A 46,907-nucleotide genomic window follows, 5' to 3' on the forward strand; every position below is an offset into this window, starting at 1 on the left:
AAACACTTAACAACTCAGCAACCTGCTTCGCTCGTTTCCGTGTATCTCGTCGGTATGGGGTGCATTCTAGAGCATTTCGAAATCATTGCAAGTGCTTTTAACCCCATGTTTTATTGAGTGTTCTATTTTTATGCACCATTATGATTCATTAATAATCACATTTACACTTAACCCTATAATATTGAAGCAAAAATATTAATTTAATATTTCTGCTTCTTTTTTTAATCACTATTTCGCTTTTGAAGGTTTTATATTCACACTTAAAATTTTAATAGGATTTTTTGGCACATCTTGATGCATACCAAATCTACCAGTAGGCACTTTTGCAATTTTATCGACAACATCCATGCCTTTAGTTACCTGACCAAACACAGCATAACCAGGATTCATTGGCGCTTTATTTAGAAAATCATTATCCGCAATATTGATAAAAAATTGGCTTGTTGCTGAATCAGGCTGGTTTGTACGTGCCATGGCTAAAGTGCCACGGTTATTCTTTAAGCCATTATAAGACTCGTTCTTGATTGGAGGTCGATTCGCTTTTTCTTTCATCGATACATCTAATCCTCCACCTTGGATCATGAACCCTGGAATAACCCGATGGAAGATTGTGCCGTTATAAAAATTAGCTTTCGCATAAGTTTCAAAGTTCTTTACTGAAATCGGAGCTTTATCATTAAACAACTCGATTTCGATATCTCCTGCTGATGTTTTGATTTGCATATGCGTATTTGCTGCCAAAGACAAAGTACTCATCGCCGCAACAGAAGCACCTAACATCATTTTTTTTAACATACGCTATCCTCTTATTGATGTTTTATCTTATCTATTATTCATGAATCAATCGCCAGAAAAGATTCAGTTTTTTGTTAAGCATCAAAGTATTTTTATTCGATTACTCTATATAAAGAAAAAATCCTGAGTTTCGTTTAAATCTCAGGATTTGAAAGTAAGGATCTATTAACTATTTTTATCCCAAAATCTTCTAAACTCTTTACTCATTTCAATCAACAATTTTTTAGAACGCCCTGAGATTAGCGTTAGATTAATAAATCCGTGTGTTTGATCTTCAAAATCTTGATACAACACTTTAGTGCCATTTTGACGTAATTTGTGGGCGTAAATTTTGCCTTCATCATGCAATACATCATGTCCCGCTGTAACAACATAAGCTGGTGCCAATTTTTTTAGATTGCCGTATGTTGGGGAGATTAGTGGATTATCCAAAGCAACTTTATGTCTTGTCGCGTAGTATTCTGTCACATAGTCAATATCGCTGTTGGTTAATACTAAACCATCTTTATACGCAAAGAATGATGGATGACGACTTTTGAAATCCACCGCAGGATATATTAAAAATTGAGCTTGAGGCGCATAACTAGCATTCAATGCACGTTGAGCAACGACAGCACTAATATTACCGCCAGCACTATCTCCTGCTACAGCAATACGGTTTTTTAAGATTTTAAAGTGACGGCGATTTTGATATACCCATGCCAATGCATCTTCACATGATTGAATCAATGATTGTGGAGAAACTTCTGGTGCTAAAGGATAATCAATACTGATTACTTGTGCTTTTGCATAATTCGCAATGATTCGGCACGCTTCATCATGTGTATTCACACTTCCGACAACAAACCCACCACCATGATAAAATACAATCATTGGTAGTTTTTTATTCGGAGCAGGATGATAATGTCTGGCAAATACAGTACCACTTTGTAAAGGAAGACGAATATCTTCTACATATTGAACATGAGATGATTTATGTGTGATGGATTGGATTTGATTTTCAAATTCTTTTCTTGATTTATCAATATCAGCGCCAATAAAGCCTGATTTTCCTTGTTTCAACTGTGCAGCCATCAAGCATTTTGTAAAACTATCGAGTTGAGGATAGTCATAGGGATAGCCAAGTAACTTCACTAGAGATTCTTGAACGATCTTTGGGAGTCGATCTAATGCACGTCCTGCAGAACCCTGACCATTTTCAAGTAATTGTTGTATTTTTTGATTCACGATTCCGATCCTTTTAAAAATCCGTATTCTTCATAATTTCTACACGATCAGCCATTTCATGACTATTTTGTTAACTAAGTCTACTGATCAATATACAAACTTCAATTCCATTTACGCTAATCTGACTATAGCAGTCTTGTCATTGACTATTTAATCCAACATCAGGAATTTTTTGGTTGTCCTGATTCAACATATAAAGGTGAAAGCTATGGCAATAAAAGTAATGATAATGTCATTGGCCACAGCAGTTCTTGCAGTCGGTTGTGTGGCCTTCCCTGACGATGGCCCTTATTATAATGGTAATTATGACCATCGTTATGATCGTGATTATGATCGTGATTATGATCGCAACTATGACCGTCAACGTTGGGAGAGAGAACGCGCACAACGTTTACATCAACAGCGCCTTGAACAAGAAAAGCGCAAACGTGAATATGAACGTCAACGCCAACAACGTGAATTAGCAGATCGACGTAATAAAGAACGTGCTGAGCATGATCGTCGTAAACAGATTGAACAACGTCAAAAGGAAATTCTAAAACAACGTCAAGCTGAACGTAATCGTTGGAATCAAGATAATCGTAAAAAAGCGATTGAAGAACAACGTAAGCGCTTAGAACAGGATCGCAAGAAGCGAGAACAGGAACGTCAACACGATCGCCGAGATCGTTAAGCTTTCTTGGACTCAAGACAATTGATTTAAAGTTACCTCACAAACCTAACATTCACATTTGAATGTTAGGTTTTTTTAAGTGCTGTGATTCTAAAAATAGACAGTAAAGGCATCCTATTTACTCTCTACTCTCTGCTTTTTCATAAAATTTAATCCATTATAAGCAGTTTAAATGAATTAAATTTCATTGCATTTTACTCAACAACTTGAGGGGCTTCTGCACCTTCAGCTGGGACAGCTTGAATCGGTTCAGCAGACTCTACACTTGGGTCAGCTTGTACAGCCACACCATTTTGGGTATCCATTTCAGTAGTTGCCGCTTGCGCTATTGAAGCATCTGTTTGTGTGGTCGCTTGAGCAGTTTCAGCAGATTGGTTTGAAGTACAACCTACAGTAGCAAAACCAATAGCTGCAAATGCCAGGGAAATGAGACCTAATTTTTTCATTGTTTAATTCCTTACTTGAAACATTCAAAGTCAGAGTTAACTTTGAAGGCTTATCATTCCTGACTTTTTTATTTCATGCGTCAGTTCTTGGTTCAAGTTTCGATGACTTCAGGTTGAACTTATGAAAAAAGTGTAAAGAAAATGCAATTCTACTTTTATAGTTGAATATATCTCCTAAGCCATTTATTTAATTTATTTTTTAGTGAATATGTGGTGCGATATAAACCCTTTTTGAAGGTGACTGAATCACAGTGTGGCTACACGGTATATCGGTTGCTTAACATTGTTACTCAGATCTCGACAAGCAAAAAAAAACTCATCCAAGGAGGTTGGATGAGCTATTAAAAAGCAAAAACAAAATAAATAGAAACTACAGCGTTAGTATCTGGTTAAAGATAATACAGATTTGATTCTTTAAAAGGAAAGACTTGTTTTATCTGAATCTATATTTTTTATATATAAAATATACACTAAATCATATTTTTATAATCTTTCTCCAGTTCATCTCCTCGTCTTATTCTAGACTTTAGATTTCTCTAAATGAATCGAAAAATTTTCATTCCTTGTTCTAAAGATGAATTTAGTAGAAATAAACATCGTTTAAGCTTGAATTATTTATAGTCGCCCACATTACCTTTGTATTGATGAATTACACACGCATGGCAGTTCAGATTAACGCAGTTAACACTGATGCCAAAGGACTGTACATGTTTAAAAACCCATTTAAGCGGAGATCTTCCATGGCAAATGAGCAAAACGAACAAACTCAGGACGTTCAAACGGAACAAACTGAACAGCAAGTTGAAAATCAACAAGCTGAAGTCGAAGTTTCTGTAGAAGACCTTCAAGCGCAAATCGCAACGCTGACTGAAAACTTAAAATATGAAAAAGCAGTTGCTGCAAATGCGAAGTATGAAGCAGAAAAAACTAAAGAACGTTTAGAGCGTGAAGCGGATACTGCGAAAAAATTTGCTTTAGAGAAATTTGCAAAAGAATTATTGGATTCAGTTGACAACCTTGAACGTGCAATTGCTGCTGCAGGTGATGAAAAAACTCCTTTATCAGAAGGTGTAGAACTCACACTGAAGTCATTATTAGCAACATTAGAAAAATTTGGTGTTGTGGCAGTTGACACTGAAAATGGTTTTAATGCTGATTTGCATCAAGCAGTAGGTATTGCTCCAGATGCAAAAGCGGGTGAGATTGGTACGGTACTTCAAAAAGGTTACACCCTTTCTGGCCGTTTACTTCGTCCTGCAATGGTCATGGTAGGCCAATAAGTCAAGAAATACGGGAGTTTGTAAAAATTTTTTAAGTTTTTAACTTGAAAAATAATGAATGGCTCTCATATCGGATAACAAGTGAAAGATCACAACAAAATTTTCGAGGAACACATCAATGGCTAAAATTATTGGTATTGACTTAGGTACTACAAACTCATGTGTTGCAGTACTTGAAGGCGATAAAGTTAAAGTAATCGACAACGCTGAAGGCGCTCGTACAACTCCGTCTATTATTGCGTATAAAGATGGCGAGATCCTTGTTGGTCAATCAGCTAAACGTCAAGCGGTAACAAACCCGAAAAATACATTATTTGCGATCAAACGTTTGATCGGTCGTCGTTACGAAGATCAAGCAGTTCAAAAAGATATTGGTCTTGTACCTTACAAAATCATCAAAGCTGACAATGGCGATGCTTGGGTTGATGTAAACGACAAGAAACTAGCACCACAACAAATCTCTGCAGAAGTTCTTAAGAAAATGAAGAAAACTGCGGAAGATTACTTAGGTGAAACAGTTACTGAAGCGGTAGTTACTGTTCCTGCATACTTCAACGATGCTCAACGTCAAGCAACGAAAGATGCTGGTAAAATTGCTGGTTTAGATGTTAAACGTATCATCAACGAACCAACAGCTGCAGCGCTTGCGTTCGGTATGGACAAGAAAGAAGGCGACCGTAAAATCGCGGTTTACGACTTAGGTGGTGGTACTTTCGACGTATCAATCATTGAAATCGCTGACCTTGATGGCGACCAACAAATCGAAGTGTTGTCTACTAATGGTGACACATTCCTTGGTGGTGAAGACTTTGATAACGCGTTAATCGACTTCTTGGTTGAAGAGTTCAAGAAAGAACAAAACGTAAACTTGAAGAACGATCCTCTTGCACTTCAACGTTTAAAAGAAGCTGCTGAGAAAGCGAAGATTGAATTGTCTTCTTCTAATGCAACTGAAATTAACCTTCCATATATCACGGCTGATGCGACTGGTCCTAAACACTTAGTGATCAACGTAACACGTGCGAAATTAGAAGGTCTTGTTGCTGACTTAGTTGCTCGTACAATCGAGCCATGTAAGATTGCACTTAAAGATGCAGGTCTATCAACTTCTGATATCTCTGACGTGATCTTGGTTGGTGGTCAGTCTCGTATGCCACTTGTACAACAAAAAGTACAAGAGTTCTTCGGTAAAGAGCCACGTAAAGACGTGAACCCTGACGAAGCTGTGGCAATGGGTGCTGCGATCCAAGGTGCTGTACTTTCAGGTGATAAGAACGACGTTCTATTACTTGACGTAACACCTTTGACACTTGGTATTGAAACAATGGGTGGCGTGTTAACTCCAATCATCGAGAAAAACACAACAATCCCTGCGAAAAAATCACAAGTGTTCTCTACAGCTGCTGATAACCAGCCTGCAGTAGACATTTCGGTTTACCAAGGTGAACGTAAAATGGCTCAACAAAACAAATTGTTGGGTAACTTCCAATTGGGCGATATCCCACCTGCTCCACGTGGCGTGCCGCAAATTGAAGTATCGTTCGACATCAACGCTGATGGTATCTTGAAAGTATCTGCGAAAGACAAGAGCACTGGTAAAGAGCAATCAATTCAAATTAAAGCAAACTCAGGTTTGAGCGATGCTGAAATTGAAGCAATGATCAAAGATGCTGAAGCGAATGCGGAAGAAGACCGTAAGTTTGAAGAACTTGCTAAAGCGCGTAACGAAGCTGATGCATTAGTTTCTTCTGCTCAAAAAGCAGTAAAAGACCTTGGCGAACAAGTAACTGCTGATGAAAAAACTGCGGTTGAAACTGCTGTTTCAGAACTTGAAGCTGCAACAAAAGAAAATGATGTTGACGCGATCAAAGCGAAAACTGAAGCACTTCAAAACATCATCATGCCGATCACTCAACGTGCTTATGAAGCTGCGCAGGGTGCTCAAGGTGGTGCGCAAGGTTTTGATCCAAATGCATTCCAAGGTGATGCTGCTGGTCAACAACAAAAAGCGGACGACGGCGTTGTAGATGCTGAGTTCACTGAAGTGAAAGATGACAAAAAATAATTTGTCTCTTTAAATAAAAGACCGCGCGAAAGCGCGGTTTTTTTATTTACATCTTTGAATTTTTAAATGATTATCAGATATTTGTATCTTGCATTGCAGGCATCATAATTTCTTTCACACAAGATGCTCTAGACGTATTAAGCACAAAATGAACGGCAGCAACTACATCAGACACAGGAATTAAAGATTCGTCTGTTTCTTCTAGGACAGATTCTATTGTTGTATCTAGATCAAAATCAGGTGCTAAATATCCAAGATTTAACACCGTAACGCCTATTCGATCCTTTCGTATCAACTCTCTTAAGGCATGGGAAATTCCACGTAATGCAAATTTGGTAGCTGAAAATACTATTTCTTTTCCATTGTGATTGTCTAAACCCCATGTTGAACCAATGAGGATCACTTTGGCATGATCTGATTTCTTTAAATTTTCCAAAATGGATTGTATAGATAAAATACAACTGGTGATATTTGTATTGATGATCGTTTGAATTTCTAATGCTGAGATTGATGAAAAATCATAGTCATGCGTAAAAGCATCTTGCTCCCAAACACCTACATTATAAATAAATACATCTAATGCTTTATCTCCAATTACGTCTTTAATTTTCTTGCATGCTTGGACAGGATAAGCTAAATCAGTTTGAATCCACTCAATCTGGCGTGGTAGTTGTAGGGTTGAGCGTGATATTCCATAGATTAAATCATCATCATTTGGAACTAAAGTAGCTAACGCTTTTCCTAGACCATAACTGATGCCATGAATTAAAAAAGTTTTATTGATTGATGATGGCACTGTCGTTTTTCCAATTTTGTTATTAGATTTCTTATGATCAAATCTCAAGTTAGCTTGAGGTCAAGTTGAATTAAAAACACAAATAAAATAGAAAAATTAAAATGACAGTTTTTATGACGATGACCCAAATAACGCCTATTTTAATAAAAAAGCCCAATCTACATTGGGCTTTTTATCACAAATTACTCATCAAACGAACTTTCTAACTCTTCAAGTTCCATCATCAGTTCAAGCATTTTTTCTTCTGCTTGTGCTAATTTTCCTTTAAGCTCAGTTTGTTCATTCATCAATTTTAAAAGATCATCTTTCCGAGACGCATCATAAAGTGATGCATCCCCTAAAGCATCCTCAATTTGAACTAAACGTGGTTGAATCTTTGCAATCTCAGCTTCCAATTTTTCGATATTTTTACGAATTGGGCGGCTCATTTCACGGCGACGCGCAGCTTCTTTACGCTGTGCTTCTTTATCTACTTTAGAAACTACAGGCTTATCGATCACTTGAGATTTTACTGGCTCAGGTGCTTGCTGCCCTTGCTTCATCAACTCTGCACGTGCTTGACGTAACCAGTCTGCATAAGCGACCAGATCACCTTCAAACTCACGACATTTACCGTTATGCACTAGGAGTAATTCATCACAGACACTTGCAATCAATTGACGTTCATGTGACACCAGCACCACTGCCCCTTCAAAATCTTGTAGTGCCATAGTTAATGCGTGACGCATATCCAAGTCTAAATGGTTGGTCGGTTCATCTAAAATTAAAACATTTGGACGCTGCCAGACAATCAAAGCCAATGCTAAACGTGCACGCTCACCCCCAGAGAAGCTTTCACACGGCGTATCCATACGCTCACCAGAGAAACCAAAACTCCCTAAGAAGGCGCGTAAAGTCGCTTCACTAATCTTTTTATCTGCAATACGAGATAACTGCAACATTGGACTCGCATTACCATCTAATGCATCCATTTGATGTTGGGCGAAATAACCAATATTAAGTAATTCGGATGCTTTGCGTTGACCTTGAATTAAAGGTAAATCACCCACCAATGATTTAATTAATGTGGACTTACCTGCACCATTCATTCCCAGTAAACCGATACGGCTGGTTGGTGTGATTTGTAGCTTCACATTGGTCACAATCAGTTTGTCACCATAACCAATATCAGCACTATCCAGTTGTAACAACGGAGAACTCATTTTGGTGGGTTCACGGAAGCTAAAGGTAAAAGGCGTATCGACATGCGCAGCAGAAAGCTCTTGCATTCGTTCGAGCTGTTTAATACGACTTTGTGCCTGTTTCGCTTTGGTTGCCTTAGCTTTAAAACGATCAATATATTTTTGCAGATGTGCACGTAGCTCGAGCTGTTTCTCATAGGCTTGTTGTTGCTGAGCTAAACGTTCACTTCGGGTACGTTCAAAGGTTGAATAGTTGCCGGTATAAAGCGTTAATTCTTGGTTTTCGATATGCAAAATATGGTCGGTAATGGCATCCAAGAAATCACGGTCATGCGAAATCAGTACCAATGTGCCTTCATATGCTTTTAACCAATCTTCTAACCATAAAATAGCGTCTAAATCTAAATGGTTCGTCGGTTCATCAAGTAAGAGTAAATCTGAACGACTCATCAAAGTACGTGCAAGATTTAAACGCATACGCCATCCACCAGAGAAACTTTTTACACTAAGTTCTGACTGATGTTCAAAGAAGCCTAGCCCAGCCATCAGTTGTGATGCTTTAGACGGCGCTGAGTAGCCACTAATTTCATCAAAACGACCATATAGATTTGCCAAATCTTGATCAGATAATCCCTCAGGATGCTCAAGTTTGTGTTGGATATCCCAATACTCTTCATCACCGGATAGAACGAAATCAATCGCTTTCATATCCAGCGCTTTAATCTCTTGCGCCATATGCGCCACTGTCCAAACCGATGGTCGTGTTAATGAGCCACCATCTGATTCCATGCCTCCAAGTAATGCTGAAAACAACGTCGATTTTCCTGCACCATTGACACCTGTTAAACCAATCTTCCAACCAGGGTGAAGTTGCATAGACGCTTTTTCAAATAAAATGCGACCGCCGCGGCGAATGGTAAGTTGGTCTAACTGAATCATAGATATTCAAACAAATAAGTATTGGATGGCGCATTTTAATGGATTTCAACCAGAACAACCAAAAATTAATCCATCTTTCATCTTCATTTCATTCTTGACATAAAAAAGCCATCACTTAGGATGGCTTTTGAATCATTCAAAACTTTATGATTTAGTCAGTAAAAGTGACTTTAGCAATAGCCTTTTTACCTGCTTGAACAATCACTGTTTTATTTTCGTTAATTGAGAATGATGCATCCACCACCTCCCAATCGACTTTAACGGCTCCACGTGAAACAGCATCTTTGGCTTGCGCTGCATTTTTGGTTAAGCCCGCTGCACGAACAATAGAAGCAATAAACATTTCACCACCGAATTCACCACGTGAAATCGTCACTTCTGGCGTTCCTTCAGGAAGCTCACCTTCTGTGATGATATTCCCTGCACCTTTATGTGCATTCGCAGCAGCTTCGCTTCCATGGAAACGCTCCACTAACTCGAGCGCTAAGATACGTTTAATTTCTTGAGGGTTACGACCTTCAGCCATTTCTTTCAATAAGCCTTCGATCTCTTCCATTGACTTGAAGCTCAGCAGTTCGAAATATCGCTCAATTAAGCTGTCTGGCATTGAAAGTACTTTTTGGTACATCGCACCAGGTGCATCAAATACACCAATGTAGTTACCTAAAGATTTAGACATTTTGTTGACGCCATCTAAACCTTCAAGAATTGGTACAGTGATACACACTTGTGGCTCTTGATTATAACGACCTTGTAAAGTACGCCCCATCAACAAGTTAAAGGTCTGATCCGTACCACCTAACTCAACATCTGCCTCGAGCGCGATAGAGTCATAGCCTTGCACCAATGGATATAAAAACTCGTGAATCGCAATCGGCTGTTGGTTGTTATAGCGTTTAGTAAAGTCATCACGTTCAAGCATACGTGCAACTGTTTGCTGTGAAGCCAATTGAATCAGGTCAGCAGCAGTTTTTTGAGCAAACCATTCTGAGTTAAACACCACCTTAGTTTTATTTGGATCAAGAATTTTGAACACTTGTTCCTGATAGGTTTTCGCGTTTTCTAAGACTTGCTCACGTGACAATGGTGGACGAGTTGCACTTTTACCTGTTGGGTCACCAATCATCGCAGTGTAATCACCAATCAAGAAGAATACTTCATGACCTAAGTCTTGAAACACTTTAAGCTTGTTAATTAATACCGTATGACCTAAGTGTAAGTCTGGTGCTGTAGGATCAAAACCCGCCTTAATTTTCAAAGGACGATTCAATTTTAATTTCTTCAGAAGATCTTCTTCTGAAATAATTTCATGTGTGCCTCGTTGAATGAGGGCAAGTTGTTCTTCAGCAGGCAGGAAATTTGACATCACAAAACCCAAATACATCTGTTGTTCAATTTGTGCGATATACTAACACTTTTTCAGCACAATGCAGGCTTAAGAATAATCATGACCACAATCTACATTGGTGTAATGACTGGCACGAGTATGGACGGCGTCGATTTTGTAGCCGCTTCTTTTGATCCATTACAGATCCATGCAACGCTGACATTAGCCTTTGATCCAGATTTACGTGATGAACTGATGGCACTTACTTTGCCAGACGATAATGAAATTGACCGCATGGGTAAAGCTGATGTCGCTTTAGCACAGATGATCGGTCATGGAATCAATCAACTTATACAAGAAAATAATCTCGATAGAACTCAAATAAAAGCCATTGGATCTCATGGTCAAACGATTCGTCATCGTCCCGAACATGGATTTACCCTTCAAATTGGTGATCCCAACATTATTACTGAAATCACTCAAATTCCTGTGGTATCAGATTTTAGACGCCGTGATATGGCTGCTGGTGGTCAAGGTGCACCTCTAGTGCCAGCATTCCATCAAGCCTTATTTCAGCATCCGACGATACACCGTGTGATCTTAAATCTCGGTGGAATTGCCAATGTCAGTATGTTACCTGCGGGTGATCCTAAAGGCGTATATGGTTTTGATACTGGACCAGCCAATATTTTGATGGATGCTTGGTGTGAACGTTACACAGGGCAGCCTTATGATGAAAATGGCAATTGGGCTGCTTATGGTACGCCTATTCGTGCTTTGCTTGATCGTTTGCAATCACATGACTTTTTCTCGAAAGAGCCGCCAAAAAGTACTGGTCGTGAAGACTTTAATTTGGAATGGTTGGATGAACAAATTGCGGATTGGCGTAGCGATGTTGAATACGATGAACTTGAAGATACGCCTGAAAATGTTCAAGCAACGCTGATGAAACTTACGACACGTGCCATTAAAAAAGCCATTTATCGTTCCCCTATGGACACAGGTGAAGTTTATGTCTGTGGGGGGGGTGCATACAACTCACAATTATTAGAACAATTACGTTGGCGTTTACGTAAACATGAGTGGAGTGTTCAAACCACAGCAGATTTGGGATTAGCACCGATTTGGGTGGAGGCGACCGCTTTTGCGTGGTTGGCTATGCGATTTGTAAACCAACTTGCTGGTAATTTACCTGAAGTGACAGGAGCTCAAGGAGATCGAGTTTTAGGAACGATCACTGCGATTTAAATGAAGAATCGATGTATCCACTATCCTGAGTTGATACATCGATTTACTTAAACAGGTGCAAAATTCAATTTTGAAAGTGGCGAGTTTACAGCAAAAATTCGATGTCTACATTCAGTAAAGCCATTTTCCCTTAAACGCTGAAGATGCATATTTAGATAATCCTCTGCATCTGCTTGGCTTTCAAATAAGTAAATTCCACCTGCTTCTTTGGACGCTTCATTTTCAGTCCAAATTTTCCAAATCAAGCCTTTCTCATTTGCTATTGAATCCGCGAGTGTTTTGAAACTTTCAAACATTTCATGCCCCCAAGGTCCATCATAGGGAAAATCAATTTGTAGAATAATCGCCATTCAACTTTTCCTTATATACGCGCATCTTTGATTAAGTCATCAATAGCTTGTGTTAATTTTTCCAATGCCACATGACCAGAGCCTATGATTTTGACATTGTCTCCATGACGTATCGCAAAACTTGGGAACCCTTTTATGCCCCAACTTCGATTAAGCTTGAACTCTTCATAGGTCGCTGCTTGGGTCTCAGGTAATTCAAACAAATTTGAGAATACGTCAAAATCCAGCTCAAACGTTTCACATATACTTCGATAATATTCAAGCTCGTTCGGATCTTCACCATCCACATAAAATTTATATTGGATTGCTGAAAAAAATGCCAAAAGTTTTTCATCATGATGATCATGGTCTTGCCAAAGTTGTCGAGCAACGTAAACAGCACGTGCTGAAGGCTCGGTATCATAATTAAAATGTGCTCTTTCTAACAATTTTTCAGTGAAAGGTTGTTTAGTCAGTCTCTGAATATTTTTCCATTCGGTGCGTAAAAAATTCTTGAAAGTATCGGTCCAAGCATCACCTCCACCAGGTCTTAAACCACCGCTAATCACTTGAAAGCCAACACCATGCTGAATTGCATATTCACGCGCTTGTTTAATGATATTTGAACTTCCCCAACACCATGAGCACATTGGGTCACCCACATAAATCAGGCTGAGGTCAGATGCTACATTGACCACTGCATTTTGGCCTTTTTCCAATTCGGCTACTGAACAAGTACCAGTTTCTAAATCACAATTCATTGTCATTGCTATGTCCTCAATTTGCTAAATCAGATCATTTGCTACATCTGATCAATTGACTTAACTTAGCGGTTCTATAATGATGTGAATAGACAATAAAAATGAAAGGTGGTGTTCGATTTTATGAACAGCTTACCCTACTCAATCGATGACCTATATTGGTTCGTACTGATTGCAGATGCTGGAAGTTTATCCGCGGCAGCAAGACGTTATGATATTGCTAAATCCACGTTATCCAATCGACTTTCAAGACTTGAAGAATCCTTAAATATTAGATTATTAAATCGAAATACCAATTCAAGCTCACTAACTGATGCTGGGAAGATTTTCTTAAAAGAAATCTCCCCCCTATTTCATCAAATTGAATCGCTGACGAACGATCTCACACAATTAGAAATACAACCCAAAGGTCGAATTCGAATAGCTGCTTCGGGAACTTTTGGAAAATTGGTGGTATTGCCTTTAATCTCTCAATTTTTAATTGAATACCCACACATTGATATTGAAATTGATTTGAATGACAGCAAAGTTGATTTAATTTCTGGAGGATATGACTTAGCCATCAGACTTGGTGATTTAGCAGACTCTACACTCCATGCTCAAAAGGTTGGACAAGTTCGAAGAATTTTATGTGCCAGTCCAACCTATCAAATGCGTTATGGCATTCCTGAACACCCAGAGCAACTGTGTGATCATCATTTTATCTCGCATAACCGCGAGCTGTCCAAAATCACACTTTTCAAAAACGGTACGATAAAAAAATTTAAAATTTATACCCATTTGATGGTGACACCATCCGAACATGCACTTGCTGCTGTAGAAGCACATTTAGGTATTGCCGCCGTTGCAGAAATCCAAGTGGCCCATCAATTAGTCAACTCAACGTTAATTCATATTTTACCTGAATGGTCTCTAATCCCTGAAGATGTCCACTTGGTTACTCCGAGCTTAAGCTATCGGACCTTAGCTTTGAGACTTTGCTTAACGTTCTTACAAAAACAAATACCAATACAAATACACCGTTTAATCAACCCATAATATTGTCAGACAATGAACGACCTTCTTTCACCTAGAACTGACCCGTTCAGCCCTAGTTCTATCATCCAAATTTGATAAAGATATATAAAGGAAAGAGGATATAGATCATGGAAAAACAACGAATCACTGAGTTTCAAAAAGGCAATCTTATTTTTGATGTAATAGACAGCGGTCCAATCGATGGCAGTCCAATTGTGCTATTACATGGTTTTCCTGAAACATCAAAAATTTGGCAGCATAGTGCCGAAATACTAAACCAACATGGTTTTCGCACCTACGCGTTAAACCAACGTGGATATAGCTTAAGGGCTCAACCGAAAAAACGCGCAGATTATGCCATTCAACATTTAGCAGATGATGTAAATGTTCTACTCGACTTAATTGGAGAGCCTTCATATATCGTAGGACACGACTGGGGCGCAGTCGTTGCTTGGGAAGTTGCTCTACGTTATCCTAATAAAATTAAACATTTGACCGCGATCTCCGTCCCTCACAAAGCAGCATTTATGCGGGCTTTTTACAGCAGTACACAACTTTTTAAATCCTATTATATGGGACTATTTCAGCTTCCATGGATACCTGAGTTGCTCTTTAATAAAACACCTCAAATTGGCGAGGCTTTATTAAAAAATTCTGGAATGACAGTTGAACAATTAAATGACTTTAAACAAGAAATGATTATAGAAAAACGGCTCAGCCCATCACTCAATTGGTATCGAGGTTTACCTTTTAGCTCTAATAAAACGCTATTCAATAAAGTCAAAGTTCCCACTTTATTTATTTGGGGCAAAGATGACGTTGCAATTGATGCTAAAGGTGTTCAGTTCAATCAAAATTATGTTGAAGGTCCATATACGGAAATTCATTTAGAGGCGAATCATTGGATTCCAGTTCAAAATTATCATGAGCTGACTGATTTAATTCTGAAAGAACAGCAAAAATTATCATAAAAAAAGCCCGCTTAGCGGGCTTTTTTTGCTGCATATTAAATTGAGAATGAAGATCCACAACCACATGTCGTTGTCGCATTAGGATTTTGCACGATAAAGCGTGATCCTTCCAAACCTTCAACATAATCCACAACTGAACCAACGAGATATTGATAACTCAGTGAGTCAACAAGCATCTTCACATCACCATTCACAAATTCAGCATCGTCTTCATTTTGAGATTCAGCAAAATTGAATCCGTAAGAAAAACCAGAGCAACCACCACCTGTCACATATACACGTAACATCAAATCTTGATTTCCTTCGCTCTCACGAAGTTGACGAACTTTATTCGCAGCATTGTCAGTCAGCTCAAGTGCTTGGGCAGTCATGATGGATTCCTCAAAAAATTAAATAGGCTTTGAAATTAAAAGACCATATATCAAGTATAACATACTCAATATATGGTCATAACTCGAACTTTAAAGTTTATTCAGAGTAAATTTATCGGATTTAAATGTAACGTCCTATGAACTTATTTGTAGTTCTCATCCTGCAAGCTACATTCGAAGTTTGTCGGTTCATTCTTACAACGGAACTGCCAAAGTAGTTTCATCATTTGTTTGTTGTAAACACCTTGTTTAGTAAGTGCAATACGAGATTCACGCATTAATTTTTGATAACCAGGTTTATCTCCAGCTGGAACATTCATCCAATATTTAGCCGGAATATCCGCTTTCATTTTGCCTAAAATTTGATTCGCACGTGGTAATTGTGTTTTCACCCAATCACGCGATTTCTGTCCGAAACCTTCAGGGAATTTATCATGACGAATGATGATATTACCGGTCACTTGAAGAATTGGATAATTCACAATTGCACCTTTCGTTCCTAGCCCTTTATGAAGTTCTAAAGGACGGAATACCGCTGCTGGTGCACCAATAATATCAACTTGGCCATTATTGAATTTACTCCCAAAATTAGTGACATCAGAACTCACTGCTTGCGCACCAATTTGCTGTACCATAATTTTTTGTGCCTGATCATAATCAAGTACGGCGATCTTTTTACCCGCAGCTTTAGCAACCGTATTAATACTACGATCACGCACCATTAAATAAGCATCGCCAACAGGAATCACTCCTGCAACTTCATAGTTGCCATTTTTCATATGCTTTGCAAAGGTTGGACTTGCTAAACCTTGCATAACTTTGACAGCTAAATTGAGATTAGTAATCGCACCAATGGCATCTAAAGAGCCAGTGAAATTATTAAACTGACGACCGCGCATCCCTGTGATACTGACACCGTCACATTTACCTGCTTTGAAATCTTCAGCAATTACGCCTTCATTTTGTCCGACTTTAAGCTCAATATCAGCTCCCCACTGCTTAGCAGCAAGTTGATAATCTTTCATTAACGCATAGACATCGCCGTTTTTCCCGACGAGATCAAACACGCAGACGACTTGCTTTGCTTGTGAAGCCGTTGCAGCAGTCATTAAACCTGCTGATAATAATAATGTTTTGGTTAAATTCATTTTATTGTTTCCTATTCCTTCTTTCTTATAGTCTCGAATATCCCATATCGAACACCTTAAACTTCAGTGTCAGTGTGTTGAACTAAAATGAGATTACACGATCCAATTGTGTAGATACTGATCCTGAGATGCTGTATGTATATGGTTTTTAGATACAGATCATTTAAATACTACTTATTGTGATTAAAGCATACTTTTTTCTTATAAATGTGCATTGGCGAAAATGACATAAAATGAATAAAAAAAATCCTAGACCAGGTCTAGGATTTTTTCTTTAGAAATCAGAATTATTCACCACCAAGTGAACATTCGAAGTTGGATTTATCGACAGAGCAACGTGCTTTCTTAAGAACAGACATCATCTCTTTGTCATAAATACCTTGTTTAGTGAGATCCATACGACCATCACGAAGTAGTTTTTGATATTTCAGCTTTTCTTCAGCTGAGAATTGCATTTTGTACTTAGCAGGAATTTCACCCTCTAAACGCTTGATCATTGCGTAGCTTTTCGGCAAGTTTTTAACAAACCAATCACGTGATTTTTGACCAAACCCTTCAGGGAATTTTTCAGGCTTCATCACAAAGTTTGCTGTAATGTGTACCACAGGGAAATCAAACATTGCCCCTGTATTGCCTAAACCTTTATAAATTTCAAGAGGCTTATAGGCATATGCTGGTGCACCCACCATATCCACCTGACCATTATTGAACTTCGCAACAAAGTTCGAAACATCAGATCCTACTGCTTGAGCACCGACACGTTGCACCATAATTTTTTGTGCTGGATCATAGCTTAATACTGCGAATTTCTTACCAGCAGCTTTTTCGATTGAATCAATTTTTTTATCACGCACGAAAATATATGCTGCCCCTAGTGGTGCAATACCAGCAACTTCATATTTTTTCCCACCGAGATTTGTGACCATCTTTGCAGCATTACGTTTGTCTAAAGCAAAAGTAATCGCACGTTGTGCAATTGCATTTGATGGTGCGCCACCTAAAGAGTCAATCGAACCCACAAACTTGTTATATTGACGAGCACGCATCGCTGTTAAGAAAACAGCATCACACTTACCTGCTTTAAAATCATTATCGGCTACAGCCTCATCTTGACGTGGAATCAGATTGATATCTGCACCCCAGCCCTTTGCTGCCAATGCCCATTCTTGAGCCATTTGAAACGATTCACCAGACTTACCGAGTAAATCAAATACACACACATCAACCTTTGCTTGAGCAGTTGAAACCATACCCATGGTTGAAGCCGCCAATAAAGCCAGAGTTGTTTTTTTCATTCTTAGTTCCTTTTAAGCATTTAAATGGATTCTTTTCCATGACAAAAATTTTAATCACTCTCTATTTAAAAAAATAGAGCTATTGCTCTATTTTTTATTATCTAATTATAAATTATTGAATTTTATAGTTTTAATTATTTATTAATTTCGTAAATGCTTATTTAATTATCTTTATATTTCATATAATAAATAAAATATGTGACTTCAAGCACATCATTTTATTGAAATTAATTCCAAAAAAATGACTTAAGATTTTAAATTGATACAAAAAAAGCACTCCTAAGAGTGCTTTTTTTAACTTATTGCATTAAGCATCAATATCTGCATTCAATGCATTCTCTTCAATAAATGCACGACGTGGTTCAACATCATCACCCATGAGACAAGAGAACATGCGATCTGCTTCAATTGCATCATCAATCGTCACTTGAAGCATATTACGATTTTCAGGATCCATCGTGGTTTCCCAAAGCTGCTCTGCATTCATCTCGCCCAAGCCTTTATAGCGTTGGATCATCATGCCACGGCGTGAATCTGCCAATACTTGTTGCCATACTTGATGGAAGTTAGCAACATTGACTTTACGCTCACCTTTTTGCAAATAAGCCCCGTCTTCAAGTAACGTAAACCAACTCTTTGAGTTTTGAAGTAAACGTTTATATTCACCTGAACCCAACAAACCAGCATCTAATAAATAGTGATGAGGAAGGTTGTGTACATACACTGTTAAACGTGGCCAATAATGTGTTTCACGTGAACCATCTGCGAGTTCTTTTTCGAATGCTTCGAGCGTGAATTCAGGTCTTAAGCTTGGCTGTTGTGTTTCAATTGCTTGACGCAATTGCTCAGCCCAAGACGTCACATAAGCTTCATCTTGATTTTGATCTAATTTAAATGCATCTAAACCAAGTAAAGCATCTAACAAAGTTGCAGGATAACGAATCGTTAATCGCTGTAAGCTTTTTTGTGATGTCTGATAATCAGCAATGACTTTTGCAAGCGCTTCACCACGAATCGCAGGTGCGTCAGCACTGATATGTAATGCCAACTCATCAATTGCATTCGAAATTAAATATGTTTCAAGCGCATCATTATCTTTAATATACTGTTCTTGCTTACCTTTCTTTAATTTATAAAGTGGTGGCTGAGCAATATAAATATGACCACGTTCCACTAATTCCGGCATTTGACGGAAGAAGAACGTTAATAACAGCGTACGAATATGTGAACCATCCACGTCCGCATCGGTCATAATAATAATTTTGTGGTAACGTAATTTGTCTGGATTATATTCTTCACGACCGATACCACAACCTAATGCTGTAATCAGTGTTCCAACTTCAGCAGAAGAAATCATCTTGTCAAATCGAGCACGTTCCACATTTAGGATTTTACCTTTAAGTGGTAAAATCGCTTGCATTTTACGATTACGACCTTGTTTCGCTGAACCACCTGCTGAATCACCCTCGACAAGATATAGTTCAGATAAAGCTGGGTCTTTTTCTTGGCAATCCGCCAATTTACCAGGAAGACCTGCTATATCAAGCGCACTCTTACGGCGAGTCATTTCACGTGCTTTACGCGCTGCATCGCGTGCACGCGCTGCATCAATAATTTTACCCGCAATCGATTTAGCCGCAGCTGGATTTTCAAGAAGATATTCTGAAAAAGCTTTATTCATTGCTTGTTCAACAGCAGGTTTTACCTCGCTCGATACCAATTTTTCTTTGGTTTGAGAAGAGAATTTTGGATCAGGAACTTTCACTGAAACAATAGCTGTTAAACCTTCACGTGCATCATCACCAGAAACCGCAACCTTCTCTTTTTTGAGTAAGTTTTCGTTTTCCATGTAGTTATTTAGGCCACGAGTTAAAGCAGCTCGGAAACCAGCTAAGTGAGTACCACCATCTTTTTGAGGAATGTTATTGGTAAAGCAACGTACGTTTTCTTGGTACGTATCATTCCATTGCAATGCAACTTCAACACCAATGCCATTATCAGCTTGCGTGGTAAAGTGAAAAATATCGTTAAGATGCGTTTTTCCTTCGTTAATGTATTTAACGAATTCTGATAAACCACCCTCATAATCAAATACATGTTCTAAACCAACACGTTCGTCACGTAGAACAATTCGAACGCCCGCATTTAAAAATGACAGTTCACGTAAACGACGAGCTAAAATATCGACATTGAAAATGGTCTGACTGAATGTTTCAGCACTTGGATAAAAACGTACACGTGTACCCGAACGATCTGTATCGCCCACCACCTTTAAAGGGTATTGAGGGTCACCATGGCGGTATTCTTGTTCATGAATTTTACCAGCACGATGAATTGTGAGTTCCAGTTTACTAGACAAAGCGTTTACAACTGAAACACCTACACCGTGTAAGCCACCAGAAACCTTATAGCTGTTGTCATCAAACTTACCACCCGCATGAAGAATCGTTAAGATGACTTCAGCAGCAGATACACCTTCTTCAGGGTGAATATCTGTGGGAATACCACGACCGTTATCTGCGACAGAAACAGATTCGTCTTCGTGAATGGTAACCAGAATTTCATCACAGTGACCAGCAAGGGCTTCATCAATCGAGTTGTCCACCACTTCAAACACCATATGGTGTAAACCAGTACCATCATCCGTATCACCAATATACATGCCTGGACGCTTACGTACTGCGTCTAAACCACGTAATACCTTGATGCTAGAGGAATCATAAGCCTTTTCAATGGTTTGTTCTGTTTGAGAAGCAGCTTGATCTTCTGAACTCATGGTTACTCCCTAGTGAAAAAAAGGTCTATCCAAAGATGGAGAAAACTTCAAAAAATTATTGCACAACAACTTGAACAGAACCGTTTTCAACATTGAATAATTGATAGGAAATAGACAAATCATGTAAATGCTTTTGTACAGATTCATGGTCTAAAGTGGTAATGAAAACTTGACTACCAAGTTGGCTCAATCGCTCAATTAAACGTTGTTGTGCGGTTATATCTAATTCTGCTGTCACATCATCTAATAATACCACAGTTTCCTTATTAGACGCATGCAACATTGCGATCTGTGACAATTTTAAAGCCATGATTAATAATTTTTTTTGCCCCCGTGACAGTACGGCATCTGCATCTCCTGTTGGGGTTTTTAACTTTAAATCTGCACGGTGTGGACCATATTCTGTATAGCGTCTTTCGCAGTCTTTTTGATGATACAAAATCAAGTCTTCAGCCAAGCCATGTTCCACATGAAAGCCTGCTGCATACTCCATATGGATCTCGATATCTGGTAATAGTGTTTTAAGATCTTGCTGAAAAAATATCTGCCACTGTTCAACAATAGCCTGACGTTGTAAATGTAATATTTCACCGTACTCACTAAGCATTTTGTTCCATGCTTCTAAATCTTGCAGCGTCAGATTACGTTTTGATTTTAATAAGCTATTTCGTTGTTTTAATGCTCTAGAATAAAATTGCCATGCATAGTAAAAATCTGGTTCCACGTGAAACATTAACCAATCAAGCAATTGTCGTCTTGGTTTAGCTCCGTGATCAATAATATCTGTACTCAGAGGGTCAATAAGCTGTAATGGTAAAATTTTGGCTAGCTGTCCTTGCGTGGCAATACTATCCCCATTCACTTTAATATTTTGCTCACCTGTAATGAGCTTTTGCATACCAATCTTTTCAGTAGCAGACTGTGCAAATACAATCGCATCCTGCATTTGATTTTGAATGTAATGTTTAGGAATATGTGTACGAAAAGATCGACCAGTGGCCAATAAGTGAATTGCTTCTAATATAGACGTTTTTCCTGAACCATTTTGTCCATAAAAAACATTAAACGGTTGCAACTCTTGGAGTGCAACCGCTTTTAAATTTCTCACACGCTGGATATTTAAACGCGTAATGAACATGACCAGATTAAACTAAATCAAAAACAACATTAAACACGCATCGGCATGACGACATAAGTTTGATCTTGATGAGCAGGATCTTGAACCAATACAGATTGGTTTGCCTCAGTCATTGTCATTAATACATCATCACCATCCAACACATTCAATACATCCAAAATGTATTGTGCGTTGAATGACATTTCCATAGGTGCATTATTGTATTGAATCGCAAGATCTTCAACTGCCTCATCTTGCTCAGGGTTATTGGCACGAAGTTGCAGTGAATCTGGATTGAAGTTTAAAAATACACCACGTAATTTTTCGTTACTCAGAATAGCAACTCGCTGTAATGATTGTTTGAAAATATCATGTGCAATCGTAACTGTTTTATCACCGCCACGAGGAATAACACGTCGATAATCAGGGAATTTACCATCAATTAATTTTGTAGTAATACGAACAGTAATATCACCCTGCTCTTTATCACGGCTTGGAATTGTCAAAGTAACATTCAGCAGTTCACGACCAATTAACAACGAGAGTTGATTATCTTCGATACTCAATAGACGCTGTAATTCACCGACCGCTTTACGAGGCACAATTGCTTGCACTAACTGCGAAGCATTCGAACTGGCCAATGTTTCACAAAGAGCAAGACGATGTCCATCTGTAGTCACTGCACGAAGCTGATTTTCATCAATTTCAAGTAAAGTACCTGTAAGATAAAAACGGACATCCTGAACAGCCATCGCAAAAGAGGTTTTTTCAAATAAACGTTTTAGTTCACGTTCAGTGACCTGAACTTGAGTCCCTTGACTATTTTCAGTCGTTAATAAAGGGTAATCCTCAGCAGATAATGTTCCTAATACAAAGCGGCTATTACCAGATTTCAAAATACAACGCTGGTCTTCTGTGATTTGTAAATCAATCAGTGCTGCTGTCGGTAAAGATTTACAGATATCCATCAATTTACGTGCGGGTACTGTGGTTTGACCTGCTTGTAAACATGCTCCCTCTAAAAGCGTTGTACTCGCAACAAGTTCAACTTCAAGATCGGAACCTGTAATCGTCAGTGCATCTTGAGTAACCTGAACTTTGACGTTTGAAAGAATATTTAACGTATGGCGACGTTCTACAGCACCTACAACATGAGATAAAACATTGAGTAAGCTTTCTTTCGCGATCTTCAAACGCACGATGGATTTCCTCTAAAAACAGTATATCGACAACAGACTAAAACACTTTTAATCATGTACTATGCGGCAGAATATGCCGCATTGCAAGAATAGAATTTAAACAGATTTAGCTTTGTAATAAGCGCATTAAATTTTTGTAATCTTCATTAAAGATGGGATCTTCAGCACACAAACTCTGCACTTTTTCACAGGCATGCATGACTGTACTGTGATCACGACCACCAAATGCCATGCCAATTTCAGGAAAACTGTCGCCCGTTAATTCTCTCGCAAGCCCCATTGCTAATTGACGTGGTCGAGCATAAATACGAGTTCGTTTAGGTCCAACCAACTCTTTCAATGGGATACGAAAATATTCACTGACTACACGCTGAATATTTTCGGTGCTAATAGTACGAGCACGAATCGCAAGAACATCTTTCAGTGATTCTCGCACCACATCTAAGTCGATTGGTGTCCCTTTAAAACGAGAAATCGCGACGACTTTATTTAATGCACCCTCAAGTTCACGTACGTTTGCCACAACTTGCTGTGCAATAAAGAGCGCACAGTTACGAGGCAAATCGATACCATTACTTTCAGCTTTTTTAAGTAAAATCTCAATTCGAGTTTCAATATCAGGCGGTTCTACCCCTACCGATAATCCCCATGAAAAGCGAGATACCAAACGAGGATCTAACTCGGTCAACTCTTTAGGATAGCGATCTGAGGTCAAAATAATTTGTTTAGATTCATCTAACAAGGCATTAAACGTGTAAAAAAACTCAACTAAGCTGGCTTCTTTACCTGCAAGTAAATGGATATCATCCACTAAAAGTAAGTCTAGTGAACGGCAATTTTTTTTAAATTCTTCGACTTTACCTTGTTGAAGTGAACTCACAAAATCCTGAACAAAACTTTCAGCAGTCATGTACATCACACGAGCATTTGGTTTAGCTTGTAATAAAGCATTACCCACTGCTTGCATCAAGTGGGTCTTACCTAAACCAGTCGGACCGTATAAAAATAACGGGTTATGTTGAGGTTCGCCTAACTGAGTTAACACTTTACGGCAGGTTTCTGCCGCCATCTGATTTGAACGCCCTTCGACGAACAATGCAAAATTAAACAGCGGATTTAATAATCGTTTTTTTGATGTTTTTGCATTTTGCTGCTCATTGCTTTCTTTTTTTGCTCTGACTACAGGTGCTGCTACTGAAGACTCAAGCGCTGCAATTGTTGTCGCAGGTTGCTCTGAAGCAGATAAAATCGCGCCTGGTCGTGAGTCGACTAAAATTTCAACTTTACAAACACGTCCTTCAGACATTTGTTCTGCAAGAATGCTAATTAATTCTAAATGATGTTCTTGAATATAGCGTGTCCAGTAAGGATTAGGTGCATAAAGCTTTAAAACACCATCTACCTCTTCGGCAACCAATGGACGTATCCACATTGCAAAGACATTATCTGAGAGCTCTTGTCGCAAGCGATTTAAGCAGTCTGTCCACAGCATGTGAAACCCCTCATTCCATTTAAATTTAAAAACAACCCCATGAGATTGGGGAGGCAATCATACCCAAGTTATCCACATATGTCATGAGTAATTTTGAACTTTAACCACAAATAATCAAATTTAAAAGTCTAAATTTAAATTTAAAACAGAGTGTGGATAAGGTTTTCCACAAACTGTGGATAAATAAAAGCAATAACTTATCCACAATCTATAAAAAATATGAAAACATAGTTATCAACAATCTAAGTACATATATTTAAAAAAAAATAACGCCTTATCCATAGAAAATTACAACCCTAATAATAATAAATTTAAATTTATAAATTTGAATTTATTTAATAAGATTCGGTTTTCTGTGGATAATCATTCCTTGTGTTTAAATTTAAATTCAAATTTAAAAATCAGCCATAATTAAATTTCATCTTGTGTATAAGTTTATGGATATTTCTGTGGTTAACTTAAATACTATAATAAAAACATATATTTATTTTGTGTATAAATAGATTGTTTAACAAATTTGTATCTTTCTCAGACTCAAGCAACTTTCATCAAAAGTGTTACACAATACTGTTTAATATTGACAGAACAAACAATGCACAATACAATCGCGAACCTTTATAGAACACCAACTTTGGAGTTTCGATATGAAACGTACTTTCCAACCATCTGAATTAAAGCGTAAACGCGTTCATGGTTTCCGTGCTCGTATGGCGACTAAAGCTGGCCGTCAAGTATTAGCTCGTCGTCGTGCAAAAGGTCGTCACAGCTTAACTGTTTAATACCAGTTTAGTTTATCGACGATTTGGGTGTTATGACACTTTATAGTTTCAGTCCAGAGGTGAGAATCCGCTGTGCTGCAGATTACAAAGGTGTATTTGATGGTGCGCTTTTTAAAGTGCATCAACCCCATTTCTTATTTTTGGCTACACCAACTAAACAGCCTAAAAGCCGTTTAGGTATTGTTGTTGCTAAAAAGAAAGTGCGCCGTGCACATGAAAGAAATCGAATAAAACGTATTGCTCGCGAAAGTTTTCGCTTAAATCAGCAAGATATAGATTTGTTGGATATTGTGGTCATGCCTAAGGTAGGTATTGAGTCGATTCCGAATGCTGAATTGCATAAGCAATTACAATTTGCATGGCAGAAGCTACAGCGTCTTGTAAAAAAACATCATAAAATATCAGTTCCCTCTCCTCAAAGTTAGAGGTGGCCAATGGTCCGTATATTGCATTGGTTGATTCGTTTCTATCAAATTGCGATTAGTCCGCTCCTTGGACCTCGTTGCCGTTATTTCCCAACTTGTTCTCAATACTCGTTAGAAGCTATTCATATACATGGCCCGATTAAAGGTGTCTGGTATGCAACGCGACGGATTTGTCGTTGCCATCCGTGGGGTGGAAGTGGATATGATCCTGTTCCCAAAAAAGCAATTCGTTTTATTTCATTTCAGCAAATAGATTCTCAAATGACTCACGTTACTGTACCCTTGCGTGAGCGTTTATTGAACCAAAAATCACTCTAACCAATTGGGGTAATCGATATGCAACAATGGGCCAGGTTTGCAATTCTCGGGGCCATGTTTGTCACCGCATATTTGCTTATTCTTGCTTGGCAAAAAGACTATGGTCAAACTGAAACAACTGCTGCGACAGCACCTGCTGCCGTCGTTGCCCAAGATGTTTCTGCTGATCTGCCAACGAGCCAAACGACAGCGGGTTTAACTGATATACCGCAAGCAAATATTGCAGCTGAACAACAAGACACAACTACACCTGCAACAGCAAATCAACAATTAGTTGCTGTTCAAACTGATTTATATCATCTTTGGATTAACCCTAAAGGTGGGGACATTGTCCGTGTTGAACTACTCAATCATGATAAAAGTAAAAATAGTGAACAACCGTTCGTTATGCTTGAAAATGATGAGAAACGTACTTATGTCGCTCAATCAGGTTTAATTGGTTTAAATGGACCTGACAGTAGCCGTAGTGGACGTCCAACATTTGAGTTTGAAAAGTCGACTTATACTTTAGCTGATGCTCAAGCAACCACCAATAAAGATGGTGAAGCTGAGAAAGTGTTAAAAGTACCAATGGTATTAAAAACGGCTGATGGTGTTGAAATCATCAAAACGTTCACTTTCCAAGAAGGTGCTTATCCAGTTAACGTAAGTTATCAAGTGATTAACCGTAGTCAGCAAAACTGGCAAGGTCAAATGTTTGGTCAGATCAAACGTGACAACTCTGAAGATCCAGGTAAAACTGATCAAGGAATCTTTACGCTGGGCACTTATTTAGGTGGTGCTTGGGGTACACCTGATGAACACTATAACAAATTAAAATTTGATAATTTTAATGAAGAAAAGTTAAGTGTTGAGGCTCAAGGTGGTTGGGTTGCAATGGTTCAGCATTACTTTGTAAGTGCTTGGGTACCTGGTAACTTCGGTAACCAGCCGTATTCTGCAAAAATGGAGTCACGTAAATCTGCTGATGGTATGAATATCATTGGCTTTACTTCGCCTACCATTAATGTGCCAGCTGGCAAAACAATGACTGTTGATGCAACATTCTACTCAGGTCCAAAAATTCAATCTGAATTAAAAGACTTGGCAACTGGTTTAAATCAAACGGTTGATTATGGTTGGTTATGGCCAATTGCGAAATTGCTATTTTTAGGTTTGCAATTCTTCCATGGCATTGTTGGAAACTGGGGTTGGTCAATTATTCTATTGACAATTCTTGTGAAACTTATTCTTTGGCCTCTTTCATCTAAGAGCTATCGCTCTATGGCAAAAATGCGTGTGATTGCACCAGAAATGCAACGCATGAAAGAAGAGTTCGGCGAAGACCGTATGCGTTTCTCACAAGAAATGATGGCACTTTATAAGCGTGAACAAGTCAATCCATTATCTGGTTGTTTACCTTTACTTCTTCAAATGCCAATTTTCTTGGCTTTGTATTGGGTGCTCATGGAGTCTGTTGAGTTACGCCACGCTCCTTGGTTAGGTTGGATTCAAGATTTATCTGCAATGGACCCATGGTTTATCCTACCATTGTTGATGGGTGTAACGATGTATGTTCAACAAATGTTGAACCCACAGCCGACAGATCCAATGCAAGCAAAAGTCTTTAAGTTTATGCCGATTATTTTCACGGTATTCTTATTGTTCTTCCCTGCTGGACTTGTGCTTTACTGGATTGTCAACAACTTGATCACGATTCTTCAGCAAGGTCTGATCAATAAGAGTGTTGAGAAAGCTCGCTTAGCAAAAGAAGATACAGCATCTACGAACTAAGTTTTGTTAGTAGCTGAATCGATCCGCTTAAGGTGATATCCTTAGGCGGATTTTTTTTGCCTTGCTTTGAGATCATTTCAATGACGAACCTACAACATCAAACCACTATTGCTGCGATTGCAACACCGCCAGGTCGTGGAGGTGTAGGTGTAATTCGACTGTCTGGTCCTAAGGCATATGCCATAGCAGAGGCTTTAACTGGTAAGGCACTCGGTCCTGCTCGTTATGCTGCATTTCGTCAATTTCTTGATGCGAATGGGCAAGTCATGGATGAGGGTTTGGTGATTTGTTTTCCAAATCCGAATTCTTTTACGGGTGAAGATGTAGTTGAGTTACAAGGTCATGGTGGACCGGTGATTCAAAATACATTATTGGGTCGACTGTTAGAGTTAGGCGCAATTGCAGCAAAAGCGGGTGAGTTTTCAATGCGCGCTTTTGAAAATGGAAAAATGGATTTAGTCCAAGCAGAAGCAATCGCTGATTTAATTGATGCTACTTCACAAGCAGCAGCTCGTTCTGCAGTACGTTCATTGCAAGGCGCATTTTCTTCTAAAGTAAATACAGTATTAGAAAAACTCATTCACTTACGATTACATGTTGAGGCGGCGATTGATTTTCCTGAAGAGGAAATTGATTTTCTTGCAGATGGAAAAATTTTAGCGTTATTGGAAGATGTGCAAGCATCAGTGGGTGCAGTACAACAATCAGCACGCCAAGGTCAACTTCTGCGTGAAGGTTTACAAGTGGTGATTGCAGGGAAACCTAATGCAGGTAAATCGAGTTTATTGAATGCATTGGCTGGTGTTGAGCGCGCGATTGTAACGGACATTGCAGGTACAACGCGTGATGTACTACATGAGAAAATAAGCCTAAATGGTTTGCCAATTACCCTGACGGATACAGCAGGTCTGCGTGAAACGGGAGATATTGTTGAGAAGGAAGGTATTCGTCGAGCGATTAAAGAAATAGAAAATGCTGATCTCCTACTCTTGGTTTACGATTTGAGTCAAGGTGAAGATCCGATGCATTTGGCAGATACTTACTTTGCTAATTATATCGATCCTAAACGCTTAATTTTAATCGCTAACAAATGTGATTTAGTAGATAGTGAAGCTAAAGTTGCTGATCTCCAAGGCTTTAGACACATTACGGTCTCAGCCAAGCAAGAAATGGGTGTTCAATCGCTTGTAGATGCGATTACAGCACATGCAGGCTTTCAGCCTGAAGAAGATACCTTTATTGCAAGAACACGCCACCTAGATGCAATGAAGCGCACTCAATCTTATCTTGCGGAAGCTCGTGAACAACTTGTTGTTTACCATGCAGGAGAGCTTGTCGCAGAATCGTTACGTCTCGCACAGAATGCATTAGGTGAAATTACTGGTGATTTTAGTGCGGATGATTTACTCGGAAAAATCTTTGGCTCTTTCTGTATCGGGAAGTAAACGAGTTTTTATCTGTGGTTTAAAAAGCCCAGTAATGGGCTTTTTGGTTAATTGGCTAAAGGTAACTTGCTTGGCTTAACCATCATCTGCTTTATGAATAAAACAATCAATAAAATTGAAATTGCAATACAGAACCAAATCACTGCATTTGTAAGCCCAAAATGGTCAGCTAAATATCCTACTGCTAGGATGGGTAGAATCGTTCCGAGATAGCCGATAAAGAGATAAGTAGACATGACGGCGGCTCGATTGTGAGGTGTGGTCATGTGATGAATAAGTCCGAAAGCCCCAAGTAAAGCTAAGCCATGTCCAATCCCAAACAGACCATCGCTTAGGAAAAATAACCAGCTAATTTTAAACTCCATACAGAGGAATAAAGCGATCACGCTTATGAAGCAAGTCATGATACCGAGTAATAGGCTGGATTGCGGTTTGATTGATCTTGAAAAAAATTGTGTCGCAGCTGAAATCAGTAAAATGACAGTAATGGCAGAACCACTAATCAGTGGACCGTGCCAAGGCAAAATGTCTTTAACAAATGAAGGAGATAGTGAGGCGTATAAACTAAATCCTGCAAAAACAGCAAATGCAGTCAAGCTCAGTATAAAAAATTGAGTTCGATCATGTGATTGTGGTGTTAATAATTTGGGAGCAAAATTAAATTTTTGCACATCAAAAGGTATAGGTTTGAGTGTAAATAGACTAAAGAAGCAAAATATTGAACCTATCACAATGGGTACATAAGGTATTACCAAAGGATATGCAAAAAATTCAGCAAAAAATCCCCCAAATAAAGGACCTAAACCAAATCCAACAGCAGTAATGATTGAGCTTAATTGTGGTGCAATTTGTTTATGGGAAATTGGAACAGTTTGAATAAGCCCAATAAGAGCAGATGTTGTCATCAATCCAGATGCGATACCAATGATAAATCTTCCCCATGAGAGAGACATGACATCACTCGCAAAGATAGACATTAACAAGCCAATGGTGATAAAAATGAGCCCAAGTTGCATAGTTTTTACATAACCAATGGTATTACTGGTTCTGCCCAAAAACAGTAAGGTGGTCAGGCACCCTAGCATGTAGGAAACGAAAATAAAGGTGATATCGCTCGGGTTTAACCCCCATAATTCTTGGTAAATTGGATAAAGTGGGCTAGCAAGCGCTGTTCCAATGGTGCCGATACAGAGTGCGATACTTACGAGAATAAAATCTCGCCACGATTGGTTTTCATTCATTATTTGTCTTATAGAACAGCAGTGCTGATACGATGATTCATTAGTCTATGTCGACTGTTAAGCATGAGTCAATTATCTTCAATCAGTTAAAATTCAACTGTCATATTTGGTTTCACGTGAAACAATTTATGAGGTTTAAAATTACATAAAAACTGATCTTTGTAGAAAGTAGAAGATTAGAATAAGCAATAATATCCATCAAACATATGCTCAACTTATGTATAAAAAAATTTTAATCAGTGCTTTACTTGCACTGTCTACAAGTTCTAGTTTTGCGAATATTGAATTGCTTCAGCAAAAAATTAAAACGCAGCACCCAAAATTGAATATTCAAAATTTACAAAAAACTGAGATGAAAGGTCTCTATAGCGGATCTTTAGACAATCAGATTATTTATATTGATGAAGAAGCTAAGCATTTATTCTTTGGATCAATGATTCGTATCGAAGATCAAAAAAATCTAACACGTGATTTGGTGCTGAAACATAATTCAGTCGACTTTAAACAACTTCCACTTCAAGATGCCATTAAGACTGTAAGGGGGAATGGTAAGCGTCAGCTCGCGATCTTTTCTGACCCAAATTGTCCATATTGTAAGACGCTTGAAAATAATTTAAGCCAGTTAAAAGATGTGACAATTTATACGTTTATGTATCCAATTAAATCTCAATCGATCCAGCCCTCTAAACAAGTTTGGTGCTCCGCAAACCGTGAGTTTGCCTGGAATGCTCTTTTACAAAAGAATCAACAACCAACAGCCCAAGCTGATTGTTCAAACCCTATTGAACGAAATTTGGAACTTGGACGTCGTCTAGGTGTTCAAGGAACGCCAGCAATTATTTTTGAAAATGGATTTAAGGTAACAGGCGCTTATCCAGCTTCAGAAATTGAAAAAATTTGGAAAGAGCTGAACTTATAAAATCTAGTTCATAGAAATGAAAAAAAGCACCTTAACAAGGTGCTTTTTTGATTAAGATTTTTTGGTAACGAGGTTATAAATAAACAGAACGATAATTGCGCCTATGACTGAAGCAATAAAACCTGCCGATGAACCTTCGGGATAAATATTAAGAAGGCGTCCACCATATGTAGCAAGTAATGAACCAGCAATACCTAATAACGTCGTGACAATGAAACCTGCTTTATCGTCACCAGGATGAATTGCGCGAGCAATTAAACCTGCTATAAAACCGATAAGAATAGCTCCAATAAGTGAAAACATACTTGTTCTCCTTTTTATCATGAATTTTTATTGTGTCGCTCAAATATAGTTGATTATGTATTGATGTTTGAAAAGAAGAATCACGCTACATGTTGTTGTTATTTTGTTGTTTATAAAAAAAGTGGCATATGCCACTTTCTTGAAAAACATTACAGACCGATTTCACCAATGAATGGAATATGACGGTATTTTTGATCGTAATCTAGTCCATAACCTACGATAAATTTATCTTCAACTTCAAATCCTAGAAACTCTACTTCCAAGTCGATTTCTCTTCGAGAAGGCTTACTGATCAGCGTGCAAAGTTTGATAGAGTTTGGCTCACGAGTTTCAAGGATTTCTACCACTTTACTCAGCGTATTGCCTGAATCGATGATGTCCTCTACGACAAGAACATCTTTACCACGAATTTCACCATCAAGGTCTTTTAGAATTTTAACATCACGACTAGAAGTCGTTCCACTGCCGTAACTTGAAACTGTCATAAAGTCGAGTTCGTGTGGTTTTTCAATGGTGCGGCATAGGTCTGCCATGAAAATCACTGAACCGCGAAGTAAGCCTACAAGAACCAATTCTCGATCACTATTTGCATAGTGAGCATTAATTTGATTACCAAGTTCATTAACTTTCGCTTGAATTTCTTCAGCGGAAATCAACACTTTCATGTCAATGGTCATGGGTAGATACCTAAAACAACAATTCTAAAATTAAAAAAGGTGTTGACCTGCAACACCTGAAATATGCTTCGATTTTAAAACATATCCCAGAATGTTGCACCCTTTTTAAAAAAACGAAATGTAAACTAATGGTTTATTAATGCGCATCGCGTTTTAGTACGACAGCACAAACTAAGAATACAGCACCAATTAACACATATTTTTTAATTGGGTGTTGTGGTTGAGTCTGAGCATTAGGATGCTGATTGTTGATATGCTTTTTGTCCATAAATATAAGTCGCCTCAATATTTCGATCATCACCCATGGTAAACAATGCGAAAAGTGCATCTTCAATATTTTTAGCGCGTTGTTGTCTTAATGTTTGTAATGCAGTGGCATTCAAATTTAATACAACAAAATCCGCTTCTTTTCCAATATTAAAGTTACCAAGTTTATCCTCGAGCGCTAATGCTTTTGCTCCACCTAGGGTCGCATGATAAAGCGATTCAAATGCAGATAATTTGTCGCCTTGGAGTTGTTGAACTTTATAGGCTTCATTCAACGTCTGAAGCTGATTAAATGAAGTCCCCGCACCGATGTCTGTGCCAAGACCGACTTTAACTTGTTTATCCCAGGTTTTTTTCAATGGAAACAATCCACTTCCTAGAAAGAGGTTTGAAGTCGGGCAGAAGGCGATTGCAGAGTTTGTTTGATGCATACAATCCCATTCATGCTCTTCTAAATGAACACAGTGAGCGAAAACAGATTTATTGCCTGTTAATCCATAGTGGTGATACACATCTAAATAGCCATTTTGCTCAGGAAAAAGCTCTTTCACCCAAGCGATTTCATTGGTGTTTTCACTCAAATGAGTATGAATATATACATCAGGATATTCAGTTTTTAACTGCCCTGCTCTTTTTAATTGTTCTGGTGTAGAGGTAGGCGCAAAGCGAGGCGTAATGGCATAAAGGTTTCGACCTTTACCATGCCATTTCTCAATCAATTCTTTGCTATCTGTATAAGCATTTTCAGCGGTGTCTGTCAGTGCTTCAGGTGCATGACGATCCATCAATACTTTGCCTGCAATCAAACGCATCTGGTATTGATCTGCCGCTTCAAATAGTGCATCAACAGATTCTTTATGAACTGTACAAAAAACCAATGCAGTCGTTGTGCCATTTTTCAGCAGCTCATTGACAAAAAAGTGTGCAATTTGGTCTGCATAAGCTTTGTCTTGAAATTGGATTTCTGTAGGAAAGGTATAAGTGTTCAGCCATTCGAGTAATTGTTCGCCATACGCACCTACCATTTCAGTTTGAGGAAAGTGAATATGCGTATCGATAAAACCAGGAACAATCAGTTGATCTGGGTAATGCTCAACTTGGATAGAGGATTCAAGCTGACGGAGCTGTTGTTGCCCATCTTCCCAACGACCAAACCATTGAATTTTACCCGCTTGAGTAATCAATAAACCATCTTCTACGTAACGCACTTGGTCGTGAATTTCACGCGCTTGGGCAACCGTATTCTGAATATCTAGGAAGCGACCGCGAATCGCCGTCGATGCAACTACAGAAGACATTTAAAACCTACACTTTTAATTTTTTCGATTGATTGTAACTGATCTATCTTAATTAAACTGTATATCGTTTGCTGAGCCCCCACTCTGCGAGAATACGACGATAAGTAGTCGAAGATCGATCAGCCTCAAAATGCGCTTCCATCATTAAATCAAGTGGTAATTCTTCAGGTTTTTGCGATTCTACGATATCTTGGTCTTCGGCAAAAATTTGGGCATTAAAATCATAGACTGCTTGTAAATCTCCAGTCTGATCAAAATTACGCGTCAAAGGAACAAATAATCTGGTTTGATTGACCGATACAGGACAACACGCATTCAAGATTTTTAAAATCCCATTGTCTGGAAAATCTACAGTTAATATCGCTGAAAATGGTGGGTAAATATCAAAAGTTCTTTTCCACTCAAAACCTTCTGGCTCTAGGTGTTTCAAAGCATGCGGGTAATTACTGACACCACTAATATAAATTGTTTTTAAACCATAGTCTGTTCTCTCAGTATGGTATTTCGGTACAACTGGGTTGTTTCGATCTGCAAAAGCTTCGTGATGCACCCATGCAAAGTGAGCTACATCAATGAATCCTTCGAGTTGACGACCTGCTGAGCCTGCAATATCAACATATGGAGGTAAAATAGACTGATGATCAGGATGATCCCAAGTGTCAAGTTGGGGAATATTATTGTGTTGAAAATCACGTCCATGCAAGCTAGTCCAGACCAGTCCATATCTCAAAATTACTGGAAATTGGGTTAAACTAAAACGGTCAGATATCTTAGTTAAATCAGGTTGAGCAGGAATTTTTGTACACTTCCCTGCAAGGTCGAATCTTAGACCGTGATATCGGCAAATAATTTCTTCATCCTCTACCCATCCTTTACTTAGAGGTACACCACGATGAGGGCAGATATCACGCACTAATCGAATTTCCCCATTGTCAGTTTGGTAAATCGCCATTTTTACATCAAGTAAATTGACCTGATGTGGTGTGGTTGAAACATCTTGAACACGAGCCACTGGATACCAATATTGCGCGAGAATTTCCCAATCTTGTAAGTCGAAACTACATTGGCAAGGTGCACTGAGTGGATTTAATGCGGGAATCATATTCATCGTCATTTCCTAAAAAAAGAGCTCCGAAGAGCTGCGCTAAATTTACTGAGCTTTTTTCTTTGGAGATGATGCAAGATCTTTGCCAACCGTCTCTTAACATTTAAAATTGGAGAGCTGAGTGGAAATATTAAATTCTAATCAAAATATATAAAGTGAATTCACCCATGGACTTATATGAGAAGTTAAGCCATTTAATACGATCTAATGCAGATATCTATGAACTTTTACAGTGTTTACGGCAGATTGATAGTGCGGCCTATTTTAGTGCGGGCTTGATTCGAAATTGGATCTGGTCTTATTTACATAATCAAAATTATTCCATTTTTGAAACTGAAATTGATGTCATTTATTTTGATCCTTCAGAAAAAATGGATGAGAGACGAAATTATTTAAAGGGTGCACTTCAACATAGATATCCTAATATTCATTGGGACATTACAAATCAAGCTCTGGTACATCATTGGTACAGAACTGATGAAGGTGCTCAAATTGATCCATATACTTCAGTACATCATGCTATGAGTTTTTGGCCAGAAACGGCAACCGCAATCGCTATCAAATTAATGGAGAATAATCATATTGAAATCCTCGCCCCTTTGGGGCTTGAAGATTTATTTACTTTAAAATTAAGGTGGAATAATCGTTTGGTTTCACGTGGAGTCTTTGAACATAGGGTTAAGTCAAAGTGTTTTTTGGAACAATGGCCTAAGTTAAGCATTGTGAATTAGATGGCTCATCTAATGATATAAATAAAGCCTTCAGATGAAGGCTTTATTGAATCCAACAAAGTTTGACCTTATAAGGTCGTTTGATGATGTTTTTTACTATAACGAATTGAAAGCCATGCTGTAATTGAAAGGGCAATCACGATAAAACTTAATGAGATCCAAATTGGCATATGGAATACGTCAAGCATAAGCATTTTGAAACCGATAAAAATTAAAATAGCCCCAAGTCCATAAGGCAAATAATGCATTTTTGAAGCGGCTCCAGACAGTAAGAAAAACATAGCCCGTAGACCGAGGATAGCCATCAAGTTAGCTGTAAGGACGATAAAAGGATCAGTGGTGACCGCAAAAATCGCTGGAATAGAATCGACTGCAAAAATAACATCAGATGCCTCGACTAAAATTAGCACTAAAAATAATGGGGTTGCCCATAGAACGCCATTTTGCCTTACGAAAAACTTATTTCCTTCCAACTGTGGAGTAATTCGCATGTGTTTGCGTAGCCATTTCAGAATGGCCATATCTTCAATATTTGGATCATCCTCTTGTCCTTTAAGGAATTTAAATCCAGTGTATACAAGGAAAGCACCGAAGATATAGAGGATCCACGAAAATTCCTGAACGAACCACGCACCGATAAAAATAAAAATTGTTCTGAGAATAATAGCGCCCAAAACACCATAAAGGAGTAATTGACGTTGAAGTGCAGGAGGTATAGCGAATGCAGCAAAAATCATTAGCCACACAAAGACGTTATCAATTGCGAGTGACTTTTCCAGTAAATAGCCGGCAAAATATTCCATAACTTTCGTATTGGCTACGTTTATACCAGCGGTATTTTCTAGATATAGCCATAGTCCACCACCAAAAAGTGTTGCGACAGTGACCCATGCAATACTCCAATAAGCAGCAGTTTTAACTTTAACTTCTTGACCTTCTTTTTGTTTAAAACCTAGAAAGTCAATTAAGAGCATAATCGTGACGATGCCAAAAAAAATGACATAAAGCCAAATATTGCCTATGGTTTCCATAGTGATCTCCAATACTGGCAATTGATTTTGGCATAAAAAAACCTCGACCAGTTGCCAGATAATAATTCTGAAACAACATGATCAAGGTCTTGCCTACACCATTTTGATTAAGCATTTTTTAGATAATCGAAATGATGCTCAGATACCGACTTCTTTCAAAGTGTAATGACGATATTCTGACACAGTATTTAAGTACTGTTGGAGGAGGCTACTCCCCTTGTTCAAATTTGATAATAAATTACGTTGAAATCGTTTCATTTGATTTCGAGTGCACAAAGGATGACACACTTATAAGTTGTGTGCAAATTATTTAAATGGGTTATTAAATTTGTCTTTAAAAATTGAAATTAATAAGATTATTGCAATGATGATCAATACTACAATTGATATTAAATAGATATCCATTTCATTTACTCATTAATTTTTTAACAATAATAATACATTTATATGTTAAAAAAATAACATTTAATGATTATGACTGACAATATATATTTTTGTTTTTTATAATATTTCTTTTTTTAAAATAAATTAAAGTTTTGAATTTGTAATTGATAGACAAGTTTGTCCCATTTTTTCATAGTGTTATGTAAATATGTCGTTCTAATCTATATTTAATAACGAATGATAGGATAATGATAATGTTAGAAATTAAACATCAAGAAAATGGATCAAAAGGTGAGTTTTTTATTGGTGAAGATGGCCATCATTTAGCTGAAATGACTTATTCATGGGCAGGTGAAGATAAATTTATTATTGATCATACTTGGGTTGATGATTCATTAAGAGGGCAAAACGTGGGACGTCAACTTGTTGACCGTGCGGTGGAATTAGCACGTCAAAAGAATGTTAAAATCTTACCGCTTTGTCCATTTGCTAAATCTGTTTTCAACAAAGATGAAGCAATCCACGATGTTCTGTTTAAATAAAATCATACAGTGAGCAGTCATATGCAGTTTGAACATATCGATAGTGTGAAAGGCGGTGAGTTTTATCTCACGGACGCAGATCAATCAAGAATTGCAGAAATCAGCTATCGTTACCAAACTCCACAGATCATTATAGCGGATCATACTTGGGTCGATGATCGTTTACGTGGACAAGGAACTGCAAAGTTATTGTTAGATCGACTTGTAGAATTTGCTCGTACAGAAAAATTAAAAATTGTTCCAACTTGCTCTTATGTGGTTGTCATGTTTAAGCGTTTTCATAATGAATATCATGACGTTATCGCTTATAAATAAAAAAGCCCGCAGAGCGGGCTTTTTTATTTATTCTTTTGCTTTGAGTGCTTGAATGAGTTTTTGATGCAAACCACCAAAACCACCATTTGACATGATCACAACGGCATCCCCCTCGCCTGCATCATTCACGACAGTTTGAATGATTTCTTCTAAAGTACGCGCTACCACAGCTTTATTCGGAGCAGCTTCAACAACAGGTTGTAAATCCCAATCTAAACCCTCAGGTTGATACCAAATCACCTCATCTGCCAATCGAGCAGAATATGCTAAACCATCTTTGTGGCTTCCCATTCGCATCGTATTTGAGCGAGGCTCAATAATCGCCCATAGTTTACGTTCGCCTAATCGTTTACGAGCACCATCCAGTGTTGTGTCAATTGCTGTTGGGTGATGAGCAAAATCATCGAAAACTTCAATACCTCGAATGGTATCGAGGAGCTCCATACGGCGTTTTACACCACCAAAATTCGATAATGCTTCGCATGCAGTTTCAATGGAAACACCTACATGCTCTGCAGCTGCAATGGTTGCTAAAGCATTTGCAACGGAGTGTTGACCTGTCATCGACCATTGGACTGTACCTTTTACTTCGCCGTCTTTTAAGACTTGGAAATGAGTACCATCTGCAGAAAGTTGGTTTGCAGAGATAGTTGCTTGATCATGAGATTCGAGGGATGTGCGGACGATCGGTGTCCAACAGCCTTGTGCCAAAACTTCATCAATATTCGTTTCAGTGATTGGTGCGATGATACGGCCTTCACTTGGAATAGTACGAACCAAATGATGAAATTGTTTTTGAATGGCAGCGAGATCATCAAAGATATCTGCATGATCAAATTCAAGATTATTCAGAATAGCTGTCTTTGGATGGTAATGAACAAATTTAGATCGTTTATCAAAGAAGGCAGAGTCGTATTCATCTGCTTCTACACAGAAATATTGACCTCCGCCTAGACGAGCACTTTCTTTAAATCCAAGTGGTACACCACCAATTAAAAAACCCGGTTCCAAGCCCGCTTGATCTAATACCCAAGCTAACATCGTGGTAGTAGTTGTTTTTCCGTGTGTACCAGCAACCCCTAATACATGTTTACCTTGTAGCACATGGTCGGCAAGGAACTGTGGTCCAGAGATATAGGGTAAACCCTGATTTAGCATGTATTCAACGGCGTCAATTCCACGTTTCATGGCATTACCAACGATCACTAAATCTGGGTGTGGTTGCAAATGACTACGGTCATAACCTTGCATTAAGGTAATACCCGCATTTTCAAGTTGTGTCGACATAGGTGGATACACATTTTGGTCCGAGCCTGTCACTGTGTGCCCTAGGTCTCGAGCTAACAGTGCTAACGATCCCATAAAGGTGCCACAGATTCCCAAAATATGCAGATGCATGATGATTTACTCCACTACTCTTTTCGACACAAACATCTTTTTGGTGCTGTTGTCATGTGTTATTTGATTTGATGTCAACGATAACAAGGGTCTTGGTGAAAAGATAGTGATTATTAGAAGGCATTCCGTAAAATTTTGCAGAAATAAATTTTTAAACTTATGAGCTAAAATATATGAATATTTTTAATCTAGTATGATGAAACGAAATGATTTAATCGTAGAATAACGCGGACGATTTAACTTGAGATTTAAATGATTTATTTACCTTTATTGCTTCTGATTTTAGCAAATTGCTTTATGACTTTGGCGTGGTATGGTCATTTAAAATTTTTGCCGCATGATGCCCCTTTATGGCAAGCCATTCTATTTAGTTGGATCATTGCATTATTCGAATACAGCTTAATGATTCCTGCAACCAAGATGCTGGCTCAAAATGGCTGGGCTGTGGGACAAATGAAAATCACTCAGGAAGTCGTTACGCTATTGGTATTTGTTCCTTTCATGATTTTCATGTTTAAACAGCCTTTCAAATTAGATTATGTATGGGCTGCACTTTGCTTATGTGGTTGTGTCTATTTTGTATTTAGAACACCATGATTCAAAAGGATGAAGATTAACTAAAGTTATTTTCATATTCCCGAACTAATCTTTGACGATCAGGTTCAAAATCAAAATGTTTTAAGCAGCGTGCCAAGATTTCATGTGCCATTTCATGAGCAGCTTCCCGTAGTTCCGATTCAGATACATTTTTTTCAATCATGGATAAGCATTTAATTATTCTTTGATTTAATTCGATATTACTTATACAGTCCCGTGCCATCGGTGCAAAGCTACTGCTAATAAACTCACGAATATCAAACATATCGACACTGATATTCGAGAAATTAAAAGTTTTCTGTTCTGGATCTGGCTGACTATCAATAATAATCCGCGTTAAGGCATTGATCGCACTAATTGCTGAACCCACATCATTAATTGCAGCTGACATCGCTTTTTGTCCAACCTCGCTCATGACCAATAAACCAAATCTTGGGTCTTGTAAAAAGCTTCGGTTCGTTTCGATAATCACGAATTCATGAATTTGATGTTCTAAATTTTTTAATTCTTCGTCATCTATTGGATTTTCCGTAAAGACTTCAATCAGAACCAGTGATGGGTCTACGAATTTCCCAGGAAGAAAAGCAAGATGAATATGTGCATTGTGAGTTTGAGCAAGAAGATTTAAGGACTCAATATCAAAATGAGTAAAATAACCTGTCTGTTTTGTGTGTATTTTGAGTTGGCTTTCGCCAAATGGTTTTTGTCCTGAAGCGCCAAAGTTGGGGTGTGTACGGAATGTACTTAAAGCTTGAGATGCTGCTGTTTCAATTTTAGAAATAGCATTGGTTAGTGTGCCAAGCTGAGACAATGTTTGTACCCAGCGAATTAATGTCACAATCAAATAAATAAGAACCAAAATGGTACTTACGAATAAGACAAATCGACCCGAAACTCCATAATATTGTAAACCTAAAGCGATTTTTGCGATGACGGCATAGATAAATGCGGAAATAAAACTGGTAATTGCGAGACGAGTATTATCATCATTCATCATCAGCTTATAAGCACGTGGCGTACCACTCGATGAAGCTGAAGCAAATGCGGCGACCATAATCGAAAGTGAAAATGTAGTGACCGCCAGCATACTCGAAGCAATGATATCCAGTAGGCTACTTAGTGTTTCAATACTGATATTTGGAACCGCGTGTGATGGAATAAAATAACGACTTGCAGTTGCAAATAAAGAGAAAAAAATCGCTAATAAAGCTCCAAGTGCTGGTGTAAACCATAAATTTTCTGCAGGGTTATTCCACCATAATTTCAGTTTAAACCACATGCTATATTCTCCTTTTTATTTTTTAATTTGAATGGCTTAGTTCAGTTTTATGTAAATTCAATTTGTCTTAAATGAGCTAGACGTTTAAGGCCGAACAATGACCAATCATAAAATTCATTTTTATGTCTATTAACAAGTATATATTTTTAATCCTTATTTTATCAGCTTAACTTTAGACCTATTCATTTTCAGTCTATAATAGTGAGTTCTTATTAAAGCTTGGCTATCGTCGAGATTTATCTCTCTTACTTTAATCTCTGGAAACATTGCAATGAATGCGGCCGCTTCACAAGACACTCCTCTCGTTGGAATTATCATGGGCTCTCAGTCAGACTGGGCGACACTCGAACACACTGCCAATATGTTGAATCAGCTTGGTGTACCTTTTGAAGCGGAAGTTGTTTCAGCACACCGTACGCCAGATCGTTTGTTTGAATATGCTGAGCAAGCTCGTGATCGTGGTATCCAAGTGATTATTGCGGGTGCTGGTGGTGCAGCGCATTTACCGGGTATGTGCGCAGCGAAGACTGATCTTCCTGTTCTAGGTGTACCGGTTAAATCTTCGATCTTGAATGGTGTTGATTCATTGCTTTCAATTGTACAAATGCCAGCAGGTATTGCTGTCGGTACTCTGGCAATTGGTCCTGCAGGTGCGACCAATGCTGCGATTATGGCGGCACAAATTTTAGGTTTAACTCGCCCTGATATTGCAAAGAATGTAGCCGATTTTCGTTTAGCGCAAACTGAAAAAGTTGCGAGTAAAAATATTCCTGGTCAAGCTTAATTCGAGAGAAATCTTATGGATAAAACCATCGGTATTTTTGGTGGCGGTCAATTGGGTCGAATGATGGCGCAGGCGGCACTTCCATTAAATATTCAATGTACTTTTTTTGAAGCAAGTACAGACTGCCCTTCTGCTGCTTTGGGTCCAGTGATCTCAACTCAAGCTAAAAATGGCTTACAGGATTTCATTAATAGTGCAGAAGTCTTTTCTTTAGAATTTGAAAATACGCCATTGTCAGATGTAGATGTATTAACTGAAACCAAGCAACTGCATCCCCCGCGTCAGGCTTTAGCGATTGCTCAGCATCGCTTGTCTGAAAAAGCGTTATTTGATGAGTTAGATATTCCAGTAGCACCTTACAAAGCGGTGACATCACTAGAAAGTTTACAAAACGCGGTCGCTGAACTTGGTCTTCCAATCGTACTAAAAACTTCACGTGGTGGTTATGATGGTAAAGGTCAGTTTGTCTTACGCACTGCGGATCAAATTGATCAAGCATGGGCGGAACTTGGTCCTGCGGGTGAATTGATTGCTGAAAGTTTTGTGACTTTCTCGCGTGAAGTGTCAATCATTGCAGTACGTGGTCAGAATGGTGATGTGAAAACATGGCCATTGGCTGAGAACCACCATCACAATGGTATCTTATCGCACTCGATTGTCCCTGCACCGAACAGTGTAGATCTACAACCTGTAGCACAAGATTACATCACTCGCTTGCTTAACCATTTGAACTATGTCGGTGTGCTGACGCTTGAGCTATTTGTGACGGACAAAGGCTTATATGCTAATGAGATGGCGCCACGTGTACATAACTCAGGTCATTGGTCGATTGAAGGTGCTGTGTGCTCTCAGTTTGAAAACCATATCCGTGCTGTTGCAGGCTTACCTTTGGGTTCAACTGAGATGATTCGTCCAACGGTATTGGTGAACATTATTGGTCAGCATCCAAAGACTGAAGATGTGTTGGCTTTAGAGGGTGCACATTTGCACCTTTATAACAAGTCAGAACGTGAAGGTCGTAAAATTGGTCATATTACCTTAATGCCAATCGATAGCTCAGAATTGACTACACTCTGTCGCCAATTGTCGAAAATTTTACCAAACCCATTAGCATTAAGTGAAGATATGACCATCTAGACTTTAAGTTGCTGATAAAAAAAGCGATCACACGAGTGGTCGCTTTTTTATTTATCTTGTTTAAGGCATGATTGCGCCTCTTTAAAAATCACTTGCCATTGGTCGGATGAAATTTTAAAAAAATTGCATAATAATTATACTATTAGTTCTGATTAGAATACATATTTTGAACTGTGTATAAGTTTGATTATGGCTTATGTGAGCCATCTTAACTTTGAATTCAAAGTGGTTTTAAATTCAAAATAATAGGCTTACAGGATATTTTGAATTCAAAGTTACTATTGAGGTTTGAATTCAAAAATGTATTTAAAGATTTATATCTAAATTCTTATCTATTGAGTAAATTAAATTATTTTAATATCTATAATTTTCAATGATTTAGGTTGATTTGTAGTATTGGATGACTGTGGATAAGTTTTTTGAATTTAAATGTTGTGTGGCGGTTTAAATTTAAATTCAATAACAAATGAATTTAAAACTAGGTTGTGGATAAGTTATTAAATTTAAATTTTCAAAATAAATTTAAAAAAGTAGAAAGTATGAATTTAAATTTACGATTCGATGCTTTAATTTTTAGAGTGAGCTGTTAAGGTAAAGACATAATTCCAACATTTTAGAATTACAGGGTCTTATGCAACGGCTTGCACTCACGATAGGTTCATTTTTTTTAGCGATATCTCAAACTCATGCTGAGTTGATTATTAATGGTCAGTCTGTGACAGCCTCGCCATCCATGACGCCAACTGTGTCATCCGCTCCTAATTTTCAGCAATGCATCTCGAATTTAAAATCACAAGCGATCACTAGAGGGGTTAGTTCGGCGACGTATGATCGTTACACGCAGAATTTAACTCCTGACTATTCTGTGATTGAACGTTTAAATTATCAGCCTGAATTTTCGACGCCAATTTGGGATTATTTGTCAGGTTTAGTTGATGATGAACGTGTTCAATTGGGGCAACAGAAACTTCGACAGCATCGAGAAACACTTGACCGTGTAAGTGTGGCTTATGGCATTCCAGCTGAAATGGTGGTTGCAGTTTGGGGAGTTGAGAGTAACTATGGTGATATTTCTGGACGCTATCCATTGCTTCAAGCTTTGGGAACTTTAAGCTGTGAGGGGCGCCGTCAATCGTATTTTAGAGGTGAATTTTTTACCACCATGAAACTTTTACAGCGTGGTGATGTTCGGGAAGAACAATTGAGAGGATCGTGGGCAGGGGCTTTTGGTCATACTCAGTTTATGCCTTCAACCTATGATGAGCTTGCTGTAGATTTTGATGGTGATGGACGACGTGATCTAGTCTCGAGTATTCCAGATGCTTTGGCTTCAACAGCAAATTTTTTGAAGAAAAGAGGATGGCAAACTGGTCAACCTTGGGGATTTGAAGTGCAGATTCCTGCTGGAATGTCAGTTGTAGGTGAGGGGCGACGTAATAAGAAAGCATTGTCTTATTGGGTCAATCAAGGATTGAATAGAGTGGATGGCTCCCCTTTAATTCAGGGTAATCTTTCTGCATCTTCTCAAGCTGGGTTGCTTGCGCCTGCTGGCAGTGCTGGGCCGGTCTTTCTAGTATTTAAAAATTTTGATGCTATATATAGTTATAACGCAGCAGAAAGTTATGCGTTGGCAATCGCACATTTATCAGATCGATTGCAAGGAAAAGCTAAAATTGCAAAAGCTTGGCCGACTGATGATCCTGGTACATCAAGAGCAGAACGCCGAGAAATTCAACGCTATTTAATCCGGCGCGGTTACGATATTGGTGCGATTGATGGTTTAATTGGGGATAAAACTCGACAGGCAATTCGTCAAGAGCAAACCCGATTGGGCTTAAATCCTACAGGTCGAGCGGGACAGCAGATATTGAGTGCATTTAGAAATGAGCAGGCTCAGCTGATGATGCAATAAATAGGTTCTCGGATTAAAAAAGGTCAACATAGGTTGACCTTTTTTTGTGATGATGTTTCTAAATAATAGAGCGATCGATTTTAACAGCATCGAGTAAGTCAAAAATGACTAAGGTTACATCTTGACTTAATTCTCGATCGTTAAAAATTTCATAAGCTGTAATGGTGACATCTGTATCGCTTGGAAGCTGGCGTTGTTCCTCTTCAATTAAATCTTGAATAGGTAATAATGTTTGCTTAATTTGAATATGTAAGACGTCTTCGAATTTAATGTTCTCATCATCGAGTTCGATGAGTTGTTTATTGAAATATGGCAGTAAAATTGAGTAGAGATAAGGTTGAAGCTCGACAATATCAAATATTTCAATATCACGAGTTTCCTCGATCGTGCTGATATGATCATTTACCTCAAGAATAATATGATAATAACTCACGTCTCTCTCCTCTGATTAATTTTAAAATACCTTAACACGAATTCAAAACTATTCAATTAAATCCGTAATTTAATTATGGGATTGAGATGTGGCGCTGATTTTATCGACTTTTTAGCAGTTCGAGGTCGGCAGTAGTCAATTTAAAATTGGAGAAATTCTGCTTTTCTAGAATTGGATACATTAAGGCATTGGGGTCATTAGTATGCTGAAGACCTAATGCATGGCCAAATTCGTGAGCTAATGTGATTCGAAGCTCATCTATAGATTGAAATTCATAAATATTGATTTCACGACCATTAAACTCGCCTTTGTGGAACATTTTGGTTTGAAAAACTTGGTTAAACTCATTAATAGCTTTACGTTGTTGGTGTTGGGATTGGTTGAATTTTTCAACTTTATCGTTGAGTTCTGTTCGTAAGATGTTAAATCGTTCAATATTGCTTTCAATCCCAAGCTTCTGCTGTGTGAGCCGTGTCTTAGAGGTATTGATCTGCTGAAGTTGTGAATCTGTAATAGATGTGTTTAAGCCATTAATATGGTGGACGAAATTATTATGTTGATCTAGATCATTACTATAGTTGTGTTGCTGCTGTTCAATTTGCTGTTTTAAAAATTCAAGTTGTTGTGATTCTTGCTCTAGCTGTAATCTCATTTGGTCGGCTAATGATTTGCTATTTTCAAATTGCTTTAGCGTATGTTTTCTATAATTGGATTCATTTTGACGTTCATCAAAAATGAGATTAATTGTAAGACGAGCATTGGGGTCGTAAACGAAATACTTTTGTTGAGTTTGATTTTCCCAGATATTCGCTGCCTCTTGAGTTATTTGGCGTAATGCCTCTGTATCAAGTTGAAATCTTGGGTCAATAAACCCAATACGATATCTTAGGCGTTGATCAATGGGGTGTTGAAGCCGATCTAAAGTTGAATTGTGATTTAATTGAGGATGAATAAAACGTTGTACAGCAAAATATGCAACGCATAAAAAGGAAAAGATCAGAATAATGGAGCGCATCATGCGAGCAATTCAACTTAATTTTTATTCAATGTAGCCTAAAAAAACATTTTGGAAAATAAAACATCAAAATATATGAGCTCCAGTGTGTATAAAAATGAAAATTATTCGTAAAATTTAAATGAATGATGAAAATAAATATGAATAATGATTAAAAAATGAGTGAAAATTCATGTTTTTCATCTTTTTAGTCGAAAAAAGCATCACCCGTTGAAAATAAGTGAAATAAGGGGTTGCAAGGGAGGAAAAAATCTATAGAATGCACCCCATACCGACGAGATACACGGAAACGAGCGAAGCAGGTTGCTGAGTTGTTAAGTGTTTCGAGTCCAGCTTCTAGCATTGA

The 46,907-nt window shown here is 38.2% G+C and carries 44 protein-coding genes and 1 pseudogene; 19 read left to right on the top strand and 26 right to left on the bottom strand.

Annotation, left to right across the window (positions count from 1 at the left end; translation table 11 throughout):
- Positions 1-228: 228 nt before the first annotated feature.
- Together AC1M9H_RS13825 and AC1M9H_RS13830 are read right to left on the bottom strand one after the other, a co-directional pair.
- The gene (locus AC1M9H_RS13825) at positions 229-795 is read right to left on the bottom strand and encodes a peptidylprolyl isomerase (protein ID WP_481589581.1); all 567 of its coding nucleotides are present in this window, start codon (positions 793-795) and stop codon (positions 229-231) included.
- Positions 796-960: 165 nt separating this feature from the next.
- On the bottom strand, positions 961-2,031 hold the full coding sequence (locus AC1M9H_RS13830) for an alpha/beta hydrolase (protein WP_481609323.1): 1,071 nt from the start codon (positions 2,029-2,031) through the stop codon (positions 961-963).
- A gap of 199 nt (positions 2,032-2,230) precedes the next feature.
- Here AC1M9H_RS13830 and AC1M9H_RS13835 point away from each other — a divergent pair, with 199 nt between their 5' ends.
- On the top strand, positions 2,231-2,695 hold the full coding sequence (locus AC1M9H_RS13835; RefSeq protein ID WP_481613613.1) for a hypothetical protein: 465 nt from the start codon (positions 2,231-2,233) through the stop codon (positions 2,693-2,695).
- A 194-nt stretch (positions 2,696-2,889) separates the two neighbouring features.
- Here the strand turns inward: AC1M9H_RS13835 and AC1M9H_RS13840 are convergent, their stop codons facing one another.
- Positions 2,890-3,141: a hypothetical protein gene (locus AC1M9H_RS13840; RefSeq protein WP_035269475.1), complete on the bottom strand. Its 252-nt coding sequence runs from the start codon at positions 3,139-3,141 to the stop codon at positions 2,890-2,892.
- 707 nt (positions 3,142-3,848) lie between these two features.
- On the opposite strand from AC1M9H_RS13840, the gene grpE reads away from it, so the two are divergent.
- Together grpE and dnaK are read left to right on the top strand one after the other, a co-directional pair.
- A complete protein-coding gene (gene grpE, locus AC1M9H_RS13845) occupies positions 3,849-4,421 on the top strand; it encodes a nucleotide exchange factor GrpE (protein WP_257219952.1) in 573 nt (190 codons plus the stop codon).
- Between the two features lie 118 nt (positions 4,422-4,539).
- Complete coding sequence (dnaK, locus tag AC1M9H_RS13850) at positions 4,540-6,486, top strand: molecular chaperone DnaK (RefSeq protein ID WP_092768678.1); 1,947 nt, start codon at positions 4,540-4,542, stop codon at positions 6,484-6,486.
- A 73-nt stretch (positions 6,487-6,559) separates the two neighbouring features.
- Here the strand turns inward: dnaK and AC1M9H_RS13855 are convergent, their stop codons facing one another.
- From AC1M9H_RS13855 to tyrS, 3 genes are all read right to left on the bottom strand, one after another.
- Positions 6,560-7,282: an SDR family oxidoreductase gene (locus AC1M9H_RS13855; protein WP_481613614.1), complete on the bottom strand. Its 723-nt coding sequence runs from the start codon at positions 7,280-7,282 to the stop codon at positions 6,560-6,562.
- Positions 7,283-7,464: 182 nt separating this feature from the next.
- On the bottom strand, positions 7,465-9,402 hold the full coding sequence (locus AC1M9H_RS13860) for an ATP-binding cassette domain-containing protein (protein WP_481592403.1): 1,938 nt from the start codon (positions 9,400-9,402) through the stop codon (positions 7,465-7,467).
- 151 nt (positions 9,403-9,553) lie between these two features.
- Complete coding sequence (gene tyrS, locus AC1M9H_RS13865; RefSeq protein ID WP_171076798.1) at positions 9,554-10,786, bottom strand: tyrosine--tRNA ligase; 1,233 nt, start codon at positions 10,784-10,786, stop codon at positions 9,554-9,556.
- Positions 10,787-10,849: 63 nt separating this feature from the next.
- On the opposite strand from tyrS, the gene AC1M9H_RS13870 reads away from it, so the two are divergent.
- Positions 10,850-11,977: an anhydro-N-acetylmuramic acid kinase gene (locus AC1M9H_RS13870; RefSeq protein ID WP_481613615.1), complete on the top strand. Its 1,128-nt coding sequence runs from the start codon at positions 10,850-10,852 to the stop codon at positions 11,975-11,977.
- A gap of 47 nt (positions 11,978-12,024) precedes the next feature.
- Here the strand turns inward: AC1M9H_RS13870 and AC1M9H_RS13875 are convergent, their stop codons facing one another.
- Positions 12,025-12,327: a monooxygenase gene (locus AC1M9H_RS13875; RefSeq protein WP_481589586.1), complete on the bottom strand. Its 303-nt coding sequence runs from the start codon at positions 12,325-12,327 to the stop codon at positions 12,025-12,027.
- Between the two features lie 11 nt (positions 12,328-12,338).
- Positions 12,339-13,073 carry a DsbA family protein gene (locus AC1M9H_RS13880; RefSeq protein ID WP_481613616.1) on the bottom strand — a complete coding sequence of 245 codons (735 nt, stop codon included), beginning with the start codon at positions 13,071-13,073 and terminating at the stop codon, positions 12,339-12,341.
- Between the two features lie 117 nt (positions 13,074-13,190).
- Here AC1M9H_RS13880 and AC1M9H_RS13885 point away from each other — a divergent pair, with 117 nt between their 5' ends.
- Positions 13,191-14,105, top strand: a complete 915-nt coding sequence (locus AC1M9H_RS13885; RefSeq protein WP_481613617.1) for a LysR family transcriptional regulator — start codon at positions 13,191-13,193, stop codon at positions 14,103-14,105.
- A 107-nt stretch (positions 14,106-14,212) separates the two neighbouring features.
- Positions 14,213-15,055, top strand: coding sequence for an alpha/beta fold hydrolase (locus tag AC1M9H_RS13890; protein WP_481613618.1), 843 nt, complete (start codon positions 14,213-14,215; stop codon positions 15,053-15,055).
- Between the two features lie 35 nt (positions 15,056-15,090).
- Here AC1M9H_RS13890 and erpA read toward each other — a convergent pair whose 3' ends face one another.
- The 7 genes from erpA to dnaA form a co-directional block, all read right to left on the bottom strand.
- Positions 15,091-15,426 carry an iron-sulfur cluster insertion protein ErpA gene (erpA, locus tag AC1M9H_RS13895; protein ID WP_035268624.1) on the bottom strand — a complete coding sequence of 112 codons (336 nt, stop codon included), beginning with the start codon at positions 15,424-15,426 and terminating at the stop codon, positions 15,091-15,093.
- Between the two features lie 143 nt (positions 15,427-15,569).
- Complete coding sequence (locus AC1M9H_RS13900; protein ID WP_035268621.1) at positions 15,570-16,574, bottom strand: putative solute-binding protein; 1,005 nt, start codon at positions 16,572-16,574, stop codon at positions 15,570-15,572.
- 287 nt (positions 16,575-16,861) lie between these two features.
- Positions 16,862-17,869: a putative solute-binding protein gene (locus tag AC1M9H_RS13905; protein WP_481610430.1), complete on the bottom strand. Its 1,008-nt coding sequence runs from the start codon at positions 17,867-17,869 to the stop codon at positions 16,862-16,864.
- Positions 17,870-18,176: 307 nt separating this feature from the next.
- The gene (gyrB, locus tag AC1M9H_RS13910; protein ID WP_035268615.1) at positions 18,177-20,645 is read right to left on the bottom strand and encodes a DNA topoisomerase (ATP-hydrolyzing) subunit B; all 2,469 of its coding nucleotides are present in this window, start codon (positions 20,643-20,645) and stop codon (positions 18,177-18,179) included.
- Between the two features lie 55 nt (positions 20,646-20,700).
- On the bottom strand, positions 20,701-21,783 hold the full coding sequence (recF, locus tag AC1M9H_RS13915) for a DNA replication/repair protein RecF (protein ID WP_481590914.1): 1,083 nt from the start codon (positions 21,781-21,783) through the stop codon (positions 20,701-20,703).
- A 29-nt stretch (positions 21,784-21,812) separates the two neighbouring features.
- Positions 21,813-22,961, bottom strand: coding sequence for a DNA polymerase III subunit beta (gene dnaN / locus AC1M9H_RS13920; protein WP_180028822.1), 1,149 nt, complete (start codon positions 22,959-22,961; stop codon positions 21,813-21,815).
- A gap of 106 nt (positions 22,962-23,067) precedes the next feature.
- On the bottom strand, positions 23,068-24,453 hold the full coding sequence (gene dnaA, locus AC1M9H_RS13925) for a chromosomal replication initiator protein DnaA (RefSeq protein ID WP_481589592.1): 1,386 nt from the start codon (positions 24,451-24,453) through the stop codon (positions 23,068-23,070).
- Positions 24,454-25,097: 644 nt separating this feature from the next.
- Between dnaA and rpmH the strand changes: the two genes are divergently transcribed.
- The 5 genes and pseudogenes from rpmH to mnmE all read left to right on the top strand — a co-directional run bounded on the left by rpmH (position 25,098) and on the right by mnmE (position 29,193).
- On the top strand, positions 25,098-25,232 hold the full coding sequence (gene rpmH, locus AC1M9H_RS13930; protein WP_000831329.1) for a 50S ribosomal protein L34: 135 nt from the start codon (positions 25,098-25,100) through the stop codon (positions 25,230-25,232).
- Positions 25,233-25,264: 32 nt separating this feature from the next.
- A complete protein-coding gene (gene rnpA, locus AC1M9H_RS13935; RefSeq protein WP_035268604.1) occupies positions 25,265-25,657 on the top strand; it encodes a ribonuclease P protein component in 393 nt (130 codons plus the stop codon).
- A 9-nt stretch (positions 25,658-25,666) separates the two neighbouring features.
- Positions 25,667-25,988, top strand: a pseudogene (yidD, locus tag AC1M9H_RS13940) (membrane protein insertion efficiency factor YidD).
- Between the two features lie 5 nt (positions 25,989-25,993).
- Positions 25,994-27,748 (top strand): membrane protein insertase YidC, encoded by a 1,755-nt coding sequence (yidC, locus tag AC1M9H_RS13945; protein WP_035268599.1) that lies wholly within the window; start codon positions 25,994-25,996, stop codon positions 27,746-27,748.
- Positions 27,749-27,828: 80 nt separating this feature from the next.
- Positions 27,829-29,193 (top strand): tRNA uridine-5-carboxymethylaminomethyl(34) synthesis GTPase MnmE, encoded by a 1,365-nt coding sequence (gene mnmE / locus AC1M9H_RS13950; RefSeq protein ID WP_092768715.1) that lies wholly within the window; start codon positions 27,829-27,831, stop codon positions 29,191-29,193.
- 47 nt (positions 29,194-29,240) lie between these two features.
- Here mnmE and AC1M9H_RS13955 read toward each other — a convergent pair whose 3' ends face one another.
- Positions 29,241-30,434 (bottom strand): MFS transporter, encoded by a 1,194-nt coding sequence (locus AC1M9H_RS13955; protein WP_481590911.1) that lies wholly within the window; start codon positions 30,432-30,434, stop codon positions 29,241-29,243.
- Between the two features lie 217 nt (positions 30,435-30,651).
- On the opposite strand from AC1M9H_RS13955, the gene AC1M9H_RS13960 reads away from it, so the two are divergent.
- Entirely contained in the window at positions 30,652-31,353 is a 702-nt protein-coding gene (locus AC1M9H_RS13960; RefSeq protein ID WP_481592399.1) for a DsbC family protein, read from the top strand.
- A gap of 51 nt (positions 31,354-31,404) precedes the next feature.
- Here the strand turns inward: AC1M9H_RS13960 and AC1M9H_RS13965 are convergent, their stop codons facing one another.
- The 5 genes from AC1M9H_RS13965 to AC1M9H_RS13985 form a co-directional block, all read right to left on the bottom strand.
- Positions 31,405-31,656 (bottom strand): GlsB/YeaQ/YmgE family stress response membrane protein, encoded by a 252-nt coding sequence (locus AC1M9H_RS13965; protein ID WP_035268591.1) that lies wholly within the window; start codon positions 31,654-31,656, stop codon positions 31,405-31,407.
- 149 nt (positions 31,657-31,805) lie between these two features.
- Positions 31,806-32,333 carry a hypoxanthine phosphoribosyltransferase gene (gene hpt, locus AC1M9H_RS13970; RefSeq protein WP_035268589.1) on the bottom strand — a complete coding sequence of 176 codons (528 nt, stop codon included), beginning with the start codon at positions 32,331-32,333 and terminating at the stop codon, positions 31,806-31,808.
- 136 nt (positions 32,334-32,469) lie between these two features.
- Positions 32,470-32,601 carry a hypothetical protein gene (locus AC1M9H_RS13975; protein ID WP_257219949.1) on the bottom strand — a complete coding sequence of 44 codons (132 nt, stop codon included), beginning with the start codon at positions 32,599-32,601 and terminating at the stop codon, positions 32,470-32,472.
- Complete coding sequence (guaD, locus tag AC1M9H_RS13980; RefSeq protein WP_481613619.1) at positions 32,567-33,898, bottom strand: guanine deaminase; 1,332 nt, start codon at positions 33,896-33,898, stop codon at positions 32,567-32,569. The genes AC1M9H_RS13975 and guaD overlap by 35 nt, the downstream gene beginning before the upstream one ends.
- A gap of 52 nt (positions 33,899-33,950) precedes the next feature.
- Entirely contained in the window at positions 33,951-35,006 is a 1,056-nt protein-coding gene (locus AC1M9H_RS13985) for a Rieske 2Fe-2S domain-containing protein (protein WP_481613620.1), read from the bottom strand.
- Positions 35,007-35,170: 164 nt separating this feature from the next.
- Between AC1M9H_RS13985 and AC1M9H_RS13990 the strand changes: the two genes are divergently transcribed.
- The gene (locus AC1M9H_RS13990) at positions 35,171-35,734 is read left to right on the top strand and encodes a nucleotidyltransferase family protein (RefSeq protein WP_481613621.1); all 564 of its coding nucleotides are present in this window, start codon (positions 35,171-35,173) and stop codon (positions 35,732-35,734) included.
- 68 nt (positions 35,735-35,802) lie between these two features.
- On the opposite strand, the gene AC1M9H_RS13995 is transcribed toward AC1M9H_RS13990, so the two are convergent.
- On the bottom strand, positions 35,803-36,765 hold the full coding sequence (locus AC1M9H_RS13995; protein WP_481588063.1) for a TerC family protein: 963 nt from the start codon (positions 36,763-36,765) through the stop codon (positions 35,803-35,805).
- A gap of 638 nt (positions 36,766-37,403) precedes the next feature.
- On the opposite strand from AC1M9H_RS13995, the gene AC1M9H_RS14000 reads away from it, so the two are divergent.
- Both AC1M9H_RS14000 and AC1M9H_RS14005 read left to right on the top strand, forming a co-directional pair.
- Positions 37,404-37,691 (top strand): GNAT family N-acetyltransferase, encoded by a 288-nt coding sequence (locus AC1M9H_RS14000; protein WP_035268578.1) that lies wholly within the window; start codon positions 37,404-37,406, stop codon positions 37,689-37,691.
- Between the two features lie 21 nt (positions 37,692-37,712).
- Positions 37,713-38,006, top strand: coding sequence for a GNAT family N-acetyltransferase (locus tag AC1M9H_RS14005; protein ID WP_481592395.1), 294 nt, complete (start codon positions 37,713-37,715; stop codon positions 38,004-38,006).
- 27 nt (positions 38,007-38,033) lie between these two features.
- Here AC1M9H_RS14005 and mpl read toward each other — a convergent pair whose 3' ends face one another.
- The gene (gene mpl / locus AC1M9H_RS14010; RefSeq protein ID WP_481609320.1) at positions 38,034-39,404 is read right to left on the bottom strand and encodes a UDP-N-acetylmuramate:L-alanyl-gamma-D-glutamyl-meso-diaminopimelate ligase; all 1,371 of its coding nucleotides are present in this window, start codon (positions 39,402-39,404) and stop codon (positions 38,034-38,036) included.
- A 252-nt stretch (positions 39,405-39,656) separates the two neighbouring features.
- On the opposite strand from mpl, the gene AC1M9H_RS14015 reads away from it, so the two are divergent.
- Positions 39,657-40,001 (top strand): DMT family protein, encoded by a 345-nt coding sequence (locus AC1M9H_RS14015; RefSeq protein WP_035270328.1) that lies wholly within the window; start codon positions 39,657-39,659, stop codon positions 39,999-40,001.
- Positions 40,002-40,017: 16 nt separating this feature from the next.
- Here the strand turns inward: AC1M9H_RS14015 and AC1M9H_RS14020 are convergent, their stop codons facing one another.
- Positions 40,018-41,280, bottom strand: coding sequence for a DUF2254 domain-containing protein (locus tag AC1M9H_RS14020; RefSeq protein ID WP_481613622.1), 1,263 nt, complete (start codon positions 41,278-41,280; stop codon positions 40,018-40,020).
- A gap of 271 nt (positions 41,281-41,551) precedes the next feature.
- Between AC1M9H_RS14020 and purE the strand changes: the two genes are divergently transcribed.
- The 3 genes from purE to AC1M9H_RS14035 all read left to right on the top strand — a co-directional run bounded on the left by purE (position 41,552) and on the right by AC1M9H_RS14035 (position 45,113).
- On the top strand, positions 41,552-42,064 hold the full coding sequence (gene purE / locus AC1M9H_RS14025; protein WP_035270333.1) for a 5-(carboxyamino)imidazole ribonucleotide mutase: 513 nt from the start codon (positions 41,552-41,554) through the stop codon (positions 42,062-42,064).
- Positions 42,065-42,079: 15 nt separating this feature from the next.
- Entirely contained in the window at positions 42,080-43,201 is a 1,122-nt protein-coding gene (locus tag AC1M9H_RS14030; RefSeq protein WP_481588067.1) for a 5-(carboxyamino)imidazole ribonucleotide synthase, read from the top strand.
- 631 nt (positions 43,202-43,832) lie between these two features.
- A complete protein-coding gene (locus AC1M9H_RS14035) occupies positions 43,833-45,113 on the top strand; it encodes a lytic murein transglycosylase (RefSeq protein ID WP_481609322.1) in 1,281 nt (426 codons plus the stop codon).
- Between the two features lie 58 nt (positions 45,114-45,171).
- On the opposite strand, the gene AC1M9H_RS14040 is transcribed toward AC1M9H_RS14035, so the two are convergent.
- On the bottom strand, positions 45,172-45,546 hold the full coding sequence (locus AC1M9H_RS14040) for a hypothetical protein (RefSeq protein ID WP_035270344.1): 375 nt from the start codon (positions 45,544-45,546) through the stop codon (positions 45,172-45,174).
- A 100-nt stretch (positions 45,547-45,646) separates the two neighbouring features.
- Positions 45,647-46,564: a matrixin family metalloprotease gene (locus AC1M9H_RS14045; RefSeq protein ID WP_481613623.1), complete on the bottom strand. Its 918-nt coding sequence runs from the start codon at positions 46,562-46,564 to the stop codon at positions 45,647-45,649.
- Positions 46,565-46,907: the final 343 nt, after the last annotated feature.

This window comes from Acinetobacter sp. ANC_7512, from assembly GCF_056779935.1.

What these genes read in the sequence shown, in the direction of transcription:
- AC1M9H_RS13825 (WP_481589581.1), bottom strand. Translation starts at nt 795, where the DNA reads ATGTTAAAAAAAATGATGTTAGGTGCTTCTGTTGCGGCGATGAGTACT.
- AC1M9H_RS13835 (WP_481613613.1), top strand. Translation starts at nt 2,231, where the DNA reads ATGGCAATAAAAGTAATGATAATGTCATTGGCCACAGCAGTTCTTGCA.
- AC1M9H_RS13840 (WP_035269475.1), bottom strand. Translation starts at nt 3,141, where the DNA reads ATGAAAAAATTAGGTCTCATTTCCCTGGCATTTGCAGCTATTGGTTTT.
- grpE (WP_257219952.1), top strand. Translation starts at nt 3,849, where the DNA reads ATGTTTAAAAACCCATTTAAGCGGAGATCTTCCATGGCAAATGAGCAA.
- dnaK (WP_092768678.1), top strand. Translation starts at nt 4,540, where the DNA reads ATGGCTAAAATTATTGGTATTGACTTAGGTACTACAAACTCATGTGTT.
- AC1M9H_RS13860 (WP_481592403.1), bottom strand. Translation starts at nt 9,402, where the DNA reads ATGATTCAGTTAGACCAACTTACCATTCGCCGCGGCGGTCGCATTTTA.
- tyrS (WP_171076798.1), bottom strand. Translation starts at nt 10,786, where the DNA reads ATGTATTTGGGTTTTGTGATGTCAAATTTCCTGCCTGCTGAAGAACAA.
- AC1M9H_RS13870 (WP_481613615.1), top strand. Translation starts at nt 10,850, where the DNA reads ATGACCACAATCTACATTGGTGTAATGACTGGCACGAGTATGGACGGC.
- AC1M9H_RS13875 (WP_481589586.1), bottom strand. Translation starts at nt 12,327, where the DNA reads ATGGCGATTATTCTACAAATTGATTTTCCCTATGATGGACCTTGGGGG.
- AC1M9H_RS13880 (WP_481613616.1), bottom strand. Translation starts at nt 13,073, where the DNA reads ATGACAATGAATTGTGATTTAGAAACTGGTACTTGTTCAGTAGCCGAA.
- AC1M9H_RS13885 (WP_481613617.1), top strand. Translation starts at nt 13,191, where the DNA reads ATGAACAGCTTACCCTACTCAATCGATGACCTATATTGGTTCGTACTG.
- AC1M9H_RS13890 (WP_481613618.1), top strand. Translation starts at nt 14,213, where the DNA reads ATGGAAAAACAACGAATCACTGAGTTTCAAAAAGGCAATCTTATTTTT.
- erpA (WP_035268624.1), bottom strand. Translation starts at nt 15,426, where the DNA reads ATGACTGCCCAAGCACTTGAGCTGACTGACAATGCTGCGAATAAAGTT.
- AC1M9H_RS13900 (WP_035268621.1), bottom strand. Translation starts at nt 16,574, where the DNA reads ATGAATTTAACCAAAACATTATTATTATCAGCAGGTTTAATGACTGCT.
- AC1M9H_RS13905 (WP_481610430.1), bottom strand. Translation starts at nt 17,869, where the DNA reads ATGAAAAAAACAACTCTGGCTTTATTGGCGGCTTCAACCATGGGTATG.
- gyrB (WP_035268615.1), bottom strand. Translation starts at nt 20,645, where the DNA reads ATGAGTTCAGAAGATCAAGCTGCTTCTCAAACAGAACAAACCATTGAA.
- recF (WP_481590914.1), bottom strand. Translation starts at nt 21,783, where the DNA reads ATGTTCATTACGCGTTTAAATATCCAGCGTGTGAGAAATTTAAAAGCG.
- dnaA (WP_481589592.1), bottom strand. Translation starts at nt 24,453, where the DNA reads ATGCTGTGGACAGACTGCTTAAATCGCTTGCGACAAGAGCTCTCAGAT.
- rpmH (WP_000831329.1), top strand. Translation starts at nt 25,098, where the DNA reads ATGAAACGTACTTTCCAACCATCTGAATTAAAGCGTAAACGCGTTCAT.
- rnpA (WP_035268604.1), top strand. Translation starts at nt 25,265, where the DNA reads ATGACACTTTATAGTTTCAGTCCAGAGGTGAGAATCCGCTGTGCTGCA.
- yidC (WP_035268599.1), top strand. Translation starts at nt 25,994, where the DNA reads ATGCAACAATGGGCCAGGTTTGCAATTCTCGGGGCCATGTTTGTCACC.
- mnmE (WP_092768715.1), top strand. Translation starts at nt 27,829, where the DNA reads ATGACGAACCTACAACATCAAACCACTATTGCTGCGATTGCAACACCG.
- AC1M9H_RS13955 (WP_481590911.1), bottom strand. Translation starts at nt 30,434, where the DNA reads ATGAATGAAAACCAATCGTGGCGAGATTTTATTCTCGTAAGTATCGCA.
- AC1M9H_RS13960 (WP_481592399.1), top strand. Translation starts at nt 30,652, where the DNA reads ATGTATAAAAAAATTTTAATCAGTGCTTTACTTGCACTGTCTACAAGT.
- AC1M9H_RS13965 (WP_035268591.1), bottom strand. Translation starts at nt 31,656, where the DNA reads ATGTTTTCACTTATTGGAGCTATTCTTATCGGTTTTATAGCAGGTTTA.
- hpt (WP_035268589.1), bottom strand. Translation starts at nt 32,333, where the DNA reads ATGACCATTGACATGAAAGTGTTGATTTCCGCTGAAGAAATTCAAGCG.
- AC1M9H_RS13975 (WP_257219949.1), bottom strand. Translation starts at nt 32,601, where the DNA reads ATGGACAAAAAGCATATCAACAATCAGCATCCTAATGCTCAGACTCAA.
- guaD (WP_481613619.1), bottom strand. Translation starts at nt 33,898, where the DNA reads ATGTCTTCTGTAGTTGCATCGACGGCGATTCGCGGTCGCTTCCTAGAT.
- AC1M9H_RS13985 (WP_481613620.1), bottom strand. Translation starts at nt 35,006, where the DNA reads ATGAATATGATTCCCGCATTAAATCCACTCAGTGCACCTTGCCAATGT.
- AC1M9H_RS13990 (WP_481613621.1), top strand. Translation starts at nt 35,171, where the DNA reads ATGGACTTATATGAGAAGTTAAGCCATTTAATACGATCTAATGCAGAT.
- AC1M9H_RS13995 (WP_481588063.1), bottom strand. Translation starts at nt 36,765, where the DNA reads ATGGAAACCATAGGCAATATTTGGCTTTATGTCATTTTTTTTGGCATC.
- AC1M9H_RS14000 (WP_035268578.1), top strand. Translation starts at nt 37,404, where the DNA reads ATGTTAGAAATTAAACATCAAGAAAATGGATCAAAAGGTGAGTTTTTT.
- AC1M9H_RS14005 (WP_481592395.1), top strand. Translation starts at nt 37,713, where the DNA reads ATGCAGTTTGAACATATCGATAGTGTGAAAGGCGGTGAGTTTTATCTC.
- mpl (WP_481609320.1), bottom strand. Translation starts at nt 39,404, where the DNA reads ATGCATCTGCATATTTTGGGAATCTGTGGCACCTTTATGGGATCGTTA.
- AC1M9H_RS14015 (WP_035270328.1), top strand. Translation starts at nt 39,657, where the DNA reads ATGATTTATTTACCTTTATTGCTTCTGATTTTAGCAAATTGCTTTATG.
- AC1M9H_RS14020 (WP_481613622.1), bottom strand. Translation starts at nt 41,280, where the DNA reads ATGTGGTTTAAACTGAAATTATGGTGGAATAACCCTGCAGAAAATTTA.
- purE (WP_035270333.1), top strand. Translation starts at nt 41,552, where the DNA reads ATGAATGCGGCCGCTTCACAAGACACTCCTCTCGTTGGAATTATCATG.
- AC1M9H_RS14030 (WP_481588067.1), top strand. Translation starts at nt 42,080, where the DNA reads ATGGATAAAACCATCGGTATTTTTGGTGGCGGTCAATTGGGTCGAATG.
- AC1M9H_RS14035 (WP_481609322.1), top strand. Translation starts at nt 43,833, where the DNA reads ATGCAACGGCTTGCACTCACGATAGGTTCATTTTTTTTAGCGATATCT.
- AC1M9H_RS14045 (WP_481613623.1), bottom strand. Translation starts at nt 46,564, where the DNA reads ATGATGCGCTCCATTATTCTGATCTTTTCCTTTTTATGCGTTGCATAT.